The following is a 57117-nucleotide window of genomic DNA, read 5'->3' as shown; positions in this document are numbered from 1 at the left end:
AGCCGGATCAGCCGGGTGGCGGTGCGGAAGCCCGCCGGCAGGGTCGGCGTGCCGCACTGGGCGGCGTAGGCGATGGTGCGGCCGTCCCTGCGCCCGAAACCGCAGCGCACCCCCGGGTCGGTGCCGCCGCAGCGGTCGCCCGATATCTCCTCGCGGACCTCGAAGTGCGCGTCCAGATAGGCGTCCGCGCGCGGCCGGCGGGCGGAGCGGGCCCGCTCCACCGCCTCCCAGCCCGTCTCCGGCAGGCCCGGCAGGCCCGGCAGGCCCGGCAGGCCCGGCAGGCCCGGCGCGCCCGCGCCGCCCAGCGCGCGAGGTGGTTCGGCGGGACCGCCAGCGGCACCGGGGGAGCCGTCGGGGGAGGAGAGCAGGGACAGCCAGCGGCCCAGGACACCGGGCAGCTCCTTCGGCGCCACGACCCGGTCGACCTGCCCGGCCGCCAGCTTCTCCTCGGCGCCGTACGCGGCGGGGTCGGCGTCCGGCGGGCGCACCCGGGAACCGGCGAAGGCGACCTGGGCGCCCGGCAGGGCCAGCACCACGTCGGAGCCCGCACCCAGCGTCGCCCAGCCGCCGCCGGTCGTCGGGTCCCGTACGACGGCGATCTGCGGCAGACCCGCCGCCCGGGTCAGCGCCGACTGCCGCGCCACGCGCTGGAGCTGGACCAGGGCCCGCATGCCCTCCTGCATACGGCTGCCGCCGGTCGCGGTCAGGGACACCACCGGCAGCCGAGCCTCGCGGGCGTGCTGGTGGGCGGCCTCGATCCGGTCGCCGGTGCGCTGCCCGAGGGAGCCGCCGAGGAAGGCGAACTCGAAGACGATCAGGACCGCGGGGACACCGCCGACCGTGCCGGTGCCGCACACCACCGACTCGTGCTCGCCGGTGCGCTCGTGCGCGCGGGCCAGCGCCCGGCCGTAGCCCTCCCAGGCGATCGGCCCGTCCCCGTAAGCGCCGGCACCGGCACCTACGCCCCCGCCGCCGTCGGTACCGGGCAGCTCGGTGAAGCCGTCGGCCACCGCGCCGATCACCGCACGGGCCGGCAGCCGCCCGCCCGGCCCCGTCGGCTTCGGCCCCTCTCCGGCCGGCCGCTCAGCCACGGCCCAGCTCCCGCTTCATGACCTTGCCCATGTCGTTGCGGGGCAGGGCGTCGGTGAACCGCACGGCCCGGGGCCGCTTGTGCGGCGTGAGCCGCCGCGCCACATGGTCGACCAGCTCCTGCCCGGTGGGCGCCTGCCCGCCGGCCGGCACCACCCACGCCACGATCCGCTCGCCCAGGTCCGGGTCGGGCTCGCCGACGACCGCCGCCTCGGCGACGCCGGGATGGCCCAGCAGGCAGTTCTCGATCTCCCCGGCGCCGATCCGGTAGCCGCCGCTCTTGATCAGGTCCGTCGCCCTGCGGCCCACGATCCGGTAGAAGCCGTCGGCGTCCCGGGTGGCCATGTCGCCGGTGCGGAACCAGCCGCCCGCGAAGGCCTGCGCGGTGGCGTCCGGCCGGTGCAGGTACTCGGTGAACAGGTTGGGTCCGCGCACCTGGACCTCGCCCACGGTCTCGCCGTCGCCGCCCTCGATGCGCCGCCCCTCGTCGTCCACCAGCCGTACGTCCACGCTGGGCAGGGGGACGCCCACGGTGCCGGCGCGGCGCTCGCCGTCCGCCCGGACGCTGGTGATCATCAGTGTCTCGGTCATCCCGTAGCGCTCGACGACGCGCTGCCCGGTCGCGGCCGTGATCCGCTCGTGGTCGTGCAGGGGCAGCGCGGCCGAGCCGGACACCAGCAGCCGGGCCCCGCGCAGGGCCGCGGCCAGCCGGCCGCCGTCCTCGCCGTCCCCCTCGCCGCCCGCCCCGCCGCCGGTCTCCAGGGCCTCGGCCAGCCGGTGGTACATCGTCGGCACCCCGAACACCATGGTGCCGCCCTCCTCCAGCGCCGCCGCGACGGCCTCGGGCGAGAAGCGGCCCAGATGGCGCAGCGTGCCGCCGCGCCGCAGCGGGCCCAGCACGCCCAGGACCAGCCCGTGCACATGGAACAGCGGCAGCGCGTGCACCAGCACGTCGTCACCGGTCCACCGCCAGACGTCGGCCAGGTCGTCCAGCGTGCTCGCGATCGCGCGGCGCGGTACCACCACGCCCTTGGGCGGTCCGGTGGTGCCGGAGGTGTAGACGATCAGCGCCGGGCCGTTCTCGTCGGGCGCGGCCGTGGTGCCGTCGGGGCTGGGATCCGCCTCCGGCTCCAGCGCGACGTCGGTGCGCGGCAGCGCGTCCAGTGCCGGGGGCAGCTCGTCGCCGGAGGCGGCCAGTACCCGGGTGGGCGTGCTGTCGCCGAGGATGTGGGCCAGTTCCTCCTCGCCGATGCGCGGGTTGACGGGGACGGCGGGGACCCCGGCCAGCAGGGCGGCCAGAACGCCGACGCAGGTGTGCGGCGAGGGGGTCGCCCACACCGCCACCCGCCCGGTGTCGGCGATCTCCAGGGCGAGCGCGTGCGCGGCCCCGGCCAGCCGGCCGTAGTCGATCACCCGGTCTCCGAAGTGCAGCGCGGGTTTGTCCGGCGCCTGGTACAGGCTGGGGAAGAGTGCGGGCACCCGGGGCTCCTCGTCTGGTTCACGGCCGTGCGGTCGGTCTCCAGAGTGCCTACCCATCCGGTCGCGCGCAGCCCGGGGTGCGCGGTGTGATCTCAGTCGCCCGCGGTGCCGGGGAAGAGCGCGGTGAACGACTCGGCCGAGTCCGCGAACCCGCGGGTGAACGGCGAGTCGAAGTACCAGACCAGGAAGAGCAGGAACGCGATCAGCGCGGTGAACAGGCCGGCCAGCGCCAGTTCCCGGCCCGAGCGCCGGATCTGCAGGGCGAACACCATGCCCACCGCGATCACGGCGCCCGACACCAGGCCGAGCCACACCACACCGGGCAGCGTCGGCTCGGCGCCCTGCGACCTGGCGGCACGTGCCTCGTCGGCCAGGGCCACCTGGTCCACCAGGGCCTGGTACGTCTGCGTCTCGCGCACGGTGACCGGCTCGTGGCCGGTGACGGTCCGCCGCAGGTCCGCCAGGAGCACCGTGCCACGTTCGGTCGTCTCGCCGTGCTCGGCCATGTGGGACCACTCCACCGCGACCGTGTGGCGGACATACGCGTCGACGTCCTCGCGAACGCGGTCGCGGACCGCGGCGGGGTAGGCCTGGGCGCGCTCGCGCACCTCGTACAGCGCCTGAGCCTCCTGGCGCGTCCACTCCTGTGCGGCGGAGCGTCCCTCCCAGACGCCCGCGATGGCCAGACCGAGGACGATCGCGTACACCACGCCGATCATCATCGTCATGTACTCGATGACGTCGGGCGTCTCGGACGGGTCGTCGTCCTCGCCCGCCCGGCGCCGCCGCAGCAGGATGACGGTCACGACGGTGGCGCAGGAGGCGGCGACGGCGAGGAACAGGAAGAGCCATTCGGTCACGGGGGGCTCCTTCGGGCCTTGGGCCTCGGGGTCAGCGGGATCGGGAACCGGATCGCGGGCGCAGCGCGGCGGCGGCCAGCACCGCCGGGGCGACGATCAGCAGGGCGCGTCCGGTCAGCGGCAGCCCCGCGTCGGACCGGTGGCGCCCGGCCCCGGGGCGGGGTGCGGGCAGGGAGGAGGCGCTCGGCGGCGGGGAGGGGCGCTTCGGCGGCGTGCTCTCCCGCGCGGGCGGCGCAGAAACCGGTCCGCCGGGCACGGGGGCGGTCGGCGCGGCGACGGCCCCGGCCGTCGGGCGCGGTTTCGCGGTGGGCCGGACGGACGGTGGTTCGGAAGTCGCGGACGGTACGGGCGACGGCGACGCCCGAGGTGGCGGTGCGGGTGCGGGCGTGGGCGCGGGTGTCGGGGGATGCGCGGGCGGGCAAGGGCGCCCCAGGAACGCGTCGAGCCTCATGCCGTCCTCGCCGCCGGCCGTGATCACCACGGACAGGCTCGGGCAGCCGGGGCGCTCCACGACCACCACCGACGTGTCACCGTCGGCCGGCCGTGTCCCGGTCCCGCCGTCGGTTCGGATCTCGATGCCCGGGACGAGGGCCGGGGAGGGCCGTGGAACGGCCGTCCCGTCGGCGCGGGCCCCGCCCGCCGCGGCGAGCACCAGGGCGACCGCTCCCGCTCCCGCTCCCCACCTGCTGTGCCTTCGGTACACGGAGGGTTCTCTGCGCAGGCGGGACCGCCGTCATGGTGAAACGGACACCGAATGCCCCGGAGTGATGAACGATGGGCGCTGGTGTTGACGTCTGCGGGGGTGGACCACCGTGTACGGGGGCGCCGCCGTCTCTGCCCGCCCTCCTGCGCCGCGGCCCGTCAGGCGCGGTGGGCCATCGGGTCGTCCAGGACCGCGCGGACGACGGAGTGGGCCGCGCCCAGCAGCGGCCCGTCCGCGCCGAGGCGGGAGACCGACACCGGCGGGGGGCCGGCCAGACGGCGGCCCAGTTCGTGCTCCAGGGAGGGCAGCAGCCAGGGCGCCAGCCGGGCGAGGGCACCGCCCAGGACCACGGTCTGCGGGTCGAGCAGGTTGACCGCGCCGGTCAGGGCGGTGCCCAGCGCGCTTCCGGCCTCGGCCAGCGCTCCCAGCACCGCGCGGTCGCCGCCCTCGGCGCGAGTGGCGAGCAGGTCGATGCGGGCGCCGGGACCGGGGTGCTGTGCGGCGGTGGCGCGCGGGTCGAGCCCGGCGGCCCGCAGGACGGCCTCCTCACCCGCGTACTGCTCCAGGCAGCCGATCCCGCCGCAGGCGCACGGGCGGCCCTCCGGGCGCACCGGCACATGGCCCAGTTCGCCGGCGAACCCGCGGGTGCCGCGCAGGAGTTCCCCGTCCACCACGATCGCGGCACCGATGCCGATCTCGGCCGAGACGTGCACGAAGTCGTCGGGCGGCGGGGTGTGGCCGCCCAGCCACAGCTCGGCCAGGGCGCCGAGGTTGGCCTCGTTGTCGATGGAGCACACGGCCGTGCCACCGGCGCCAACACCGCCACTGCCACTGCCACTGCCGCCAGCATTGCCGCCGCCGAGGGCCTTCTCGGCCAGGCGGGGGCCCAGGTCGAGGTCCGTCCAGCCGAGGTTGGGGGCCTGGACGATGGTGGTGGTGCCGCGGGCGACCAGGCCGGGCACGGCCACGGCCAGCCCGGCCGGGCGCAGTCCCAGCCCGCGGGCCTCGTGCGCGACCTCCCCGACCAGACCGGCCAGCTGTTCCAGCACCGGGCCGGGATCGCTGTCGCGGTTGGCCGCGTCCATCGCGGTGCGGGCGCGGACCTCGCCGCGCAGGTCGACGGCGCACACGGCGAGGTGGTCGACGCCGATCTCGGCGCCGATCCCGCAGGGGCCGCCGTCGCTGAGCGCCAGCGCGGTGCCCGGCCGCCCCACCGCGCCGGAGCGGCCCGGCCCCAGCTCCACCAGCAGCCCGGCGCCCAGGAGTTCGTCCACGAGGGTGGAGACGGCGGTGCGGGTGAGCCCGATCCGCGCCGCGACGGCGGCCCGCGACTGGGGGCCGCCGTCGGCCACCGCGTGCAGTACGCGCGCCAGGTTCCGCCGCCGCATCTCCTGCTGGGTGTTGGGCGCGGGTGCTGCCATCGGTGGCGTACTCCTCAAGGGCTGTGCGGACGGTGCCGCGGACGGTGGTGACACGGGACGGGACCTGCGCGGCGGGGCTTGCGCGGCAAGGCTGTGCCGGGCGGGTTGTGGGACGGCGCCGCCGGTCAGTGCCGCCGCAGCAGCGTATCGGCGTCGCTCAGGGTGGCCGCCAGGCGGGTCAGCGCCTCCTCGTCGCGCTCCACCGCCTCGTAGGAGGGGCCCTCGGCGGTGGACCAGCGGCGGGCGACCGCCGCCGCGTCCTCGCCCAGCACCAGGGCCGCGGCCTGCGCCGCGGCGCCGAGCGCGACCAGCTCCTGCGCGCGCGGCACGACCACCGGCCGCCCCGACAGGCGTCGTACCGTCTCACGCCACGCGGTGCCCTTCGCGCCGCCGCCGATCAGCAGGATCGGGGCGTCCGGCTCGGCGTCCTCGTCCAGGACCAGGCCCAGGGCGGCCAGCAGGGCGTAGACCGCGCCGTCGTAGGTGGCCTGGAGGATCTGGCCCGCGCTCGTGTCGTGCCGCAGGCCGGTCAGGGTGCCGGAGGCGTAGGGGAGGTTGGGGGTGCGCTCGCCGTCCAGGAACGGCAGGACGGTCACGCCGCCGCCCGGCTCGACGGCCTCGCGGTCCAGGCCGAACAGGGCCGCGACGCGGTCCACGGCCAGGGTGCAGTTGAGGGTGCAGGCCAGCGGCAGCCAGTCGGTGCGGGCGTCGGCGAAGCCGGCGACGGTGCCGGTGGGGTCGGCGGGGCGGCGGGTGGAGACGGCGTAGACGGTGCCGGAGGTGCCCAGGCTCAGCACCGGCCGGCCCGGCCGCAGACCGAGGCCGAGGGCGGCGGCCATGTTGTCGCCGGTGCCGGTGGCCACCAGCGTGCCCTGGGGCAGTGGCAGCCCCTCCTGAGGCCGTACCGTACCGGCCGCCTCGCCGTGGCCCAGTACGCGGGGCAGCAGCTCGGGGGAGAGGCCGACCTTCCCCAGGATCTCCTGGTCGTAGGCCTCATCGGCCGTCGACCACCAGCCGGTGCCCGAGGCGTCGCCCCGGTCGGTGGTGCCCTGGCCGGTCAGGCGCTCGGTGAGGTAGTCGTGCGGCAGCCGCACCGCCTTCACCGCGGCGGCGGCCTCGGGCTCGTTCTCGCGCAGCCACTGCCACTTGGTGACGGTGAAGGAGGCCGCCGGGACGCTGCCGAAGCGTTCGGCCCAGGCCTCGGGCCCGCCCAGCTCGGCCACCAGGCGGTCGCGCTGCGGGGCGGAGCGCACGTCGTTCCACAGCAGGGCGGGGCGGACGGGGCGGCCCTGGCCGTCCAGCGTCACCAGCCCGTGCTGCTGGCCGCCGACCGAGACCGCGGCGGCCCGGTGGACGGCCGGCCCGCACTGGTCCAGCGCCTGCCGCAGCGCCTGCCACCACTGCTCCGGATCGCTCTCGTGGTCGGGCGAGACGGTGTGGGGTGCCTGGCCGCGCGCGACCACCTCGCCGGTGGCGGCGTCGACGACCAGCGCTTTGGTGGACTGCGTCGAGCTGTCCACACCGACAACGAGCGGACCTTCGGGTGCGGCCATGTCGCCTCTTCCTCTCTGGGGCTTCTGGGCGCATACTAATTTGTCAACGGGCCTGACGAAATACCCGAGAGGCATGACATGAGCTACGAGCCGACACCCGAGCACAAGTTCACCTTCGGTCTGTGGACCGTGGGCTGGCAGGGCGGCGACCCCTTCGGCGACGCCACCCGCCCCGCCCTCGACCCGGTCGAGACCGTCCAGAAGCTCTCCGAGCTGGGCGCACACGGCGTCACCTTCCACGACGACGACCTGATCCCCTTCGGCTCCTCCGAGGCCGAGCGCGAGGGCATCGTCAAGCGCTTCCGCCAGGCGCTGGACGCCACCGGCATGAAAGTGCCGATGGCCACCACCAACCTCTTCAAGCACCCGGTGTTCAAGGACGGCGCCTTCACCGCCAACGACCGGGACGTGCGCCGCTACGCGCTGCGCAAGACCCTGCGCAACATCGACCTGGCCGCCGAACTGGGCGCCACCACCTACGTCGCCTGGGGCGGCCGCGAGGGCGCGGAGTCGGGCGGCGCCAAGGACGTGCGGGTCGCGCTGGACCGCCTCAAGGAGGCCTTCGACCTCCTGGGCGACTACGTCGTCTCCCAGGGCTACGACCTGCGCTTCGCCATCGAGCCCAAGCCCAACGAGCCGCGCGGCGACATCCTGCTGCCGACCGTCGGCCACGCGCTGGCGTTCATCAACGAGCTGGAGCACGCCGACCGCGTCGGCCTCAACCCCGAGGTCGGCCACGAGCAGATGGCCGGACTGAACTTCCCGCACGGCATCGCCCAGGCGCTGTGGCACGGCAAGCTCTTCCACATCGACCTCAACGGCCAGTCCGGCATCAAGTACGACCAGGACTTCCGCTTCGGCGCCGGCGACCTGCGCCAGGCGTTCTGGCTGGTGGACCTGCTGGAGTCGGCCGGCTACGAGGGCCCGCGGCACTTCGACTTCAAGCCGCCGCGCACCGAGGACTTCGACGGAGTGTGGGCGTCGGCGGCCGGCTGCATGCGCAACTACCTGATCCTCAAGGAGAAGGCCGCCGCCTTCCGCGCCGACCCCGAGGTCCAGGAGGCGCTGCGCGCCTCGCGCCTGGACGAGCTGGCCCGGCCGACCCTGAACGAGGGCGAGACCGCCGCCGGCCTGCTGGCCGACACCGCCGCCTTCGAGGAGTTCGACGTGGACGCCGCGGCCGGGCGCGGCATGGCCTTCGAGCGGCTGGACCAGCTGGCGCTGGAGCACCTGCTGGGCGTCCGCGGCTGAAACGGCCGACCCGGGCCGGCCGTTCCAGCCGCGGACGGCCCGGGCCGGTGAGGCCCCGTGCGGGGGCGCGGGTGGCGGCCCGCGCCCCCGCACGGTCCGCCTCCGCCGCGAGAGGCGCGGCCGGGGGCGTCAGCCGTCATTGCGGCGGCGGCGCCACCGGCGCCCCTTGCGCCGGCCCCTGCTCCAGAACCACCCCGCCGGGGGCTCGTCCGCCCGCCACGGCTGCGGCTCGGGCGGATCGTCCCGCCAGCGGGCCCGCAGCATGCGCGTACGCGCGGCCGGCTCGCTCACCTCGGCGCCGCGTATGAAGTCCTCGTCGAGTACGACGTCGTCCCAGGCGCCTCTTCCGGCGTCGTCGCCGTCGCCCTCTCCCCGTCGTGCGTGTCCAGTACCCACGGCGCACCTCCTGGTCACGGAGAACGGACGGCGGCCCCCGTGGGGTTCCCGCCGCGTGGGTGCTTCTCAGCCCGGGGAGAGCCGGTAGACGCGCCCGGAAGCCGTCCCGAACTCCACGACACCGGCCTCCGGCCGTACGGTCTCCACCGGCCGCCCCTCACAGGACACCGCGACCTCGCCGGCCGTGCGCACCCGCGCCCGGCGTCCGGCCCGGGAGAACAGCTCGGCTCCGGCCAGCGCGCCGCCGCGCCAGGTGAGGTCCACCTCGAAACCGCCGCGCGCCAGCAGCCCGCGCACCGAGCCCTCGGGCAGCGCGGGCGGCAGGGCGGGCAGCAGATGGATCTCACCGGCGTGGCTGTGCACCAGCCACTCGCAGATCCCCGCGGTGGCGCCGAAGTTGCCGTCGATCTGGAAGGGCGGGTGCAGATCGAAGAGGTTCGGGGCGGTGCGCCCGGGGGTGAGCTGGTCGGTCAGCAGTTTGTGGGAGCGGGCGCCGTCCTCCAGCCGCGCCCAGAAGTTGATCTTCCAGCCGAGCGACCAGCCCGTGCCCGCGTCGCCCCGCAGCTCCAGCGTGGTGCGCGCCGCCTCGAACAGCCCGGGGGTGCCGCGCCGGGTGATCCGGCCGCCCGGGTGCAGCGCGTACAGATGCGAGACATGCCGGTGGCCGCGCTCGGGCGCGATCGCGTCCCAGTCCTCGCGCCACTCCTGGAGCTGCCCCAGCTCCCCGATCCGGGGCGGAGCCAGCCGCTCGCGCGCCGCCCGCGCCTCCTTCGCCAGTTCCTCGTCCACGCCGAGCAGTTCGGCGCTCGCGACGGTGGCGTCGAACAGATCGCGCAGGATCTGGTTGTCCATGGCAGGCCCCGCGCACAGCGAGCCGCCGGGGCCAAGGTGGTGGGCGTTCTCGGGGGAGAGCGACGGACAGGTGACCAGCTCCCCCGTCGCGGGGTCCTCCACCAAGGCGTCCAGGAAGAAGCGCGCCGCGCCGGCCAGCACCGGATAGCGCTCCCGCAGCTTCGCCTCGTCTTTGGTGAAGCGGTGGTGCTCCCAGACCGACAGCGCCAGCCAGGCGCCGCCGGTGGGCCACATCCCCCAGAACGCCCCGTCCACCGGAGCGGTGCCGCGCCACAGGTCGGTGTTGTGGTGGGCGACCCAGCCGCGCGCGCCGTACACGGCCCGGGCGGTACGGGCGCCGGCGGCGGCCAGATCCTCCAGCAGGCCGAACAGCGGCTCCCAGCACTCCAGGAGGTTGGCGGGGGCGGCCGGCCAGTAGTTCATCTCGGTGTTGATGTTGATGGTGTACTTGCCGCCCCACGGCGGGTCGGTCAGGTCGTTCCACAGCCCCTGGAGGTTCGCGGGCTGGGTGCCGGGACGGGAACAGGCGATGAGCAGGTAGCGGCCGTAGGCGAAGTACAGCGCCACCAGGTGCGGATCCTCACCGCGCGCGAAGCGCGCCACCCGCTCGTCGGTCGGCAGCGCGGCGGCGGGTGTGGGCGGCACTTCCAGCCGTACCCGGTCGAACAGCGCCGCATGGTCCCGGATATGACGGGCACGCAGCTCGGCGCAGGGCCGGGCGGCCGCCGCGTCCACCGGGGCGGCGGCGCGGCGGGCGGCCACCCCGGGATCCTCCTCCACACCGCGCCAGTCGCGGTGGTTGGTGGCGGCCGAGACCAGCAGGGTGACGGCGTCGGCCCCCTCGACGTGCAGCTCACCGTCCACCGAGTGCACGGCGCCTCCCTCGGCGACCGCCCGCACCAGGCAGCGAAAGCGCAGCACGCCCGCGATGCCCTGGGCGTCGTCGCCGGCGCCGTCCAGGGCGATGGTGTGCGGGGCGGGGGAGCGGGAGGCGGAGCGCAGCGGGCTGTCGAGGCGGGCCGTGAAGGAGACCGCGCCGGGGGAGTCGGCGGTCAGCCGGACCACGATCACCTGGTCCGGCGCGCTGGCGAACACCTCACGGCGGTGGCGCACCCCGCCACGCGTGTACTCCACCGAGGCGACGGCGGTGGCCAGATCGAGCTCGCGCCGGTAGCCGGTGGTCCCGCCGCCTTCGGGGAAGGACACACGCAGATCACCGACGGTCTGGTACTGGAGCTGCTTGACGGGGACGCCCATCAGATCGGAGTCGGCCAGGGCCTGTGCCTCGTCCCACCGCCCCTCGAACACCAGCCGGCGGACCTCGGGGAGGGAGGCGAGGGCCCGGGGGTTGTCGTAGTCGTGCGGGCCGCCGGCCCACAGGGTGTCCTCGTTGAGCTGGAGACGCTCGCCGTCCGTGCCGCCGAACACCATGGCTCCCAGACGGCCGTTGCCCACCGGCAGAGCCTGGAGCCATTCGGCGGCGGGGCGGGGATACCACAGGCGGAGCTCGCCGGAGGCCGGGCTGCCGGGGCGGGCGGGGCGGTGGTCCGTGCTCACTTGCGGCTCCAGGGGAGGCGGGACGGGCGCGGTCTGGCAAGCGCTTACCGTACACCTGGGGGGCGGGACACGACCGTCTGCGGCGCTCCTCGCCGGTCCCTGCCGCTGCTCGCCGGCCCCTGCCGGTCCGGGGTGGTTCGAGGCGGTTCGGGACTGGCGCGCGGACGGGCTCAGCCGTACGCGCTCGGCCACTCCTGATACGGCAGCAGCTCCCGCAGCCGGAGCGAGTGCCGCGGCCCGAGCACCACCTCGGTGTCGAGGTTGCCCGGATCGATCTGCCGGATGAACTCCCGGCACCGTCCGCACGGCGGTACCACGCGCAGCGTGCCCTCCTCGTCCCGCCATACGGCGACGATCCTCGCGATCCGGTACTCGCGCGCCGTGACCATGGCGGCGATGGCCGCGTGCTCGGCACAGAAACCCGTCCCCGAGCCGGTGTCGATACACACGCCCGAGTGGAGGCGGCCCGTCTCCGTCACCAGGGTCGAGGCCACGTTGCCGAAGAGCCGGCCGCCGACGGGGTGCGGATGGAGTACCGCCTCGGCGGAGGCGATCAGTTCGCCGTCGGACACGGTGGTCATACGGCCACGCTATCCGCGGCCGCCCGCGGGGCGCAGCGCGTTCTCCCGCCCGACGGCGCCGTGTCCGACGCGGGACCGCCCGGCCTCCCCCGCCAAGGCCGGGCGGTCCCGCGTCACGGGGCGGAGGTGCCGAAGCCCAGTTCCGCCCAGACCGTGTGGCCCATGCCGCCGGCGCCCGGCCGTACCCCCCAGGCCTCGGCGAGGGCGCTGACCAGCAGCAGTCCGCGTCCGTTCTCCCCCTCCGCGCCGCCGGTCTCCGGACAGAGCCCCGACGCGCCCCCGGCGTACCGGGCGGGGCCGGATCCCTGGTCGGTGACCGCCAGCCGCAGTCGTACGCCCGTGACGCGCAGCTCGCAGTCGACCCTCTCGCTGTCGGTGTGACGCACGGCGTTGGTGAAGAGCTCGGAGACGACCAGTTGAGCGTCGTCGCGGACCACCGCCCCGATGTCCCACTCCGTCAGCCGGGCGAGGACCCTTCTGCGGGCCTCGGCCACGGAGGCGCCTATGGCCGGGAGGCGGAACACGTCTCGCAGGGGTCTCTCGACGGACCCCCCGGCGCGCTCCAGCGGGCGAACATCGGAAAAGTAAGCCACGTCCTCAGTGTGAAGGGCGTGAGCAACATCTGGCAAGGACCAATCTGTTGTTTGCACAAACGTGCATGCCACCCTGTCGAGAAGATCCGATGGCATGACAAACTGCCGCTACAGGCAAGCGAGTTGGAGTGCGGGAGGGGTGCGGTGGCTGACACCAGGGCGGGCGGCGCCCCCACGGTTCTGCGGGTGGTGCTCGGCCGGCGGCTGGGCGATCTGCGGCGGCGGGCGGGACTGACCTACGAGCGGGCCGCCGAGGCGCTCGACGTCACACACGCCACGATCCGCCGGATGGAGCGGGCCGAGGTCGGTCTGAAGATCCCCTACGTCGAGAAGCTGCTGCGCACCTACGGCATCACCGAGCAGACGGAGATCGACAGCTTCCTCTCCCTCGCCCGCGAGGCCAACCGGCCCGGCTGGTGGCACCGCTACCGCGACGTGCTGCCCGACTGGTTCAGCGCCTTCGTCAGCCTGGAGAGCGAATCCCACGTCATCCGCGCCTATGAGCCGCACTACGTGCCCGGACTCCTCCAGACCGAGGAGTACGCCCGCGCCGTGCTGCGCGCGGGCATGCCGCACGCCGCCGAGGAGGAGATCGAGCGCGGCATCGCACTGCGGCTGGAACGCCAGCGGCTGCTCACGCGCGACGAACCGCCCCTGCTGTGGGTGGTGATGGACGAGACCGTGCTGCGCAGGCCCATCGGCGGGCCCGAGGTCATGCGCGGGCAGATCTCCCGCCTGATCGAGGCGTGCTCGATGCCGACGGTGCGCCTGCAGGTCATGCCCTTCGACGCCGGACCGCACCCGGCCATGTACGGGCCCTTCCACATCTTCCGGTTCCCCATCCCGGAACTGCCCGACGTCGCCTACAGCGAGAGCCTGGTGGGCGCCGTCTACTTCGACCAGCGCGACGACGTCTCGGCGTTCCAGGAGGCGCTGGACCGGATGTGCGCACAGGCGGCGCCGGTGCGACGGACCGAGGCCGTCCTGGACGGCCTGCGCAAGGAGCTGTGAACCACCCCATGGGAAAACGCGTCTACAACGGCATGCCCGCCCGGCAGTTGGGGAGCGAGGGCTGGCGCAAGCCGTGGAGCGGCGGCAACGGGGGGAGCTGTGTGGAGGCCATGCGGCTCGCGGACGGAAGGGTGGCGCTGCGCCAGTCCACCGACCCCGACGGACCCGCTCTGATATACGCCCACCACGCGATGGCCGGGTTCATCAGGGGCGTCAAGGCGGGGGAGGCCGACTTCCTGCTCGTCCAGGAGAGCGCGGGCCCCGCACCGCGGCCCCCGCGCCCCGCACACTCCGCACATCCCGCGCAGAGCACGTGTTGAGAACCGACGAGACGATGACGATGACGATGACGAGGACGGCGACGGCATGACCGACCAGCCCCACCTGATCCACCAGGCGCACGAGGGCTTCACGCCCGAGCAGATCGACACCAGCAGGCCGCACCCGGCCCGCATGTACGACTACTACCTCGGCGGAAGCGACAACTACGAGGTGGACCGCGAGGCCGCCGAGCGCCTGATGAAGTTGGCCCCCGACGTGCGGGTGAGCGCCCGGGCCAACCGGGACTTCCTCGGCCGCGCGGTGCGGACGGTGGTGGAGGAGCTGGGCATCCGTCAGATCATCGACGTCGGCACCGGCATCCCCACCTCGCCCAACACCCACGAACTCGCCCGGGCCGCGGCTCCCGACACCCGTGTGGTGTACGTCGACAACGACCCCATCGTCTCCGTCCACGCCGGCGCCAAGCTCACCGGCGCGGGCAACGCCGAGTTCGTCCTGGCCGACGCCCGCAGGCCCGAGGCCGTCATCGGGCATCCGGCCGTCCGGGAACTGATCGACTTCGACCGTCCGGTGGCCCTCCTCCTCATCGCGGTCCTGCACTTCGTCAAGGACGAGGAGGACCCCGCCGCACTCGTGGCCGCGCTCGGCGGCGCGCTGCCCCCCGGAAGCTGCCTCGTCCTCACCCACGGCACCTCGGACTTCCACGAGAAGCGGCGGGTGGAGGAGGGCACCGACGTCTACCGGAACGCCACCGCCCAGGTCAGCCTGCGCAGCCATGCCGAGATCCTGTCGTTCTTCGACGGCTGGGACCTCACCGACCCCGGGCTGGTGCAGCTTCCGCTGTGGCGGCCGGACGGACCGGTGCCCGAGCCCGGCGAACTGCGCCGCGTGGCGCTCTACGGCGGGGTCGGCGTCAAGCGCTGAGTCCGCGCCCCGGATACCGGCCAGGAGGCCGGTATCCGCTCCAGGACACCGCCCGCGAAGACGTCGTACAGCGGCAGCGACTCCAGGTGGACGTATCCGATGTGGCAGTCGCAGACGGCCAGCGGACAGGGCCTGGGCCGCAGTGCCGCGCGCCAGGAGCCGTCGTAGAGGTTGCCCAGCGGTGCCGGGACGAAGTGGCAGCGCCGCACCGTACCGGCACCGTCCACCGAGACCACGGACTCACCGGTGCGGCAGGGGAGCCCGGCACTGCGGTGGGGGTGGCGGCTGTACGGGAAGAGGGGGTCGATCGCCGTCCACCGGTCGGCCTCCTCGTCCGTGTATGCATGGCCCTCGGCGGCGTTGACCCACAGGTAGACGTGCTCGGGCAGATCGGCGCGGAGCCGCCGGGCGTGGTGCAGATGGCCGGGCAGGCCGACGATTCCGACGCTGTGGCGCACGCCCTTGTCCGCCAGCTCGCGGCACCTGGCCAGGAAACGCCCGTAGGGAGTCTGGCCGGGATGGTAGGTGCACCACAGGGCGAGGGTGCCGGTGTCGGCGTCGTCCAGCCAGTCGGTGCGGCAGCTCAGGTTGGTCTGGATCGCCACCCGTGCCACGTGCGGCAGCCGGCTCAGCCCGGCCAGGGTGTGCCGGTACCACGACCGCACCAGGCCCTCGCCCCACGGGGTGAACAGCACCGAGAGCCGGTCCTCGCGCTGCTCCGCCACCCAGCCGGAGAAGCGCTCCAACGCCTCCCGGTCGGCGCGCAGCTGCTCGCGGGAGTCGCGCCGCTTGGCGAACGGGCAGTACGGGCAGTCGTAGTCGCACGAGGCCAGCGGCCCGCGGTAGAGCAGGGTCAGGTCCACGGCAATCTCCGTCACCTCGGGTCGTACGCGGCCATCGCGGCGCGCACGGACGGGGAGAACAGGGCCGGGCCGACCGCGTCGGAGTGGGCCAGGCCCTCCGCCGACAGCCGCAGCCGCCCGGGGGCCCCGCCCTCGTCCAGCCAGCCGCGCTCGGCGAAGCCGGCCAGTTCGGCGGGGAAGTGCTCGGCGGGCGGCGCACCGAACCGGTCCGTGTACTCCGCCGTCTCCATCCCCTCGGCCCGGAGCAGCGACTGGAGCAGGTGCCTGCGGCGGGCCTCGTCGGTGTCCATCCACCGGCCGACCTCCGCGTGGGCGAAGGACTCGGCCGGGCGGGAGACGTAGTCGTCGATGATGGAACGTATCCGGCGCATCCCCACGGCGTAGTCGAAGGAGTAGTGCAGGGCGGAGGTGTAGGACCGGGCGCCGCAACCCAGCCCCACCATGCCGTCGGTCTGGCAGGCGTGGTCGGCCGGGCCCCCGCCCGTCCTTGCGGCGGCCGCCGTCCCGGTGCGGCGGAACATCCGCATCGACACCTGCTCGTAGCCGTGTGCCAGCAGATGGTCGCGGCCGTGGCGGTACAGGGCCAGCCGCTGCGCGTCCCACCGGGGGTCGGGTACACCGGAGGCGTCGGGGGCGTCGGGGGCCGCGACGGCGCGTCCCAGACCGGTCAGCGGGCGGACGTAGAGCGGGTAGAGGTAGAACTCCTCCGGCTCCCAGGCGAGCGCGGCGTCCAGGGAGCGCTGCCAGGTGGCGGTGGTCTGCCCCTCGATCCCGTAGATCAGGTCGATGTTGAGCACCGGGATGCCCGCGTCCCGGACGCGGCCCAGCGCGGCCTCGACGTCCGAGCGCCGCTGGGGGCGCACCGCGGCCCGTGCCTCGGCGTCGACGAAGCTCTGCACCCCGAGGCTCAGCCGTGTGGTGCCGCGCCCGGCCAGGACGGCCAGCCGGTCGGCGGTGGCGGTCGACGGGGACGCCTCCACCGACAGGGGCACCGCGCGCAGATCCGCTCCCATCCGCTCCTCGGCGATGTCGCAGAGCCGCTCCAGCTCGGCGGCGGTCAGGAAGGTGGGGGTGCCGCCGCCGAAGGCCGCGGTGGCGAACCGGGCGCCCTCGCCCAGCGCCTCGCGCACCGGACCCGCCTGCCGCTCCAGCGCGTCGAGGTAGGCGCCGGTCAGCCCGTCGGGCGCGCCGATGCGGGTGAAGAGGTTGCAGAAGCCGCAGCGCACCTCGCAGAAGGGGATGTGCAGATAGAGCGAGAGCGCGTCGGTCCTCTCCCGCGCCCACAGCCCGCGCAGCGCAGGCCGCTCCGGAAGCCGCCGGTAGGCCGTCTTGTGCGGATAGGCGTACACATAGCTCTGGTACGGGCTCCGGTACGGGTCCCGGTGCGGGCCCGGGGCGCCGTCCGGGAACGGAACGGCGGCGGAAACGGTCGTGGTGCTCATCGCGGCTCGCAGGCGTCGAGGGTGAAATGGGCGTACGGCACCGTCCAGACCACCTCGTGGCCGATCCGGTGGCCGGTGTGGCCGTCCTCCCCGTAGGCCGTGCCGTGGTCGGAGCAGACGACGGTGAAGCACGGGCGGCGGCTGCTCGCGGCGGCGAACAGGCGCCCGATGTGCCGGTCCACATAGCGCAGCGCCGCCGCGTGGGTGGCGAGGGAGTCCCCGGCCCCGGCCGTGGCACCGGGCAGGTGGAACCAGTTGGGCTGGTGCAGCGCCGAGACGTTGACGAACAGGAACAGCCGCTTCCCGGCCGGGAGCGCGGCCACCACCTCCTCGGCACGGGCGACCTGAGCCTCGAAGGAGGTGGGGGAGGCGACGGAGAACTCCGGCTCCCAGTGGCTCTCGGCGAACAGGCCGGGCAGCACCGAACCGAGTGCGCCGCGCTTGTTGAAGAAGCCCACGCCTCCGATGCACGCCGTGTGGTAGCCGGCCTGTGCCAGCCCGGTCACCAGATCCGGCGCGTCGAAGACCCAGGTGCTCCCCGCGGTGCTCTCACTGCCCTCGAAACGCGCCGCGAACAGTCGCGGATGCGGCCCCGGAGCGGTGGGAGTGGGCAGGAAACCGGCGAAGAACGCCTGGTGGGAGGCGTAGGTGAAACTGGCGGGGGAGTGCCTCTCCTCCCATCGCCCGTCCGGCAGGTGCCGTGCCAGGTTGGGGATGGCGCCCTCGGCCGCCAGATCGCGGGCCACGTCGTGGCGCAGGGTGTCCAGAGTGACCAGCAGCAGGTCGTGGCTGCCCACGATCCGGTTCATGTCCGGGATGCCCGCGCGGGCTTCGACGTCACCGGGCCGCACGGCGGGCCTCCTCCCGTCCTCCGGCTGCCGGCCGGCCGGCAGCCGGTCCGCCCGGTACCGCACCGCGCAGAACGGCGTCGACCTGTGCCGCGTAGGTGTCCCGCCCCTCGGCCCGGCCGCCGGCCAGTCCGGTCAGCCGGGGCAGCAGGTCGCCGAAGGCGTTCACCTCTCCGACGGTGAAACGCCGCCATCCGGCGGCTGGCAGCAGGTCCACACCGACGCACAGGGTGGCGGGGAAGCAGGCCGCGGCACGTTCGCACACCTCCAGCACCCGCGTCCAGGACACTCCGGCCGCCTCCGCCGCGGCGCGGGCCGCGGCCAGATCGCCGCGGGCACCGCCGAGGTGGAGGTTGGTCATGGGGGAGTGGCCGGTGCGCACCAGGGCATGGGTCGCCTCCCCGGCCACCACGACCACCCGCAGGTCGGCCGCCCTGCCGTGCTGGGAGGCCTTGGGCAGCCAGCGCTCGATGTGCAGGCCGTCCGGCGCCAGGGCGTCGACCACGGCGGCGATGCCGGACTCGCCGTCGTAGCGCCGCACCCGCAGGGAGTTGAACAGACTCCCGTCCGGGGTGCGTTCGACGGATGTGGTGGCGCGCCACCGGCCGCGCCCGCCCGACTCGACGGCCAGCACCCCGGAGGCGGAGGACGCGTGGGCGAGTTTGACGAAGACCCGGCGCATCCCCGTGTCACGCATCGCCGCGCGCACGTCCTCCCAGCCCGTCACCGGCGCGGCGCGGGGGCCGGAGGTCGGTGAGGGGGGCACCGGGACACCAGCCCCGGACAGCGCTCCGTGGCACAGCCGCTTGTCGAAGAGCACCGCCAGATCGTCCGGGCCGTCCAGCAGCGCGCACCCGGCGGCCCGGGCGGCCCCGGCGACACGGCGTACGGCCGTGGTGAAGCCCGCGTACCAGCGGGCCGTGCCCTCCACGCGCGCCGGATCGTCCACCCCGCGCAGCAGACGCTCGACCCGCGGATCCTCGCCGGGCGAGTCGATCCGCACGGTCTCGCCCGCCGCGAACCGCACGCCGCCGGTCAGCACCTCGGCCCACGGCAGTACGCGGGGCGCGGGCAGCCCCGCACCGGCGACGGCCGCCGTGAACGACTCCACCCGGCGGTTTCCGGGGTTGCCGACGACGGCGAACCGCGGCGCCCCGCCGCCGGGGCCGCTGCCGCCGGGATCACTCGGAGACGGCGACATAGCGCCAGACCTCGCCGCGGTACTCGTCCGGCTTCTCCTGGTCGGAGAGGTCCACATCGACTCCGGCGCTCTCCAGTTCCTCGCGCAGCCGCTCCATCACGGCGTCGCTCAGGAAGTGGTGGGCGAGGTCGAGTCGTGCCAGGTGGGTGAGAGGCTGCCCGCTCAGCAGCGACTCGGCACCGCGGTCGGTGAGGGTGCCCATGGACAGATCCAGGGCGCGCAGCCGCGCCACCACGGGCGCTCCGGCCACGGCGGCGGCGATCTCGTCCTGCAGTTCGCTGTTCTTCAGCCCCAGGCCGCGCAGTGCGGGCAGGCGTTCCCCGGTCAGGATCGGAGCCAGGTCCTCCACGGTGGCGTCGCCCCCGTACTCGCTGACGCCGAGCCACAGTTCGAGCCGGCCCAGCGCGGGCAGGTCGCTTTCGGCGACCGCGCGCACGACGCCGCCGGGCAGTCCGCCCGCCTCGAACACCAGGGTGCGCAGGTGCTCGTGGCGCAGAGGGCGGAGCGTCAGGCCGGAACCACCGCGCACCCCGAACTCGCGCAGCCGGGGATAGGCCTCCAGGACCGGGGTGACGTCGGTCTGCTCGATCCAGGAGATCTCCGACTCCTCCGCCACGATGTCGCCGATGAACACGGCCTCCAGGGCGGGGAACCGGTCCGCGTTCGAGGTGAGCAGTTCGACGGCGAGACCGGAGTCCGATTCGTAGGCCTCGCCCCACTGGCCGATGATCAGGGCGCGGACGGCCGTGGTGTCCACGGCCGCCAGGAAGCCGCGCCAGACGTCCTCGAAGTCCTCGGCCGGGAAGTCGTCGTCGTAGGGGTCGTAGGACAGGCGCCACGCCACGGACGCTGCCGCGGGCAGGGGGTCCGCCGGGCCGCCGTCCGTGCCGGGCGGCACGTAGGTGTGGGCGGGCAGGGCGTACAGCTCCCGCAGGTGCTCGTTGACGGTCATGGGGCTCCCCCGAACGCGTGCCGACAGTACGGAACGTTCTATCAACCGCCTCTGACAGCCCGCTGCGCGGCCCGGGTCCTTCGGGGTGCTCTGTCAGACCCCTGCCCTAGCTTTCCGTTCACCGCCGCCGGACCGACCGGTGCGGACGTCGAGGGGAGAGCTCTGTGTACCGCCAGGGAGACGTGCTGATCGTGCCGGTGGACGAGGAGGCCGTGCCGGACGGCGCCACGGGGCGGACCGGACTGCCGCGGGACGCCCGGGGGCGGATGGTGCTGGCCCTGGGCGAGGTCACCGGGCACGCGCACGCCGTGGTGGGACCGGGCCGGCTCGTGCGGGAGGCGGGGCCGTTCGGACCGCTGCTGCTCCACCTCCCCGACGGCGGGCGGGTGGTGCACGAGGAGCACGCCGCGATACCGCTGCCCAGGGGCTGGTACCGGGTGGTCCGGCAACGCGAGTACGTCCCGGGCGCCGTGCGGATCGTCGCCGACTGAGCGTCGTGGGCCGGCCGGGGAAGAGCGGAGAAGGAGTGGTGACGGTGACGGTGACGAACACCCGGACGAGTGAACTGGTGGGCACGGTGGGGGAGGTGGAGCGGTGGCGCCAGGTCGCGGCACGGACCGGCCCGGCCGACCGGCCCGCCGCGGAGGCCGGGGTGCGCCTGGCGTACCGCACGGCCGGGCTCGCCGAGCCCGAGCGCATCGTGTGGGCCGGCTCGCCGCGCGCGGCCGTGGCCGCCGTACGAACCCTGCGGGGAGCGGGGCGCGGCGTACGGCGGGAGGTCCGCACCCTGCCGTGGGCGGCGGAGCGGCAGCGGCTGCACGGGAGGCTGGGCCCGGTGGGGTGGGCGGAGCACTGGGCGCGCACCGGCGCACCGCTGTGGGACACCACCACACTCCTGGTGGAGCGCGTACGCACCGGCGTCGTCGAGGATGCCTCGCCCTCGCCCTCGCCCGCGGACGAGCCCGCGGTGCGGCTGGCCCTGCTGGACGCGGTGCTCGGCCAGCACGACGCACCCTGGCTGGCCGCTCTCGGCGGCGGGGAGGGGACCGGTCCGCTGGGAGGGCTTGCGGCGGTCGCCCGCGCCGCGGGCTGGTGGTGGCCCTACGAGCGGGTGGCGGTCGTCGCCGAGCGCCCGGTGGAGCTCCACCGCGACGAGGCCGGACGGCTCGACCGGAGCGACGGCCCCGCACTGCTCTTCCCCGACGGCTTCGCCCTGTACGCCTGGAAGGGCATGCCGGTCCCGGCGGGTTTCCTCGCCGGGCTGGACGCCCTCACCCCCGAACGCATCCGTGCGGAGGAGAACGCCGAACTGCGCCGCGTGATGCTGGAGCACTACGGTTACGACCGCTACCTGTCCGAGTCCGGCGCCCGGCCGGTCCACCGGGACTCCACCGGCGTGCTGTGGCGGATCGACCTGGAGGGCGACGAGCCCGTGCTGACGGTCGAGGTGGTCAACTCCACTCCCGAGCCGGACGGTACGCACCGCACGTACTGGCTGAGGGTGCCGCCGTCCACACGGACCGCCCGCGAGGGCGTCGCCTGGACGTTCGGCCTGCATCCCGACGCGTACGAGCCGGAGACGCAGACCTGACGGTCCGCTTCCGGTGAGACGGGAGCCGCCCGGGGGCGCACCCTCCGGCGGCCGGCAGGCCCTCGCCGCCCCCGGGGGGCGCACTTGATTGTTTGTCGGGAAAAGGCCGTTACCTGCGGCGACGCGGGGCGGTTGTTCAACCGAATGTTGGATCAGTTTTGGCATGGACACTTCCTGAAAGCGCTCCGCGCTGCTACTACGTAGTAGGCGCACTTCCCCCCTCTTCCCTCCACACCCAGGAGACTTCATGAAGTTGTCCCGTCTCGCGTCCGTGGCGGCCACCCTCGCCGCCCTGGTCGGACTCGGACTCGGCGGCGCGGGCGTGGCATCCGCCCAGGAAGCCGCGGCCACCTCCTACGTCGCGCTCGGCGACTCCTACTCCTCCGGAGTCGGCGCCGGCAGCTACGACAGTTCCAGCGGCTCCTGCAAGCGCAGCACCAAGGCGTACCCGGTGCTGTGGAAGAACGCGAACGCACCCGCCTCCTTCCACTTCACCGCCTGCTCCGGCGCCAAGACCGGCGACGTCATCAACAACCAGCTCGGCCCCCTGTCGTCGGGTACCACCCTGGTGAGCATCTCCATCGGCGGCAACGACGCCGGCTTCGCCGACGCCATGACCACCTGTGTCCTGCAGGGCACCAACGCGTGCGTCGCGCGGATCAACGAGGCGCGCACCTACATCTCCAACACCCTGCCCGGGAAGCTCGACGCGGTCTACAGCGCCATCCGCAGCAAGGCGCCCAACGCCCGGGTCGTCGTCCTCAACTACCCCCGCTTCTACAAGCTCAACGGCAGCTGCTGGGTGGGACTCAGCGAGACCTCGCGCGCGGCCATCAACGACGCGTCCGACCACCTGAGCGACACCATCGCCAAGCGCGTCGCCAACCACGGCTTCACCTTCGGCGACGTCCGCGGCAGGTTCACCGGGCACGAGATCTGCTCCGGCGACTCGTGGCTGCACAGCGTCGACTGGCTCAACATCACCAACTCGTACCACCCCAAGGCGGCCGGCCAGTCCGGGGGCTACTACCCCGTGATGGAGAGCCTCGCCTGATCCACTCCTGATCCACTCCTGACACAACCCGGCCGGAGCCCGGCCGGAACGGTGGCCGGTGGCTGCCCGCGGAAACCGTGGGCAGCCACCGGCGCCGCTCCTCGTTCTCCGGTACCGCGGCAGAGGTGTGGAACCAGGCGGCCCGTACGTACGTTCTCCCAAGTGAGCGGCGGTCGTACCGTCGCCGGAGGAGGCGTGGAAGATGACCAACCGTGGAAAGGCCGCCGTCGGCGGTGTGGCGGTGGGGCTGCTGCTGTGGGCGCTGACCGGCAGTTTCCTGATAGCACTGGCGGTGGTGGTCGGTGTGCCGGCGATCGCCTACCTGGCCCTCGACCCCTCGCAGCGGCGCAGGGTGCGGCGAGTGGGCCGCAAGGAGCTCGGGCGCTGACCCGGGCGCGGCCGGTGGCCCGCGCGGACCGGCCGGAACTCAGGCCGCCGCGTCAGGCCGCACCGCCAGCTCGTCCAGAGCCTTGAGCAGCCCCGGCAGCTCCGAACCGCGGCCCACCGGGAGCACCTCGCCGGGCTCGTCGTCCAGCAGGACGAACGCGATGTCGTCGGTCCGCGCCACCAGGCTCCAGCCGGGCCCGTCCGCACGCAGAGTCCGGGCCTCCTCGGTGGCGAAGGCGGAACGGATCCGGCCGGGCGGCGGCGGGGAGTGCACGTAACCGCGGGCCTCCTCCAGAACGTGCCGGACCCTGCTGTCGGGGTTCTCACCCGGCTCGACGAACGTCACGTCCGCCTCGACCCGGGCGCGCCAGTCCGCCCACTGCAACGCGATCTCGTCAGCGCCCAGCCGCCGCTGCGCCGGGCCCCAGCGCGAGGTGTCCGGCGGGGACAGCGGTGCCCGGCCGCCGTCCAGTTCCGGATCGGGCTCCGGGTCGTGGGGGGCGGGGACGCCGGGCGCGGCGACCGCCAGTGCCAGCGGCCAGCCGGGCAGCACGGCGGCGATCGTCCGCTCGTCCGGGGACAGGTCGTACTCCATACCGCAGTCCCAGGCGGCGATCGCGCACGCCACGAGGGACACGTCCTCCGTGACGACGGTCCAGCGCGCGCCCTGCCCGTCCTGACCGAGGACGAGGCCGTGGCCCTCCGCGTACGGCTCCAGCCCCAGGGCGGCGCACGCCTCGGGGTAGTCGTCGCCGAGGACGCTCGGGAACTGCGCGGGGGTGAGCAGCGCCGCGGTCAGCACGTACAGCGCGTCGTCGCTCCCGCCGCGCGCGTCCTGTGCCTCTGCCACGTCGGCCTCCTCTCCGGACTCTCCGGACATCGTCCGCGCACCCTAGCCATGTCAGGGGGGCGGCGTCGAGAGACCGGGGACACACCAAGGCACCCTCCTCGGCCCGTGAGCCCGGGGGACCGCGCGCGGCGCTCAGTCGCGCACGGCCAGCGCGAAGTAGCGGTGGTCCTCGTCGGCGCAGGAGACCAGGCGCCAGCCCGCGGCCGCCAGCAGGGGGCGGAGGTTCGGCTCGGCCCGCGGGTCGTCGGGCCCGAGCGAGCGTCCGTGCCGGGCGGCGAGAGCGGCGCGCCCGACCGGATGGAACAGCGCGAGACGGCCGCCGGGCCGGACCACCCGGGCCAGTTCCCGCAGGCCGGCGGCCGGGTCGGGCAGGTGCGACACCAGACCGGCCGCGAACACCGCGTCGAGCACTGCGCCGCGCAGCGGCAGCCGGGCGGCGTCGGCGACGGTCAGCAGCGCGCCGCGGTGCCGTCCGGCCAGGACGGCGACCTCCAGCATCGCCGGGGTGAGATCGACGCCCATCACCGTGCCCTGTCTGCCCACCGCCGCGCGCAGCGCGGGCAGCGCGCGCCCGGTGCCGCAGCCGGCGTCCAGCACCGTGTCGCCGGGGAACAGCCCCAGCTCGGCCACGGCTGCGTCGTAGGCGGGGCCGTCGTCGGGGAAGCGGGCGTCCCAGCCGGCGGCCCGCTCGGTGAAGAACTCCAGCACACCTGTCCCGTCGTACTTCGTCATACGGTCGTCATCGTCCACTGCCGGTGCCTTTCCCGTTGACCGATCCCGGTACCCCTGCTTCCGGTTTCCTTCCTGTTCCGACCGGGCGGCGGGCGGCCGAGATCGGTGGTTGCCCCGGGGCCCGTCGTGGGTAAGGCTGGCACCGCGTGACCATGAGAAGGGGGAATCGGGGATGGCCCTGAGCAGTGAGCTGGACTGGCTGCTGGACGATCTGACGCAGCGGATGCCTTCGGTACGACATGCGCTGGTGCTCTCGAACGACGGGCTGGTCACCGGAGCCGCCCAGAGCCTGGAGCGGAGCGAGGCCGAACACCTGGCCGCCGTCGCGTCCGGGCTGCACAGCCTGGCCAGAGGCACGGGGGAGCACTTCCACGTGGGCCGGGCGCGGCAGACGATGATCGAGTTCGACGAGGGGATGCTCTTCGTGACGGCCGCCGGAGACGGCAGCTGTCTGTGCGTGCTCGCCGAGGCGGAGGCCGACCTGGGCCAGATCGCCTACGAGACGACCCTGCTGGTGAACCGGGTCGGCGAGCACCTGGGAGTGGCCATGCGCAACGACCACTGAGCGGCGGCCCGGGGCCGACCACCCCGCCGGGCCGTCGCAGGCCTTACCCCGGACACAGCCCCATCAGGGCTTTCTCCAGGTTTTCCACAGGCTCCCCGGAGCGGATCGACAGCGGACTACCTTCGTCGCACACGGTAGTCGTCGAGATGCACAGGGGGATCGCCATGCCGGTCGGACTGGTACGGGCGGAGAAAACCGTTACACGGGAGACGGACGCGGTGGAGGCCGTGCCGATGGGTGAGGCGCACCGGATGCTGGGGATCAGGCCGAGGGAGCTGGAACTGGCCGTGGAGCTGGGCGCGCTGGCGACGGTGGCGTCGCGGCGCGAGAGCCGTCGCCGCCGGGTGCCGGTGGCCGAACTGGCCCGGGTGCGAGCCGAGGAGGGGTTTCCGGCCACTTTGCGTGAGCGGTTGCGTCTGGTCGGTGCACGGGAGGGCGCCGGGCTGCTGGGTGTCACCGCGGTGCGCTTCACGCGGCTGGCCCGGGCCGGCTGCTTCGGGCCGGTGCGTTTCTCCCTCAACCGGTACCGGGCGGTGGTCTGGCTCTACCTCGCCAGCGAGCTGCGAGACGTCGCCGAGTACCGGCCGGCGCTGCTGCGCGGTCCGCTGCCCGAGGGGCTGCTGCGCGTTCTGGCCGAGGGCGAGGACTGGCGTCCGCGCCACTGGCGGGACCGGCGGATCGCCCAGGCGGTCCGCCGGACGGACGATCCGTGGGCGGCGGCCGCCGCCCACGCCGCGGTGCTCACACCAGAGGTACTGGAGGAGGCCGTACCGGATCCGGCCGAGCGGGCCCGCCTGGCGGAACTGCGGCCGGAGCTGACCACCGCCCGGCCGGAGTCCCTCGCGGCCAGGAGGGTCGTGCGGGGGTTGCTCACCGCCGACGGCGAGGACGAGGTTCTCCGGCACCGGCTGGGCCTGACGCTGGCGCTGAGCACGGCGCGGTCGGCCCGTCCCCTGTGCCGGCCGGAGCGGGAGCACCGGCCGGCCGGGAACGCGGAAGCCGGAGGAGCCGGGGGAGCCGGTCGAGGGGGACCGGTTCCGCTCCCCCGGGGAGACTTCCTCCCGCGTCACGGAACCCGGCAGTCGCCTCCGCCGGCCGCGGACCCGTCCCCGCGCGAGCCCGCGGCCGCCGTCAGAGCTGTCCCACGTCGATGACCTTGAGCACCGCTCGGCCCTCCTCGTCGGAGGCGGTGAGGTCGACCTCCGCGGTGATCCCCCAGTCGTGGTCGCCGCCGGGGTCGGCGAACGTCTGCCGCACCCGCCACAGGCCGTCCTCGGGACGCTCCTCGATCCGCAGCAGCTTCGGGCCGCGGGCGTCCGGACCGGTGCCCAGGTCGTCGTACTCATCCCAGTACGCGTCCATGGCCTCGGCCCAGGCATCGGCGTCCCAGCCGGCCTCGGCGTCCAGCTCGCCCAGCTCCTCGACCTTGTCCAGGGCGGCCAGCTCCACCCGCCGGAACATCGCGTTGCGCACCAGCACGCGGAAGGCACGGGCGTTGGCGGTGACGGGCTTGACCTGGTCGGCGCGGTCCTGGGCCTCCTCGGCGGTCTCGTCCTCGGGATTGGCCAGCTGCTCCCACTCGTCCAGCAGGCTGGAGTCGACCTGGCGCACCATCTCGCCCAGCCACTCGACGATGTCCTGGAAGTCCTCGGACTTCCGGTCGTCGGGCACGTTGTGCTCCAGCGCCTTGTAGGCGCTGGCCAGGTAGCGCAGCACGATGCCCTCGGTGCGGGCCAGCTCGTAGTGGGAGACGAACTCCCCGAAGGTCATGGCCCGTTCGTACATGTCACGGATCACGGATTTGGGGGACAGAGGATGGTCGCCGACCCACGGATGACTCTTGCGGTAGACGCCGTAGGCGTGGAAGAGCAGTTCCTCCAGCGGCTTGGGGTAGCCGATGTCCGCCAGCCGCTCCATGCGTTCCTCGTACTCGACGCCGTCGGCCTTCATCTGTGCGACGGCCTCGCCCCTGGCCTTGTTCTGCTGGGCGGCCAGGATCTGCCGCGGGTCGTCCAGCGTGGACTCCACCACGGAGACCATGTCCAGCGCGTACGAGGGGGACTCGGGGTCCAGCAGCTCGAACGCGGCGAGAGCGAAGGTCGACAGCGGCTGGTTGAGCGCGAAGTCCTGCTGGAGGTCCACGGTCAGCCGGATGCGGCGCCCCTCGGCGTCGGGTGCGTCCAGCCGCTCGACGACCCCGCCGTCCAGGAGAGAGCGGTAGATGGCGATCGCCCGCCGGATGTGGCGCAGCTGGCTGCGCCGGTCCTCGTGGTTGTCCTCCAGCAGCTTGCGCATCGCGGCGAAGGCGTCACCGGGCCGGGCGATGACGGACAGCAGCATCGCGTGGGTCACCCTGAAGCGGGAGGTGAGCGGCTCCGGATCGGAGGCGATCAGCTTCTCGAAGGTCTGCTCGCTCCAGTTGACGAAGCCCTCCGGGGCCTTCTTCCGCACCACCTTGCGGCGCTTCTTCGGGTCGTCACCCGCCTTGGCCAGGGCCTTCTCGTTCTCGACGACGTGCTCGGGAGCCTGGGCCACGACCAGGCCCGCGGTGTCGAAACCGGCCCGGCCGGCGCGGCCCGCGATCTGGTGGAACTCCCGTGCCCGCAACACCCGCACCCGGTTGCCGTCGTACTTGGTCAGCGCGGTGAACAGCACCGTGCGGATGGGCACGTTGACGCCCACCCCGAGGGTGTCGGTACCGCAGATCACCTTCAGCAGGCCCGCCTGGGCCAGCCTCTCCACCAGCCGCCGGTACTTCGGCAGCATTCCGGCGTGGTGCACCCCGATGCCGTGCCGGACGTAGCGCGAGAGGTTCCGCCCGAACTTGGTGGTGAAACGGAAGTTGCCGATCAGCTTGGCGATCTCGTCCTTCTCGGCGCGCGAGCACATGTTGATGCTCATCAGCGCCTGGGCGCGCTCCACCGCCTGGGCCTGGGTGAAGTGCACGATGTAGACCGGAGCCTGGTGGGTTTCGAGCAGTTCGGTCAGCGTCTCGGTCAGGCCGGTCGTGCGGTACTCGTAGCTCAGCGGCACCGGCCGGGTGGCGGAGCGCACCACGGCGGTGGGGCGCCCGGTGCGCCGCGTCAGGTCCTTCTCGAACCTGCTCACGTCGCCGAGCGTCGCCGACATCAGGACGAACTGCGCCTGGGGCAGTTCCAGCAGCGGGATCTGCCAGGCCCAGCCGCGGTCCGGTTCGGCGTAGAAGTGGAACTCGTCCATCACGACCTGGCCGATGTCGGCGTCCGCGCCGTCGCGCAGCGCGATGGAGGCGAGCACCTCGGCGGTGCAGCAGATGACGGGCGCGTCGGCGTTGACCGAGGCGTCGCCGGTGAGCATGCCGACGTTCTCGGTGCCGAAGATCTTGCACAGGTCGAAGAACTTCTCCGACACCAGGGCCTTGATGGGGGCGGTGTAGAAGGTGACCTTGTCCTGGGCGAGCGCGGCGAAGTGCGCCCCGGCCGCGACCAGGCTCTTGCCGGACCCGGTCGGCGTGGACAGGATGACGTTCGCCCCGGAGACCACTTCGATCAGCGCCTCCTCCTGGGCGGGATAGAGCGTGATGCCCCGTCCCTCGGCCCAGCCGGAGAAGGCTTCGTAGAGAGTGTCGGGATCTGCGGTGCTCGGCATCTGATCGATAAGGGTCACGCCCTCCATACTGCCTGCCGCGGCGCCTGCGGTGGGAACCGGCCGACCGCACGAAGATCATCGGCACTACGCTGTGCCACCGGCACAACGCAGGAGCGAGCGCGATGGGGTGGGGACGCACATGATGGGACCGGCGCATTCACTGTCGGGGGCGGCGGCGTGGCTGGGGGTGGGAGCGGCGGCGGACGCCCTGGGCCGGCCGATGCCGTGGCCGGTCCTGGTGGTCGGTGCCCTGATCTGCGCGGGCGCGGCCCTCGCGCCCGATCTGGACCACAAGTCGGCGACGATCTCCCGTGCCTTCGGCCCGCTCTCCAGATGGCTGTGCATGGTGATCGAGAAACTCTCGTGCGCGGTCTACAAGGCCACCCGCAAGTCCGGCGACCCGCGCCGCGCGGGAGGCCACCGCACCCTCACCCACACCTGGCTGTGGGCGGTGGCGATGGGCGCCGGTTTCTCGGCCTTCGCGATACTGGGCGGACGCTGGGCGGTGCTGGGCATCCTCTTCGTCCACATGGTGCTGGCCGTCGAGGGCCTGCTGTGGCGGGCGGCGCGGGTCTCCAGCGACGTTCTGGTGTGGCTGCTGGGGGCGACCAGCGCCTGGATCCTGGCGGACATCCTGAACAAGCCCGGGAACGGGGCGGACTGGCTGTTCACCGCACCCGGCCAGGAGTACCTGTGGCTGGGACTGCCGATCGTGCTGGGCGCCCTGGTCCACGACCTCGGCGACGCCATCACCGTCTCCGGCTGCCCGGTCCTGTGGCCGATACCCGTGGGAAGCAAGCGCTGGTACCCGCTGGGCACGCCCAAGCCCATGCGGTTCAAGGCGGGCAGCTGGGTCGAGGTGCAGGTCCTGATGCCCGGCTTCATGCTGGCCGGTGGGCTGAGCGGGCTGTGGGCCGTGGGCTTCCTGGGCTGAGCCACCCTCGGCCGAGCCGCCCCCGGCCGCACGCCCCGCCCCCTTCCTCCTCCGCGTCCCGGAGCGCTCCGGGACGCGGAGGAGGAAGAGGAGGAAGAGGAGGAAGGGGGCCCGGATCAGCCGTGCCAGGACCGCCACAGCGCGGCGTAGGCGCCGTCGGCGGCGACCAGCTCACCGTGGCTTCCCAGCTCGCTGATCCGGCCGTCCTCCACGACCGCGATCACATCCGCGTCATGCGCGGTGTGCAGCCGGTGCGCGATCGCCACCACGGTGCGCCCCCTGAGCACCCGCGCCAGGGAGTGCTCCAGATGCCGTGCGGCACGCGGGTCCAGCAGGGACGTCGCCTCGTCCAGCACCAGGGTGTGCGGATCGGCCAGCACCAGCCGGGCCAGTGCGATCTGCTGGGCCTGGGCCGGGGTGATCGCCTCCCCGCCCGAGCCGACCTCGCTGTCCAGGCCGTCGGCCAGCTTCCGGGCCCAGCCGTCGGCGTCCACCGCGGCGAGGGCGGCCCACAGCTCGGCGTCGCCGGCGCCCGCGTTCGCCAGCAGCAGGTTGTCGCGCAGCGAACCGACGAAGACGTGGTGCTCCTGATTGACCAGCGCCACGTGTTCGCGTACACGTTCCGCGGGCATCCGGGACAGCTCGGCCCCGCCGAGCGTGACCTCGCCCGCCCGCGGCGCGTAGATCCCCGCCAGCAGCCGGCCCAGCGTGGACTTGCCCGCCCCCGACGGCCCCACCAGCGCGACCCGCGTACCGGGCGCGACGTCCAGCGACACCCCGTGCAGTACGTCGCCGCCCGCGCCGTAGCCGAACCGCACCTGGCCGGCCCGCACCTCGCGGCCGTCCGGGAGCAGCGTGCCGTCGCCGGACTCCGGCTCGATCTCCCGTACCCCGACCAGCCGGGCCAGGGACACCTGGGCGGTCTGGAGCTCGTCGTACCAGCGCAGGATCAGGCCGATCGGTTCGACCAGCATCTGTGCCAGCAGCGCGCCCGTCGTCAGCTCGCCGACCGAGATCCAGCCCCGCAGCACGAAGAAGCCGCCGAGCATCAGCACCGAGCCGAGGATCAGCACATGGGTGCCGTTGACGACGGGGAAGAGGACGGTGCGCAACCACAGCGTGTACCGCTCCCACGCCGTCCACCGGCCGATGCGGTGCTCGGACAGGGCGATCCGGCGCGGGCCCAGCCGGTGGGCCTCCACCGTCCGCCCGGCGTCCACGGTCTCGGCCAGGGCGGCGGCGACGGCGGCGTAGCCCGCCGCCTCACAGCGGTAGGCGCCGGGCGCCCGCCGGTAGTACCAGCGGCAGCCCGCCAGCAGCAGCGGCAGGGCGATCACGACGGACAGCGCCAGCGGCGGCGCGGTGGCCGTGAGCGCGCCCAGCAGCAGCGCGGCCCAGACGACGCCGATCGACAGCTGGGGCACCGCCTCGCGCATGGCGCCCGCCAGCCGGTCGATGTCGGTGGTGATCCTGGACAGCAGGTCACCCGTACCGGCCCGCTCCAGCACACCCGGCGGCAGCCGCACCGAGCGGACCAGGAAGTCCTCGCGCAGATCCGCCAGCATCCGCTCACCCAGCACCGCCCCGCGCAGCCGTACCTGCTGGACGAAGACCGTCTGGACGACCAGGGCCACGGCGAACAGGACGACGGTGCGCTCCAGGCGCAGATCGCGGGTCCCCGCCGCGAGGTCCTCCACCACCCGCCCCAGCAGATAGGGGCCGGCCATGGAGGCCAGCACCGCGACGGCGTTCACCGACACCAGCACGGCGAAGGCCCGGCGGTGCCGGCGGACCAGTTCGCCGACGTAGGCGCGCACGGTACCCGGCGCGCCGACCGGCAGAGTCGCGGCCGCCTCGGACGCGGCGGGATCATGGGCGGGCGGTGCGACGCCGATCATGCGCTCTCCTCCATCCACTCGTGCCGCGGCCCCCGGCTCCCGGCCGCGTCGGCCGCGAGTTCGTCCTCGCCGGCCGTGTCGGCGATGTCGGCGCCGTCGTCATCGCCGCCGGCCTCACGGGTGACCACCGCGCGGTACCCCGGCTCGTCCGCCAGCAGCTCCCGGTGGGTGCCCACCGCGGCGGCCTCGCCGCCGGAGACGAACACCACCCGGTCGGCCCGGTCCAGCAGCAGCGGGCTGGAGGAGAACACCACCGTGGTGCGGCCGGCCCGCAGCCTGCGCAGCGCGTCGGCGACACGTGCCTCGGTGTGCGAGTCGACGGCGCTGGTCGGCTCGTCCAGCACCAGCACCCGCGGATCGGCGACCAGCGACCGGGCCAGTGCCAGTCGCTGGCGCTGGCCGCCCGACAGCGACCTGCCGCGCTCGGTGATCCGGGCCCGCATCGGGTCGCCGCCCGGGGCGCCCCCGGCGCGCGCCAGTGCGGCGAGCACATCGCCGCACCGGGCCGCCTCCAGCGCCCGCCCGGGCGCGACCGCGCCGGACGACGGCACGTCGAGCAGTTCCTCCAGGGTGCCCGACAGCAGCACCGGGTCCTTGTCCTGGACCAGTACGGCGGTACGGGCCGTCTCCAGCGGCACCTCGTCCAGGGCGACCCCGCCCAGCAGCACCGACGGCGCCCCGGTTCCGGATCCGGTGCCGTGTCCGCCCAGACGTTCGGCGAGCCGGCCGGCCTCGTCGGGGTCGCCGCACACCACCGCGGTCAGGCTTCCGGCCGGGGCGAGCAGCCCGCTCACCGGGTCGTACAGGTCGCCGTCCGGCAGCACCCGCGCGCCGTCGCGCGCCACCGCGGCGTCCGTCCGCGTCCCGCGGCTCAGCGCCAGGACCCGGGCGGCCCGCTCGGCCGAGGGGCGGGAGAAGGAGTAGGCCATGGCGATCTCCTGGAAGAGCCGCAGCGGGAAGAGCAGGAAGGTCACCGCGCCGTACACCGTCACCAGTTCACCCACGGCGACCGTGCCCTCCAGCGCCAGCCGCGCCCCCAGCCAGACCACCGCGATCAGCAGCACCCCCGGCAGCACCACCTGCACGGCGTCGATCAGCGACCACATCCGCGCGGTCCGCACCGCCGCCCGCCGCACCTCCTGCGAGGCCCTTCGGTACCTGCCGAGGAACAGCTCCTCGCCTCCGATGCCGCGCAGCACCCGCAGCCCGGCCACGGTGTCGGCGGCCAGCTCGGTGGCCCGCCCGGCCTTCGCCCGCTGCGCGTCCGCCCGGCGGGTCGCCGGCGGCAGCAGCGGCAGTACGGCCGCCACCAGCGCCAGCACGCCCAACGCCACCACGGTGCCCAGCAGTGGCTCGTACACCACCAGGGCCGCGCACACTCCGGCCGTGGTCAGCGAAGCGGCGCCGAAGCGGGAGACGGCCTCGACGAACCAGCCGATCTTCTCGATGTCCCCGGTGGAGACGGCCACCACCTCGCCCGCCGCCACCCGCCGGGTCAGTGCGGCCCCCAGCTCGGCGGTCCGCCGGGCCAGCAGCTGCTGCACCCGGGCCGCGGCGGTGATCCAGTTGGTGACGGCGGCACGGTGCAGCATGGTGTCGCCGACGGTGACCGCCAGACCCAGCGCCACGGTCAGGGCGCCCGCGAGGACCAGCCGGTTCCCGGAGCGCTCGGTGGCGGCCTGCACGGCCATGCCCACGGCCAGGGGGAAGGAGGCGACCGCCGCCATGTGGAGCGTCCCCCAGGCCAGCGCCTTCAGCTGGCCGCCCAGCTGCGCGCGCCACAGCCAGAGCATGAGGCGGGCCCCGGACCGTACGTCGGGGTCGCCGGGATCGGGATATGGAAGATCGCGAATGCGCATGACGTCCCGGAAACGGTCTCGATGTCGGACAAGCGGAGGAGGCCGTGCAAGCCTTCCGTCATCTCCGGCGGGAGGGCAAAGGGTTTTCCGCGCGGGGATGGGACGAGGTACGGCATGAGCAGGTCCGGTACACGGTTCGGACCGGAAGCCCACCGGACGGGGGACCGCTGTCCGGGAGGCCGCCGTCCGGGCACGGCGCCGCCCGCCCGGACGGCGCGGACGGGCACCCGGCGTGCGGGCGACCGTAGGCTGGTGAGCCGGGGCCGGCCGCCCGCCGGGCGGCCGGCACCGCCCCCCGCCGACCGCCGAAGGAGCGCATTGCACCGCGACGAACCCGACTGGACCCCACCGCGGAGGGGGAAGGACGAGCCGCAGCCGCCCGCCCAGATCCGCCGCATCCTGCGCCTCTTCCGCCCCTACCGCGGGCGGCTGGCCGTGGTCGGACTGCTGGTCGGCGCCTCCTCGCTGGTGTCGGTGGCCTCGCCGTTCCTGCTGCGCGAGATCCTCGACGTGGCCATCCCCGAGCAGCGCACCGGCCTGCTGTCCCTGCTCGCCCTCGGCATGATCGCCACGGCGGTGCTGACCAGCGTATTCAACGTCCTCCAGACGCTGATCAGCACCACCGTCGGCCAGCACGTCATGCACGACCTGCGCACCGGGGTCTACGCCAAGCTCCAGCGGATGCCCCTGGCGTTCTTCACCCGCACCCGCACCGGCGAGGTCCAGTCCCGCATCGCCAACGACATCGGGGGAATGCAGGCCACGGTCACCTCCACCGCGACCTCCCTGGTCTCCAACCTCACCAGCGTGGTGGCGACGATCGTGGCGATGCTGGTGCTGGACTGGCGGCTCACCCTCGTCTCCCTGCTGCTGATGCCGTTGTTCGTCTGGATAAGCCGCAGGGTGGGCCGGGAGCGCAAGAAGATCGCCACCCGGCGGCAGAAGCAGATGGCGGCGATGTCGGCGATGGTGACCGAGTCGCTGTCGGTCAGCGGCATCCTGCTGGGCCGCACCATGGGCCGCGCCGACTCCCTCACCCGCTCCTTCTCCGAGGAGTCGGAACGGCTGGCGGACCTGGAGATCCGCTCCAACATGGCCGGACGCTGGCGCATGTCGGTCATCGGCATCATCATGGCGGCCATCCCGGCGCTGCTGTACTGGGCGGCCGGGCTGCTCCTCCACCTCGGCGGCCCGGCCTTCTCCATCGGCACCCTGGTCGCCTTCGTCACCCTCCAGCAGGGCCTGCTGCGCCCGACCGTCTCCCTGCTGAGCACCGGCGTGCAGGTGCAGACCTCGCTCGCGCTCTTCCAGCGCATCTTCGAGTACCTGGACCTGCCGGTGGACATCACCGAGCCCGCCCGGCCCGTGAGGCTGGGGCGGGCACGCGGCGAGGTCCGCTTCGAGGACGTCAGCTTCTCCTACGACCCCGACTCGGCCACCCCCACGCTCGGCGGCATCGATCTGACCGTCCCGGCGGGCAGCAGCCTCGCCGTCGTCGGCGCCACCGGATCCGGCAAGAGCACACTGAGCTATCTGGTGCCCCGGCTGTACGACGTCACCGGAGGCCGGGTCACCATCGACGGCGTCGACGTACGGGAGCTGGACTTCGACTCCCTGGCCCGGACGGTGGGCGTGGTGTCGCAGGAGACCTACCTCTTCCACGCGTCCGTCGCCGACAACCTCCGCTTCGCCCGCCCCGGCGCCACCGACGCCGAGATCGAGGCCGCGGCCCGCGCCGCCCAGATCCACGAGCACATCGCCTCGCTGCCCGAGGGCTACGACACCCTCGTCGGCGAGCGCGGATACCGCTTCTCCGGAGGCGAGAAGCAGCGCCTGGCCCTCGCCCGCACCATTCTGCGCGACCCGCCCGTCCTCATCCTCGACGAGGCCACCAGCGCCCTGGACACCCGCACCGAGCAGGCGGTCCAGCGGGCCGTCGACGCGCTGGCCGCGGGCCGCACCACGCTGACGATCGCCCACCGTCTGTCGACCATCCGCGACGCCGACCAGATCGTCGTCCTCGACGGCGGCCGGATCGCCGAGCGCGGCACCCACGACGAGCTCATCGCGCGCGACGGGCGCTACGCGGCCCTGCTGCGGCGCGACGCCGTCCTCCCCGATTCGGCGGGGTCCCGGGCGGCGGGGCCCGATCCGGCCGGACCGGAGACGGCGGGCCCCAAGACGGCGGGTCCGGCCGGATCCGGCCCCGGAGCGGTCGAGACCGCCCCCGCCTGAGCCACCGTCAGCGCAGCACCAGCGCGTGTTGGCCTCCGGGGCGAGCCGGAAGCGGAAGAGGGGGGCAGGTCGCCGGGCACGGTCTCGCGCGGTTCCGCGGCGGGAGCGGTCACGACAGCCTCCCCGCGGCGTGCAGTTCGTCGAAGACCAGCTGGTCCACCGGCGGTACCAGATCGCGGTCGGCGTACGACAGCAGGCGGATCTCCTCGATCTCGCCGGCGGCGGCGAGCGTGCCGCGGTAGTCGCCGGTGTAGCAGGCCATCCGCACCACCACCTGAGGGCTGTCCGCGTCCACCGGGGCCTCGTACGTGCCCACATGGGCGACCGTGCCCGGCACGATCGCCACGGTCAACTCCTCCTCGACCTCCCGCAGCAGGGTCTGCTCGTCGCTCTCCCCGGCATGGCGCTTGCCGCCCGGGATGTAGAAGAGATCCTTGCCGCGCGTACGGGCGCCCAGGATCACGCCGTCGCGCAGATGCACCCACGCCACCGTGTCGATGAGCCTTCGTACGGGGCCGGGCGAACCGGGTATGGAGTCGGCGGCGCCCGTCACAGGGTGGTCCTCCCGCCCGAGAGATGGAGCCCCGGGGAACGCGGGGCGAACACGCCGAACTCGTTGCCCTCCGGGTCGGCCAGGACGTCCCACCCGGTGTCCTCGTCATGCCGCCGCACCATGGTGGCCCCCAGTGCGAGGAACTCGCCGGTGTCGCCCCACACGTCGAAGCGCACCCGGTTCCGGCCGGCCGCGGGATCCGGCACCGGGGTGAACCAGATCACCGGCCCGGCGTCCTGCGGATGGTGGATGGCCACCGCCCACTCCGCCGGCGGGGGAGGCTGGCCCAGCGGCCTGCGGCGCTCGTACCCCAGCGCGGCACACCACCAGTCGGCGAGCGCCTGGTGGTCCGCGGCGTCCACGACCAGGTCCTTGATACGTGCTGGCATGCCGACGAGCGTAGTCCGGCGCGGTACCGGGGCGGGGGATCATGGAGCCATGAACGCTGAACGGATCCTCGTCTTCACCCGGACCACCGGCTACCGGCACGACTCCATCCCGCACGGGGTCGAGGCCTTCCGCGATCTCGGCGGCGGCCTGGGCCTCACCGTCGAGGCCACCGAGGACCCCGGTGTCCTCACCGCCGCGCTGGACGGCTGCCGCGCGGTGGTCTTCCTCTCCACCAGCGGCGAGGTGCTGACCCCCGAAAGCCGCGAGGCGCTGCGGGAGTACGCGGCCGCCGGCGGCGCCTTCGTCGGTGTGCACGCCGCGGCCACCACCGAGTACGACTGGCCCTGGTACGGCGAACTGCTCGGCGCCCGTTTCGAGCGGCATCCCGAACTCCAGCCGGGCGTGGCGGTGGTGGAGGACCGCGACCACCCGGCCACCGCGCACCTGGGCGCCGCCTGGCCGTTCACCGACGAGTGGTACGACTTCCGGGCCAGTCCGCGCGGCCGGGTGCGGGTGCTGGTCCGCGCCGACGAGTCCACCTACGAGGGCGGCGGGATGGGGGAGGACCACCCGCTGGCGTGGTGCCACGAGAACACCGGGGGGCGCTCGTTCTACACCGCCCTCGGCCACAGCCCCGAGGCCTACGCCGATCCCGCCTTCCGGGGCCATCTGCTCGGCGGCCTGGCGTGGGCGGCCCGGCTCGTGCCGTGATCCCGGGCCACCGCGCCGGAGCGGGCCGGACGGGGGTTCAGTACCTGCTCCTCGCCGTCGGCCCGGACCTCGGCCCGTAGGGAGCCGTCTCCAGCCACCGCCCGAGGGAGGGCACCCGGGGCGCCAGCGCGGCGGACACCCGCTGGCGCAGCCGCCGTGCCCCTCCCGGACGCAGGTGCCGCAGCGCCTCGCCCGCGGCGGCCCGGTTGTGGAGCGCGGCGGCCCGTCGCTCCTCGGCGAACCGTTGCACCGGGTCCCGATCCCGTGCGGCCTCCGCGTCGGCCACGGCGTCGGCCGCTGCCACGGCGTCGGCCATGCCGCTGTTCATGCCGCGGGCGCCGAAGGGCGGGAACAGGTGGGCGGCCTCTCCGGCCAGGAGCACCCGCCGCCGCACGTCGGTGAAGGCGTCGGCCACCACCAGACGGAACCGGTAGCGCGCGACCCACAGCAGATGCTCGGAGCACGGCGCGGGCAGCACGTGCGGCAGCCACTCCCGCACCCCCTCGGGCGTGGCGAAGAAGTCGGGGTCGTCGCGCTCACGGCACTGCAGGTCCACCTGGAGGCCGCCGGCGAACGGCACCAGCATCACGCTGCGCCCCGCCGCCCCGGGATGCTCGTAGTGGAAGATCCTGGCCGACGGCAACGGGGCCCGGCCGCCGTCCGCGAGGTCCACCACGACGTGGAACCCCGGCGGCCTCGGCCCCTCCATGGCGATGCCCAGGGATCTGCGTACCGCCGACCGCGCCCCGTCGGCGGCGATCACGTACGGGGCCCGCCAGGACCTCCCGTCCTCCGCCGAGACGGTCACACCGCCGGACGCGGAACGGACGTCGCGGACGGGCGCGTCCCACACGATGCGCACCCCGGCCGCCGCGCAGGCCTCCAGCAGGAACCGCTCGGTGTCCACCTGGCGCAGGCTGGTGAACGGCGGGAGCCTCCCGCCCGCCGGACGCGGGGGGTAGGTCCGGGCGTAGACCTCCCGGCCGCGGTAGAGGGTCCTGCGCTCCGGCCACACCACGCCGTACGCGGCGATGCGGGCCCCCAGGCCCGGCGCGACGCGGTCCAGCAGACGCAGGGTCCCGCCGTGCACGAACAGCGCCCTGCTGCCCGGCCGCCGCCTGTCCTCGGGATCGGCCTCCAGCAGCGTCACCTCCCGGCCGCGGGCACGCAGCGCGAGCGCCGCCGTCAGCCCGACCGGCCCCGCACCCACCACGATCACGCGGCGCCTCCCGCTTCGGACGTCCGCCGCGCCGCCGACCGCAGCGTGTTCTTGTCCACCTTGCCGACGGCGGTACGGGGCAGTGAGCCGGCCCGCTCCACCCGGTCCGGCAGCTTGAAGGCGGCCACCCCCCGCTCCCGCAGGAACCGCGTCACCTCCGCACGGTCGGGGGCGTGTTCCCCGCGCGGCACGACGAAGGCGCACACCCGCTCGCCGAGCAGCGCGTCCGGCGTCGCCACCACCGCGCAGTCGTGGATCCGCGGGTGGGCGAGCAGATGGTTCTCCAACTCCTCGGCGGCTATCTTGTCGCCGCCCCGGTTGATCTGGTCCTTGATCCGGCCCTCGACCACCAGGTGTCCCCCGGGCAGGAGCCGGACGAGGTCGCCGGTCCGGAAGAAGCCGTCCGGGGTGAAGGCGACCGCGTTGTGCTCCTCGGCCCGGTAGTAGCCGCGGATGGTGTAGGGGCCGCGGGTCAGCAACTCGCCCGGCTCGCCGGGCGCGACGTCCGCCCCCCGGGAGTCCACGACACGTATCTCGTCGGCGGGCGAGAGCGGCCTGCCCTGTGTCGTGGCGACGACCTCCGGCGGATCGTCCGGGGCGGACTGGCACAGCAGCCCCTCGGCCATGCCGAAGGACTGCTGCAGCGAGCATCCCAGCGCCGGCCCGAAGGCCCGTGCCGCCTCGGCGCCGAACTTCGCACCGCCGACCTGGACCAGGCGCAGGCTGGACAGGTCGGCGGACAGGGCCGCGGCGGCGTCCTTCCACAGCAGGGCCAGCGGGGGCACGAGGCCGGTGACGGTGACCCGTTCGCGCTCGACGAGAGGGAAGGTGTCGTCGATGCTCGGGGTGGGAGCGAGGACCACCTTGCCGCCCGTGTGCAGGGTGCCCAGCGCACCGGGGCAGCCCAGGGCGTAGTTGTGCGCCACGGGCAGCACCGCCAGGTACACGTCGCCGGGGCCGAGCCGGGCGTTCTGGGCGGTGACGCGCAGGTTGTAGACGTAGTCCTGGTGTGTGCGCGGAATGAGTTTGGGCAGCCCGGTGGTCCCGCCCGACAGCAGGAACAGCGCCACGTCGCCGGGGTCCGGGGGAGGCAGGGGGGCCGGGTCCGCGTCGGCGTCGCCCAGGGCCGTGAACTCCTCGGCGTCCCCGGCCACCAGCACCCGTTCGCGCCCGACTCCTCCGACCTCTTCGACCCGCCGCGCCAGGACCCGGTGGTCCTCGCCGAGGTAGCGGTCCGGAACCACCAGCCAGGAGGCGGCGGACGCCTCCAGCAGATGGCGCAGTTCGCTCTCGCGGTGCGCGGGCAGCGCGAACACCGGCAGCGCGCCGAGCCGGAAGAGAGCCAGGCACAGCACCACGAGTTCCGGCACGTTGGGAAGCTGCACCACCACCCGCTCCCGCGGAGCCATCCCCCGGGCGGCCAGCCCGGCGGCCAGCCGGTCCGCGCGCCGGTCCAGTTCGGCGTAGGACCACCGCACCCCGCCGCCGACCAGCGCGGTGCGCGCCGGATCGCGCCGTGCCCACGGGCGCACCAGGTCCCCCAGCAGCTCACCGCGCCAGTGGCCCGCCTCCCGGTACCGGTGCGCGAACTCCTCGGGCCAGGGCACACATCCCTCCAGCATCACGGCCTCCCTTCCCCGGACACCCGGGTCTCCAGCCAGTCGGTCAGCGGTTTGAGCCCGGACCAGCCCTTCCTCACCAGGTCCAGCGCCTTTGGGTCGTGCAGTTCGGCCGGCGGATGCAGCCGCTCCGCGCCGAGCGAGCGGTACCGCAGCAGCTCCAGCCGGGGGTGGTCGGCGGGGAAGCCGCGGGGCCGCGTCTTGAGCCGTTCCCCCACCAGGCTCCAGCCGTTCCGCTCCAGCTTCCGCACGATCCGCTCCAGCTCCGGTCCGTGCCGGTCGTCGTCCAGCGCCTCCCGGTAGCGGCCGAGCTGCTCGGTGCCGCCGTGGAACCCGGCGCCCAGCCGCAGCCCCTCCGCGGACAGCTGCGCGTAGTACCCGATGCTGTCCGCCGAGCCGGCGGTGATCCCCTGGTAGGTCTTGTACGGCGACTTGTCGTTCGAGAAGCGGACGTCGCGCTGGGGCCGCCACACCTTCACGGGGCCGTACCGTTCCTCGAGTGCCTCGGCCAGGGCCTCCACGGGCGTGCGCACACACGTGTCGTAGACGTCCTTGAGGCTGTGCCAGTACTCCTTCGAGTTGTCCTTCTCCAGACCGGCGTAGAACTCGAACGCGCGGTCGGGGAAACCCTGGAACTTCACATCGTCTCCTCGGGCGGGTGCTTCACAGCGATTGGGCGAACCGGGCCAGGACATCGGCCGTCTGCCCGGGATTGAGCCGAGGGTCGCAAGCGCTGGTGTAGCGGGGGAAGGCGACACGCAAGGACGGAACGGGCGTGTGGTCCTGTGCGGAGACGCACTCGGTGACGTCCTCGGGGGTCGTCTCCAGATGCAGTCCGGCGGGCCACTGCCGGTGGGCGCGCACGATCCGGGTGAACACCGAGACCTCGTCCCGTACCGCCTCCATGGGCCGGGTCTTCCGCCCCGAGCGCAGCCGCCAGGTGTTGCCGTGCAGGGGATCGCACAGCCACACCACCGGTGCGCCCCGGCGGGCCACCTCGGCGACCAGGCCGGGCAGCAGCCTGCGCGCGGGACCGGCGCCCAGGCGGACGATGAACAGCAGTTTCCCCTCCACGCCCGCCGGGTTGAGGGCACGGCTGAGCCGTACCGCCTCGGCCGGGGTGACCGAGGGCCCGAGCTTGACGCCGACGGGATTGCCCAGTCCCGCCGCCCACTCCACGTGCCAGCCGTCCAGGGCCCGGGTACGGTCACCGATCCACACCGAGTGCGCCGAGGAGGCGTGGACCCCGCCCGCTCCCCGGCGCTCCAGGGGGGACTCGTAGGCGCACAGCAGCCCTTCGTGCGAGACGTACAGCCGCCTGCCCGCCGGCCGGCCGTGCCAGGTGGCGCGCACCCGGCCGAGGACGGCGGCGGCATGGTCGTACGCGGCGAGCAGCCGCCGCGGATCGCAGGAGCGGGCCGGCGGCTCGGCCTCGGGCCCGTTCACGGCGTCGCCCCGGTAGACGGGCAGCCGTACGCCGTCCGCGCGGGTCTCGGAATCGGCGGAGCGGGGTTTGGCGTACTGGCCCGCCATCCGGCCCAGCGGCACCACCGGCAGCCCCGACGCCGTGCTCATCGCGTCGGCCAGCGAGTAGAGGTACTCCGCGCGCCGGTCGACGGCGGCCGGCGCCGCGTCCGCGAACCGCTCGGCGCAGTCGCCGGCCTGCAGCACCAGTGCCTCACCACGCGCGGCACGCGCCAGAGCGGCCAGCAGCGCCGTGCACTCGCCCTCGGTGACCAGACCGGGACGGGCGGCCAACTCGTCCTCCACCTGAGCGAGTTCGTCCCCATCGGGCCACGGCGGCTGCTGCCGTGCCCTCCTGACCCCGGCCGGCGCCGTGGGGGTCACGGCGCTATCCACTGCCGCGACCAGCCGCCGTCGGTGAGCTGATAGCGCAGTCGGTCGGGTACGTGGTCGGCGCGGTCCTGCCAGAACTCGACGTTCTCGGGGACCAGGCGGAAACCACCCCACCCCTCGGGCCGCGGTACCTCCTGACCCGCGAACCGCTCGGCGGCGGACGCGACGGCGTCCCGCACCGCATCGGAGCCGGACACCACGGCCCGCTGGTCGGTGGCCCAGGCCAGGAGCTGCACGGTACGCGGCAGCCGGGTGTAGTGGTCGTCGCAGGCCAGTGGGTCCAGGCGCTCCACCGGGCCCGCCGCACGGACCTGGCGGCCCAGTTCGAGCCAGCCGAAGCACAGTTGCGCACACGGGTTCACCGCCAGGTCCAGGGCCTTGCGGCTGCGGTGGCCGGTGAAGAAGACGAATCCGTGGTCGGTGCGGGCGAGATCGACGAAACGCGCCGTCGGCCTGCCCTCGGCGTCCGCCGTCGCCAGAACCGCGGCCGCCGCGTCGTAGGGACGTGTCCGGGCCCACTCCCGGTGCCAGTCGCGGAACCGGACCAGCGGATCGCCCACCGCGTCCGCGTCGCCCATTCCCTCCCTCATCAGCCGGTCGCGCCGCTGCTCCGTGCCCTCCTGAACGGGATTCTTCTCCCGGATCCTTTCCACTCTCAACGTGACATCCCTTCTTGCGTATGCTTCCTTCGGAAAAGAAGGAGGAGGAAGACTGTGGAAACGCGTGATCGTGAACGAGTGCTCCGTCTCAGGGAACGCCACCGGGAGATCACCGAGCCCCGGACATTCCGTCTCGGTGGCCAGGAATGGGACCTCCTTCCCGGTGTGTACGCCCCGAATCTGACACCGTCCGCCCTGCTCTACGCGGAATGGGTTCCCTATCCCGTCGGCGGCTCCCTCTGCGAGATCGGCAGCGGTACCGGATATATAGCGGTGACCGCCGCACATCGGGGATGTGACCGTGTGACCGCGATCGACATCGGTCCGGTATCCGCCGAGAACACCCGGAAGAACGCCGAACGGCACGGGGTTTCCGACCGGGTCACCGTGTTGTGCGGCGACATGTTCGAGCCGCTCACCGAGAACGACCGCTATGACGTGGTCTTCTGGAATTCGAATTTCGTGGAGGCCTCCTTCGGGGATCCGGCGGCCCCGCAGGGGCCGGAGACGGACCGGGACGCCATGCTCGACCTAGCGTTCTGCGATCCCGGTTACGCCACGCACCGGAAGTTCTTCGACGGGGTCCGCGATCACCTCAATCCCGGCGGAAGAGTGCTGCTGGGCTTCACCGACCTCGGCGACGACGAGCTGCTGGAACGGGTGGCCCGGGAGCACGGATGGTCGCCGGTGCCGCGCCGCCGTGCCGTCGGCGTCTACCCGGACGGGGAGCTGCGGTACGAACTGCTCGAACTCCTCCCCGTCTGACGTCCGGCGCCTCCGCCGCTCCCTCCCGGCCCGGCGGGCCGGCGCCCGGGGGAGCGGCGGGGGCGGCCCGCGCCGTCATCTCCTGCCGAGCCGTACCGCCAGCGGCACCAGCACGGCGGTGGCCGCGACGACCCAGGCCAGCGTCTGCAGCACGGGCACCAGCACCGGTCCGCCCGAGGACAGTCCCATCAGCGCGCCGTGGGCGCACGACAGCGGGTTCGCGCGCACCACCGGCTGCACGAACCCGGGGAACGCCTCGGCCGGCACCAGCGTCGTCGACAGCAGCAGCAGCAGTGTGACCGGGGCGTTCAGCAGCCCCGAGGCCGTCTCCCGGCTGCCGGCCGACAGAGCGGTCACCACCGCGAGCCACAGGAAGATCGAGGCGAACGCCAGCACCACGAGCAGGAAGCCCACCGCGGCCACCGCGCCGCGTTCGAAACGGAAACCGAGCAGAAAGCCCACCAGTACCGTGACCGCCGTCACCAGGACGAACTTGACCAGATCGCCGGTGACACGGCCCAGCAGCCCCGCGGAGCGCCCGATGGGCAGAGTGCGCAGCCGGTCCTGGAAGCCGCCGCGCAGGTCGCCGTAGAACCCGACCGCCGTCCCGGTGCAGCTGTACGCCACGCTGAACAGGGCGATCCCCGGGGTCAGCCGGGCGATGTAGGGCTCGTCCCCGGCGCCGCCGACCACCTCCTGGAACATCACGTACAGCGCCACCAGCAGGATCAGGGGGAACGCCAGCGCATCGCCCAGCAGTTGCGGGCTGCGCAGGAACCGCCTGATGTTGCGCCCGGCGAGCACCGACGCTTCGAACACGACCGTCATCGCGCCCTCCCGAACGCCTTGGTGGCCGCCCACACGCCGACGGCCAGCAGACCGGCGATCCAGGCCAGGGCCGGCCACACCTCCCCGGCCGACGGCGAGGCGGACGCCAGTGATCGAAGGGCGTCGATGACCGAGGAGACCGGTGACGCCCTGACGGCGGGCTCCAGCCAGTCCGGGAAGGCCGAGGCGGGCACGAAGGCCGTCGACAGCAGGATCAGGACCAGATACGGCAGGTTCAGCGTCGCCGAGGCCGCCTCGGGACCCGCCGAGACCAGGCCGACGGCCGTGGTGGCCGCCGTCAGGGTCAGGGCGAACGCGACGGCCAGTGCTACGAAGCCGGCGACCGCGAGGACCGGGCCCTGGAAGCGGAAGCCCGCCAGATGGCCCGCCGCGCCGATGACCACGACGGCCACCAGCACCCAGACGACGTCCGAGACCAGCCGCCCCGCGACGAACGCGCCCCGGTTGACGGGCATCCACCGGCACCGGGACAGCATCCCCGATTCCCGGTCGGAGGCCGTGGCCACCCCCGAGGTGTTGGCGACGGTGAACATCCACTGGACGACGATCGCGGGGGTGAGGAACTGGGCGTAGTCCAGCCCCCGCTCCTCGAAGACCCTGCCGAAGAGCATCAGGAAGCCGAAGACGAAGACCAGCGGGAAGACCGCGTAGACCACCACCGACTGCGCGTTCGCGCCGCGCCGCAGGTTCCGTGCGGCCAGCACCAGGCCCTGTGCGGCGAGGTTGCCGGCGCCGTGTTCGGTCGACGCCCCGGCACGGGGGCGTTCCTTCGTCGTCGTCATGTACGGCTTTCCTCCGCAGGGCCGGGGACGGCCCCGGGGTCGGTGAGGGCGAAGAACACCTCGTTCAGACTCGGCTTGCGGAGGGTGACGTTCTCCGGGTCCACGCCCTCGCGCTCCAGGAGGCCGAGCACCTGCGTCACCACCGAGGTGCGAGGCGCCGGTACCACCAGGGTGCCGTTCTGCCCCGACACCTCCTCCAGGGACCTCCGCAGCGCCGCCGCGGCCTCCTCGTGCCGTTCCGGAGCCACCTTCACCTCGCAGACCCGGCCGCCGACCCGGTCCTTGAGCTCGCCGGGTGTGCCCTCGGCCGTGACCCGCCCCGATCCGAGCACCACCACCCGGTCCGCCAGCCGGTCGGCCTCCTCCAGGTACTGGGTGGTCAGCAGTGTCGTGGTGCCTCCCTGCCGGAGTTCCTCCACGACGCTCCACACCTCCTCGCGGCTGCGGGGGTCGAGTCCGGTGGTGGGCTCGTCGAGGAAGAGCACGGGGCGGTCGACGACGAGGCCGGCCGCCAGGTCCAGCCGCCTGCGCATGCCGCCGGAGTACTCCCTGACCGGCCGGCCGCCGGCGTCCGACAGGCGGAACCGCTCCAGGAGCTCGTCGGCCCGCCGGGCGGCGTTCCGGGAGCCGAGCCGCAGCAGGCGCCCGAAGAGGACCAGGTTCTCCCGCCCGGTCAGCACCTCGTCCAGCGCGGCGAACTGGCCGGTGAGCGCGATGGAACGGCGCACCTCCTCCGGCTCGGCCACCACGTCGTGCCCCGCCACCCGCGCGTGCCCGCCGTCGGGACGCAGCAGGGTGGTCAGGCAGTCGATGGCGGTGGTCTTCCCCGCACCGTTGTGCCCCAGCAGACCGAGCAGGGTGCCCGGGGCCACCGAGAACGTCACATCCTCCAGCGCGGTCTTCTCCCCGTAGCGTTTGCGGAGTCCCTCGACCTCGATTCCGGCCCCAGGCAATCGTCTTCCTCCCGCCCGTCGGTCATTTCCCTCGCGAGTCCGCCGGCCTTTCTCACCCCTCCTGCTGGGAGGCGGGGGTCTGCTGATGGAACATCAGCTTCCAGCCTTCCTCCCGGCGTACCCAGACGCTGGACATGTACAACCTGAAGGTGCCCCTTCCGGTGACGTCGGCGGTGGCCCGGTAGGTGACGACGGCGGAGTCCGGCGACAGCGGGACGAGGCGGCGGTCGTCCAGCCTGAAGTTCTCGAACGGTGACTCGTTGCCGTCGATCTCGGCCACCAGGTCGTCGCCCGTGGCCACTCCGTCGTGCTCGACCACGAGGGTTTCCGGGGTGACGAGTCGCCGGTAGAAGTCGCCGTTCGCGGAGGAGATGGCCTCCCAGCCCGCTTCCTCCAGGGCGAAGAGTTCCTTCTCCATGGTGTTTCGGTCGATTTCGGTCATTTTTGGCTTGTTCCTTTCTTCTTCGCTTCTGTCCCGCTTCTTTTCATTGTTCCCCCCCGGCCCCTCGCCGTCCCCACCGACTCGCGGCGGCCACGGCGCCGTTCTCAGGGGGTGGACGGCCACTCCAGACCCGCCGGGGCTCCGCGGCCCAGGTCCGCCAGTACGGCTCCCAGCACCGCCACAGGGCGCTCCAGCAGGTAGAAGTGGCCTCCGGGGAAGACGTGCAGACGGAACGGGCCCGACGAGCGGGACCGCCACGCCTGTGCCTCCTCGGGAGTCACCTCGGGGTCACTGTCCCCGGTCAGCGCGGTGAGCGGGGTGCGCAGCCGGCGGCCCTCCGGCGGCCGGTAGGTCTCGATCAGCCGGTAGTCCGCCCGCAGCGACGGCAGGACGAGACTCCGCAGCGCCGGGTCCGAGAACAGCGCCTCGTCCGTGCCGCCCAGTCGCCTCAGATCCGCCAGCAGGGCTTCGTCCCCTCCCTCGTGCACCGACACGGGGTCACGGGTCCCCGGGGCGGGGCGACCGGAAACGAACAGCCGCAGCAACGGCCTTCCGGTGTGCTCCTCCAGCCGTGCGGCGACCTCCGCCGCGACCGCGGCCCCCATGCTGTGCCCCAGCAGCACCAGACCGTCCCCGGAGACGGGGGCCAGGGCCGCGGCGAGGGGACCCGCCAACTCCTCCATCCGGGTCGCGCACGGCTCCCCGGTGCGGTCGTGGCGTCCGGGGTACTGCACCGCCAGCAGCTCGACGCCGCCGGGGAGCAGCGGCGCGAAGGGCCGGAAGGAGCCCGCGGCGCCCCCCGCGTGGGGGAAGCAGACCAGCCTGATCCGCTGTCCGGAACCGGAACCGGAACCGGACCGGGAGCCGGAACCCTGTCCGTCCAGCGGGCGCAGCCAGCGCCGCCGCTCCTCCTCGCCCCGGTCGGGGCCGGTGACGATCCGCGTCGTCCGGTTCAGGCGCATCGCGGCACCTCCGGTTCCCCGGCCAGTTCCCCGGCGCCGATCGGCCTCACGGCCGCCCCGTCGGTCAGTTCCGGCGGGCCCAGCCGCACGGCGGCGTCCCGCCAGGCGTGCGAGACGGCGAGTTGGGCGTGCCCCTCGGCCAGCGGATGGCGCCCCTCGCGCACGGCCTCGTGCAGTTCCGTCAGCGCGCGCAGCGCGGCGTCCGGCCACAGTCTCCCCACGACCTCCCGGTAGCTGGGGGCCGCGGCATCGCCCAGCGGGGTGGTCGCGGCATGGTCGAGATGGTCGGCCGCCGCCTCCTCCAGCCGCGTCAGCGACCGCTCCCCGGACGGGAAGTGGGGGCGCGGGCTCCACAGCAGCGGCCCGTGGGTGTCGGACAACGTCAGACTGCCGCCGTCCGTACCGAGCGTGATCCGGTGCAGCAGATGGGCGTGGTTGTCCGGATCCGACGGGTTCAGCTGGTTCTGCACGCGCAGGGTCAGCGGTACGTCGCGCACCGTCCCGGTCAGGGTGTGGAACACCGGGGTGGGCCGCGCGTCGTCGAAGGACCACGGCCGCAGTCCGCCCAGGGCCAGCCGCAGGATGTCGAACAGGTGGTAGAAGACCTGGAGTCCGCAGGCCGCGTCGGCGTAGAGCACCGGCCGGCGGGCGGCGAGCCTGCGGGCCGCGGCGATGAACCTCCGCACCGGCTCGACCCGCACGTAGTGGGTACTGACCCGGAAGACCACCCCCGCCCGGCGCGCCACACGCAGCGACTGCGCCAACTCGTCGTGGTGCAGCGGCCCCTCCTGCAGGACGTGGACGCCCCGCTCCATCAACTGCCGGGCCAGCTCGCTCCCGGGCCCGCCGTTCACTCCGGCGTACACCGCGACCACGGCGATGTCGGTGTCGGCCGGCAACTGCCCGGGATCGGTGTACAGGGGCACGCCCGCGCGTTCGGCGCAGGCCCGCGACCGCTCGCTGCCGCGGGCGAGGACACCGGTCAGCCGCAGGTCCCCGGCTCCCCGCGGCGCGTCCGGGCCGCCGGCCTCCAGCGCACGCAGGTAGACCCGGCCGAACCCGGTCCCGCAGACCACCACGTTCGCCGTCACAGCACTCCCTCCTCCACCGGCGGGGCGTCCTCTTCCTCTTCCTCCGCCGACGGGGTGTCCTCGATGATCCGCGGGCGGCCGATCCCCGGCATGGCGGCCAGCCGGTCCAAAGCCGTACGGGCGTCGACGGCCTCGTCCGCCGGAAGCGGACCGGGCGTCACCTCCCCGGCCAGCACACACCGGACGACGAACGCGGTGAACGCGGCGGTGAGCGCGTAGCTGTCGTCGGCCCGCAGCACCAGGGTCCGGCGGTGGGGGCGGCCGTCGCGCTCCCCCTCCAGCCGGAAGACCATGAGCTGGTACGGCGTGCGGCCGAACAGGTCCAGTTCCGCGGCGCGGACCAGCCGCCCGGCCGCCTCCCGCAGGTCTCCGTCCGAGGGGGAGGACAGCGCGCGCAGCGCGTGCCCGCCGTCGAAGACGTTGTACCAGTGGGCCTCGGCCAGCCCCAGGTCCCGGGCCAGCCGCTCCGTCTCGGCGCTGAGGAACGGGTACGCCGTGACGGGCCCGGGGAAGAAGGGCAGCTCCGCGTCGGTGAGCGGGGCCAGGGCGCCGGGCACCCGGCGCCCGCCGGACCACGCGCCGAGGGAGCGCCCGCCGCCGTCCCGGGCGCCGGCCACGTAGTCCTGTGCCGATGCCCAGGTGAAGCGGTCCCGGCCGCCGACGTACGCGACCAGCCGCTTCGGCCGGTCGAGGCCGGTGGCCAGCGCGCGGGGCAGCAGTGCCGAGAGACCGGGCACCATCCCCGCGCCCAGCACCGCGCACAGCCCTCCGTCCGGTTCCCCGAACTCCTCGGACTCCGGCGCGTCGAGCAGTTCCTCGCCCGACGCGCCCACGTAGTGCGCGCCCCCGGCCAGCGCGGCGCGCAGCACCCGGGGCGCCGTGCGCCGGGCGGGCCCCGTGCAGTCCACGACCACGTCGCACCTCCTGGCGAACCGTTCCAGACCGTGCGGGTCGTCCACGTCGACCACCACCCGCTCATGACCGGGCGACCGCTCCAGCCGCGCCCGGTCGCGGCCGCCCAGCAGCACCCGGGCGCCACTGTCCACCAGCAGAGGGGCGAGATGTCCTCCGACGGCACCACCGGAGCCGAGCAGACCGAGCACGGCGGTCACCGGCCGCCTCCCCGGTGCAGCCGGTCCAGCTCGCGCGCGACACGGCCGACGTGCGGCGGGCGCATACAGGAGAAGTGGTCGCCGGGCACGTCGACGATCTCGAGCTCACCCAGGCACAGTTCCCCCCAGAACTCCGTCATGTCCGCACGCAGCCAGGGCAGGAAGCCGGTCGCCTCGTCCTCGCGCAGCAGGACGACATCGCCCGCGTACGGCATGGCCCGGTGCCGGGTGACCGCCGTCATGCTCGTGCGGTACAGGGAGTAGACCGCCTCCAGGTCCATCGGGAATCCGTCGCCCCCGCTCTCGCCGCCCCCGCTCTCGCCGTCGCCGCGTGCCGCGCGGCCGATCGCGGCGAGCCGCTCCCGCTGCGGCACCTTCCGCAGCGCGGCGAACCTGCGTGCCGCCTCCTCCACCACGAGGCCCCCGGTCAGGGAGTCCGGGGATCCGGAGGGCACCCGGCCGGGCGTGCGCTCCAGCACCGCCCGGAAGACGTGCGCGGTCGCGGCGTCGTCGGGATAGCCGAGCTCCTCGGTGTCGGCGTTCAGCAGCCGCGCGAAGACGTACTCCAGCACCAGTTCGTCCTCAATGGTGTGGGGCAGTGCGTAACTGCTCACGATGGTCAGGTTCTCCACCAGCGCCCCCGACTCGGCCAGCTGCCGGGCGACCTCCGTGGCCAGCAGCCCGCCCATGCAGTAGCCGACGACCTGGAAGCGGGTGTGCCCGGTCTCCAGCAGGCAGCGCGTGTAGTGGGCCGCACGCCGCACGATGAGGTCCTCGGGATCCTCCCGCGCGTACGGCTCGTGCGCGGGGACGGCGAGCCCCACCAGCGGGCCCGGTCCGTCCAGCAGCGGTATCAGCGGCCGGTAGGCGGCCAGCGTGCCCATCCCGTCGTGGACCAGCACGCGCATCGCCGCGTCCCCGGCTCCCTCCGGTCCCTCCGCGCCGGACCCGGAGGGACCGGCGCCGCCGAGCGGGACCAGCGGCGAGTCGGCCGGGCCGTCCCCGCCGGCGCCTTCGGTGTGCTCGCGGGAGTCGCGCAGGAACTCCGCCAGGGCGGCCACCGTCGGACGGCTCAGCACGGCGCGCAGCACCGTGTCGTACAGCAGCCCGGCCGCCTCGGGGATCTCCTCGCGGACACGCCCCGCCAGCCGCGCCACCAGCAGCGAGTCCCCGCCCAGCCGGTAGAAGTCGTCGTCGCGCCCCACCCGGGGCAGCCGCAGCAGGTCGGCCCACACGGCGGCGACGCGCCGCTCCAGGTCGTCCAGGTGCTCCGCTCCGCCGGGCAGTTCGGTGCCGTCGGGGGCGCGGTGCCGTTGTGCCCAGCCGCGCAGCACCGCGGTGTCGGTCTTGCCGTTGGCGGTCAGCGGCAGGTCGTCGAGGAGTTCGAGCCGTGCGGGCAGCATGTACTCCGGGACGCGCCGGGCGGCGTGCTCCAGCACGTCCTCGGGGCGCACGGGGATCCGGTCCGCCTTGAAACGGGCCGCGAAGACGCGCTGCCCCAGCGGTGCCGTCACGCCGTCGGCGTGCGGCAGTTCCAGGACGGTGTCCGCGCCGGCCTCCCGGAGCAGGCGCCGCCACTGCCCGGAGTCGAGGAAGGTCTGGTCCCGCCCCCGGCGCAGGTCCTCGTAGTCCCACTTGGCCGGATCCCTGTCGGGCATCATGAACTCCATCGAGGTCATGATCTGCACGTTCTCCCGCGTGGTCTCGATGAAGACCAGCCACCCCCCGGGAGCCAGCAGTTCGCGCAGCCGCGCCAGGACGGTGCCCACATGCCGGGCGTTGTGCAGGACGTTGGCGCACAGCACCACGTCCTGCGAGTTCGGGAGCCGGCCCTGCTCCCGCGCGTCGCCGTTGATGTCGAACAGGCCGTAGTCGACACGGTCGCCGAAACGTCGCCGGGCCTCGCCCAGGAAGAACTGCGACACGTCGGTGAAGAGGTAGCGCACATCGGTGTCGGCGATCTCCGGGACGAGCACGGTGCTGGTCCCGCCGACGCCCGCGCCCACCTCCAGCAGCCGCAGTGGCCCCTCGTGCGACGCGGCCAGCTCGCGGACCAGCCCGACGACGGCGTGGTTGACGTAGCGGCTGAGGACGTTGTCGCGGTAGGCGGCGTAGGAGAGGTCCAGCCCTCCCTCGGGGAAGAGCAGCGGCAGCGGATCGATCTCGTCGCGCAGCAGTTCGGGCAGTCGCTCGGCGCAGGTGCGGAAGTAGCCGATGAGGTCGGCCTTGTACCACTCCTCGCGCTGGAGCGCGTCCACCTCGCGCCACGCCGCGTCCAGGTCCTCCCCGCCGACGGGCCCGGCCGCCGCGTAGGCGTCGCCGTGGCGGGTGAGCAGGCCCTCCTCGGTGAGGGACTTCAGCCAGCGGCGCACCAGCCGGTGGTGGCAGGGCGCCGCCGCCGTCGCCTCCAGCACCTCGGGCACGGTGTGGCGGTCGCCGGGCGACCGGAACAGGCCCTGCCGGTTGAAGGCGTGCAGCATGGCCAGCAGGCCGGCCCGGTCCAGCCGCCGCATGAACTCCGCCAGCTCGGCGGGGTCGACGTCCCGGACCGCGGCGTCCCCGCGGGCCGAGGCCGCCGCCAGGAACCGCTCGGTGCCGCGGTCCGGTACCGGCCGCGCCCCGGTGGCCAGCCGGGCGTACGCCAGCAGGCGGCGCTCCAGCGGCCCGTCGCCGTCGACCAGCGCGTGGGCCGACACCACGGCCGGGTGGGAGGAGAGGGCCGCCTCGGTCTCGGCCAGCTCGATCCGGTGACCCCGGATCTTGACCTGGCGGTCCTGCCGGCCGAGGAACTCGATGACGCCGTCATCGCCGTACACCCCCCTGTCCCCGGTGCGGTACAGCCGCTCACCGGTGCGGGGGTGGTGCACGAACCGCTCGGCGGTCCTCTCCGCGTCGCCCAGGTATCCCAGGGCGAGGCCGGCCCCGCCGATGTACAGCTCGCCGGGCACGTGCTCCGGGCAGGGCCGCAGCCACGGGTCCAGGACGTGGAAGGTCTGGTTGGCCAGCGGCTTGCCGTACGGGATGCTGCGCCAGGCCGGATCCACCTCGCCGACGGGGTGGGCGATGGACCACACGGCCGCCTCGGTCGCGCCGCCGAGACTCACCGGCCGCAGGCCGGGCAGGCGGCGGCGGACCCGGTCGGGCAGGGTCACGGGGATCCAGTCGCCGCTGAGCAGGGCCAGCCGCAGTGCGTCCAGACCGGCGACGGGCTCGACGGCGAGGTAGTCCTCCAGCAACTGGAGCTGGGCGGGGACGGAGTTCCACACGGTCACCCGGTGCTCGGCGAGCAGCTGCGCCCAGTGCGAGGGGTCGGCGCGCCGCTCCGGGTCGGGCAGCACGAGGGTGCCGCCGGCGCCCAGCACGCCGAACACGTCGTACACCGACAGGTCGAAGCCCATGCCCGCCAGGCCGAGCACACGGTCCTCCGCGGTGACGTCGAACCGCCGGTTGACGTCCCGCAGCGTGTTGAGGGCCGCCCGGTGCGAGACCATCACCCCCTTGGGCGCACCGGTCGATCCGGAGGTGTAGACGACGTACGCCAGGTCGTCCGGGCCGGCGGGCGGGGCCCCGGCGCCTTCGCCGTCCCGTCCGCGGACGTCGAGTGTGTCCACCGCGACGGCGTGCCGACCGCAGTCGTCCACCGGCAGGGACCACGACTGGACCAGCACGTGGCGGACCGCGGCGTCGTCGAGGATCCGGTCGCGGCGCAGCCGCGGCTGGGAGGCGTCGAGCGGCAGGTAGGCGCAGCCGGCCAGCAGGGTTCCCAGGGCCCCGGCCACCTGTTCCCAGCCCTTGTCCATGACCAGGCCGACCACCTCCCCGGGCGTGCACCCGGCCTCCCGCAGCCGTGCGGCCACCGCCTCCGCCCGGTCGAGCAGTTCGCCGTAACTCAGGGTCCGCCCGCGGGAGACGACCGCCGGCCGGTCGGGGTACGCCCGCGCGGCGGCCACCAGGTCGTCGTGGAGCAGCGCGTCCGGCAGGGGGGCCGCGGTGTCGTTCGCCGCGTCCCGGCGCCGCTGCTGATCCTGCGGCAGCGGGACCGGGGAGGGCTCCTCCCAGACGGCCGCGTCGTCGCCCAGCCGGCGCAGCAGTGCCACCAGCGCGTCGAACATCTCCTCCGCCACGCCCGGGAGCAGGACCCCCTCGCGCACGTCCCAGCGCAGGTCCAGGCAGCCGTCCGACTCCACCGCCTGCGCGTCGATCCACACCTGCGGCGTCTGGCTGATCCCGTGGACGGGGCGCTCGGCCGGGTCGTCCTGCGCGGCGGCCTCCCCGGAGCCGCCGGCGTCCCCGGCGGCCCCGAGGGTACTGGTGAAGACCACGGGCAGCAGCGCCGCGGCGGATCCGCGCCGCCGCGCCAGCTCCCGCATCACCTCCACCCCGCTGTGGAGCCGGTGGTCCATGTCCTCCCACATCCGCTGCTGCAGCGCGCGGGCGCGCTCCCCGAACGGCGAGAGGGGGGCGGTGTCCACCGCCAGCGGGCTGACGGTGGTGAAGTCGCCGACGAGCCGGTCCACCTGCGGGTGCAGCGGCTCCCGGTTGAGCAGGGTGAGGTTGAGGCAGAACCGCGGCTTCGCGCTCCACCGGCCGATCACCTCGGCGAGCGCGGCCAGTACCGTCGCGGACGGTGTGAGGTTCCACCGGGCGGAGGCCCGGCGGACCGCCTGCCACTGCTCCGGGGAGAGGGCCGAGGACAGCCGGTGAAAGCGCCCGGGCAGGTACTCGGCCCCCTCGCGCACGGGGAGTTCCGGGGCGGTGGGCAGCTCGTCCAGCCGGCGTGTCCAGTACTGGCGGTCACGCTCGTAGGCGGGGCTCTCCCGGCGGCGCGCGGCCGCGCTCAGGTAGTCGCGGAAGGTGATGTCGAGCGGGGGCGGCGTCAGGCCGTCGTAGAGCATCCGCAGCTCGCGCATCAGCGTCCGCACGCTGAGGTAGTCCGCGATCAGGAAGTCGACCGACACGTGCAGCACCGCGCAGGCGTCGGTCAGGGTCACGCGCAGCGCGAACAGCGGCCACCGCTCGGGGTCGTGGACGCTGTGGTCCATCGCGGCACGCACCTCGGCCCTGGCCCTGTGGGCTTCCGCGGGGGAGGCGCCGCGTACGTCCGTCACCTCGATCCGGTAGTCGGGCACCTCCGGGAGGACCCGTTGGTGGCCGTCCAGGGAGATCACCGCGCGCAGCATGTCGTGCCGCTCGACGAGCCGGTTCCAGGCCGACTCCAGCCGTGCGGGGTCGAGTTCGGCGTACTCCATCTCCGCGTAGACCTGGCAGCCCACCCCTCCGTAGGCGAAGGCCTCGCGCCGGCCCAGCAGGTACGCGGACTGCACGTCGGTGAGGGGGAACGGGTCGTACCGGTGCTCAAGATCGCGGACGACCGGCGGCGACTCCGCCCGCAGGCACGCCAGGACGGCCTCCTTGCGGGCGGCCAGCGCCTCGCGCCACTCGTCGGTGAGAACGCCGCGGGGGGCCCTGAACCTCAGCCGTCCCCCGTCCTCCCACAACTGGACTCCGCGTTCGCGCAGATCCGCCACCAGGGTCTCCGGTGTACGGGCAGTGTCTGCTGACAGGGTCACAGGGAGCCCTCCTCGAAGCTGTCGATCAGTGCGGCGGTCTCGGCGACGGTCGGAGCCGAGAAGAGTTGCCGGAGAGTGACCTCGACGCCGTGGCGCTCACGCAGCGCCTGGGCCATGCGGGTGGCGATGAGGCTGTCGCCGCCGAGGGAGAAGAAGTTGTCGTCCCGGTGGATGCCGGAGACGTTCAGCAGTTCCTCCCACACGGCCGCCACGGCCTCCTCGGCGGGACCCCGCGGCGGCTGCGAACCGCCGCCGGACCGCTCCTCGGAGAACAGGTCGGCCACCGTCCGCCGGTCGATCTTGCCGTTGGGGGTCAGCGGCATGGCGTCCAGGACGAGGCAGACCTGCGGGATGGCGTAGGAGGGCAGCCTCTGGGCGAGGAAGTCCTCCAGGTCCTCGAGCACTGAGTCGTCCCCGGCCGCCTCCGGGTCCGGGGTGACGGCGGCTGCGAGTTGGTGGGTGTGGGGGGTTTTGAGGGCGGTGGCGGTGGTGATGTGGGGGTGTTGGGTGAGGGCGGTTTCGATTTCGCCGAGTTCGATGCGGTGGCCGTTGATCTTGATTTGGTGGTCGGTGCGGCCGAGGAATTCGAGGGTGCCGTCGGGCCAGTAGCGTCCGAGGTCTCCGGTGCGGTACCAGCGGGTGTGGTGGGTGTGGGGGAATTTGCGGTCGGTGGTGTGGGGGTCGTTGTGGTAGCCGAGGGCGAGGCTGTGGCCGCCGATCCACAGTTCGCCGGGGACCCAGTCGGGGGCGTCGTGTCCGTGGTGGTTGACGACGCGGTAGTGCTGGTTGCGCAGGGGGCGGCCGTAGGGGATGGAGGTCCAGTGCGGGGGGATGGTGGTGATGTGGTGGTGGTTGGACCAGATGCCGGCTTCGGTGGCGCCGCCGAGGGCGATGAGGGTGCAGTGGGGGAGGTGGTGGGTGAGGCGGGGGTGGAGGTCGAGGGGGACCCAGTCGCCGGAGACGAGGGCGAGGCGGAGGGTGGGGGGTAGGGGGTGGTCGTCGGTGGTGGTGGTCAGGAGCATGTCCAGCAGGGCTGGGACGGTGTTCCAGATGGTGGGGTGGTGGGTGTGGGCGAGGTGGTGCCAGTGGTCGGGGTCGGTGCGGTGGTCGTGGTGGGGGAGGATGAGGGTGCCGCCGGCGGTGAGCAGGCCGAAGGTGTCGTAGACGGAGAGGTCGAAGTCCAGGGCGGACAGGGCCAGGACGCGGTCGTCGGCGGTGACGTGGCAGCGGTCGTTGAGGTCGGTGATGGTGTTCATGGCGGCGCGGTGGGAGACGGCCACGCCCTTGGGTTCGCCGGTGGATCCCGATGTGAAGATCACATAGGCCAGGGTGTCGGGGTCCTGGGGCAGGGGTGCGTCCAGCGGGGCGGAGGCGGCGCAGTCGGCCAGGGGCACCGTCGCCGGTTCTCCGGGCTGTTCGTCCGCGGTCTCTCCCGTCAGCACGGTGCGTACTCCGGCGCGTTGGTAGATCCGTTTGCGGCGTTCGGGTGGCTGGTCGACGCCGACGGGGACGTAGGCGGCTCCGGCGGCCAGGATGCCGAGGACGGCGGCGATCTGGTCGGGTCCCTTGGGGAGGGTGACGGCGATCGGTTCGCCCGGGGTGGTGCCGCGGTCCAGCAGGGTTGTGGCGATGCGCAGGGCCTGGTCGGCGAGGTCGTGGTAGGTGGTGTGGCCGTCGGGGGTGAGCAGGGCGGTGCGGTGGGGGGTGCGGGCGGCGTGGGTGAAGAAGCCGTCGTGCAGGAGGGTGTCGGGCAGGGGGCCGGTGGTGTCGTTGGCGGTGGCGCGGACGAGGCGCTGCTCGGGTGGGAGCAGTGGGGGCAGGGGGGTGTTCCAGTCGTGGTCGCCGAGGTGGTCGAGCAGGCGGGTGTAGGTGGTGAACATGGCGTCCAGGACGCCGGGCGGGAAGAGTTCCTCGACCGCGTCCCACACCAGCAGCAGGCCGCCGTCCTGCTCGATCACCTGGTGGTCCAGCCACACCTGCGGCGTCTGCGACA

Annotated in this window: 50 protein-coding genes (1 of these 50 only partly in view); 14 read left to right on the top strand and 36 right to left on the bottom strand. The window is 73.8% G+C overall.

The features are described 5' to 3' along the window. The 6 genes from CUT83_RS12150 to xylB form a co-directional block, all read right to left on the bottom strand. Positions 1-1091 carry the 5' portion of a carboxyl transferase domain-containing protein gene (locus tag CUT83_RS12150; protein ID WP_101255858.1) on the bottom strand. It extends 367 nt beyond the left edge of the window, so the window shows 1091 of its 1458 coding nt (coding positions 1-1091); its start codon is at positions 1089-1091; its stop codon lies off the left edge, out of view. Beyond that, positions 1084-2568, bottom strand: coding sequence for an acyl-CoA synthetase (locus CUT83_RS12145; RefSeq protein ID WP_101255857.1), 1485 nt, complete (start codon positions 2566-2568; stop codon positions 1084-1086). Before CUT83_RS12145 ends, CUT83_RS12150 begins: the two co-directional genes overlap by 8 nt. A gap of 92 nt (positions 2569-2660) precedes the next feature. Next, entirely contained in the window at positions 2661-3428 is a 768-nt protein-coding gene (locus CUT83_RS12140; RefSeq protein ID WP_101255856.1) for a bestrophin-like domain, read from the bottom strand. 31 nt (positions 3429-3459) lie between these two features. Continuing rightward, the gene (locus CUT83_RS12135; RefSeq protein WP_143688539.1) at positions 3460-4131 is read right to left on the bottom strand and encodes a hypothetical protein; all 672 of its coding nucleotides are present in this window, start codon (positions 4129-4131) and stop codon (positions 3460-3462) included. Positions 4132-4289: 158 nt separating this feature from the next. After that, positions 4290-5552, bottom strand: coding sequence for an ROK family transcriptional regulator (locus CUT83_RS12130; protein WP_101255854.1), 1263 nt, complete (start codon positions 5550-5552; stop codon positions 4290-4292). 125 nt (positions 5553-5677) lie between these two features. Further along, a complete protein-coding gene (gene xylB / locus CUT83_RS12125) occupies positions 5678-7105 on the bottom strand; it encodes a xylulokinase (RefSeq protein WP_101255853.1) in 1428 nt (475 codons plus the stop codon). Between the two features lie 78 nt (positions 7106-7183). Between xylB and xylA the strand changes: the two genes are divergently transcribed. After that, entirely contained in the window at positions 7184-8356 is a 1173-nt protein-coding gene (gene xylA, locus CUT83_RS12120; RefSeq protein WP_101255852.1) for a xylose isomerase, read from the top strand. Positions 8357-8485: 129 nt separating this feature from the next. Here xylA and CUT83_RS12115 read toward each other — a convergent pair whose 3' ends face one another. The 4 genes from CUT83_RS12115 to CUT83_RS12105 form a co-directional block, all read right to left on the bottom strand. Next, positions 8486-8752, bottom strand: a complete 267-nt coding sequence (locus tag CUT83_RS12115; protein WP_101255851.1) for an SGM_3592 family protein — start codon at positions 8750-8752, stop codon at positions 8486-8488. Between the two features lie 66 nt (positions 8753-8818). Continuing rightward, the gene (locus CUT83_RS12110; protein ID WP_165869424.1) at positions 8819-11161 is read right to left on the bottom strand and encodes a glycoside hydrolase family 95 protein; all 2343 of its coding nucleotides are present in this window, start codon (positions 11159-11161) and stop codon (positions 8819-8821) included. A gap of 170 nt (positions 11162-11331) precedes the next feature. Then, positions 11332-11742 (bottom strand): cytidine deaminase family protein, encoded by a 411-nt coding sequence (locus CUT83_RS30915; RefSeq protein WP_107490857.1) that lies wholly within the window; start codon positions 11740-11742, stop codon positions 11332-11334. A gap of 113 nt (positions 11743-11855) precedes the next feature. Beyond that, complete coding sequence (locus CUT83_RS12105) at positions 11856-12266, bottom strand: ATP-binding protein (protein WP_241524788.1); 411 nt, start codon at positions 12264-12266, stop codon at positions 11856-11858. A gap of 213 nt (positions 12267-12479) precedes the next feature. On the opposite strand from CUT83_RS12105, the gene CUT83_RS12100 reads away from it, so the two are divergent. The 3 genes from CUT83_RS12100 to CUT83_RS12090 are packed head-to-tail and all read left to right on the top strand — an operon-like array spanning position 12480 to position 14552. Beyond that, the gene (locus tag CUT83_RS12100) at positions 12480-13346 is read left to right on the top strand and encodes a Sco1979 family transcriptional regulator (protein ID WP_101255848.1); all 867 of its coding nucleotides are present in this window, start codon (positions 12480-12482) and stop codon (positions 13344-13346) included. Between the two features lie 8 nt (positions 13347-13354). Further along, entirely contained in the window at positions 13355-13666 is a 312-nt protein-coding gene (locus CUT83_RS12095; protein ID WP_101255847.1) for a DUF397 domain-containing protein, read from the top strand. A gap of 46 nt (positions 13667-13712) precedes the next feature. After that, positions 13713-14552: an SAM-dependent methyltransferase gene (locus tag CUT83_RS12090; RefSeq protein ID WP_101255846.1), complete on the top strand. Its 840-nt coding sequence runs from the start codon at positions 13713-13715 to the stop codon at positions 14550-14552. Here CUT83_RS12090 and CUT83_RS12085 read toward each other — a convergent pair. The 5 genes from CUT83_RS12085 to CUT83_RS12065 are packed head-to-tail and all read right to left on the bottom strand — an operon-like array spanning position 14525 to position 19858. Then, complete coding sequence (locus tag CUT83_RS12085) at positions 14525-15415, bottom strand: STM4011 family radical SAM protein (protein WP_101255845.1); 891 nt, start codon at positions 15413-15415, stop codon at positions 14525-14527. The two genes, CUT83_RS12090 and CUT83_RS12085, sit on opposite strands and share 28 nt — an antisense overlap. A gap of 11 nt (positions 15416-15426) precedes the next feature. Continuing rightward, on the bottom strand, positions 15427-16857 hold the full coding sequence (locus tag CUT83_RS12080; RefSeq protein WP_101255844.1) for an STM4012 family radical SAM protein: 1431 nt from the start codon (positions 16855-16857) through the stop codon (positions 15427-15429). After that, entirely contained in the window at positions 16854-17666 is an 813-nt protein-coding gene (locus tag CUT83_RS12075; RefSeq protein ID WP_101255884.1) for an STM4013/SEN3800 family hydrolase, read from the bottom strand. The genes CUT83_RS12080 and CUT83_RS12075 overlap by 4 nt, the downstream gene beginning before the upstream one ends. Positions 17667-17694: 28 nt before the next feature. Then, entirely contained in the window at positions 17695-18906 is a 1212-nt protein-coding gene (locus CUT83_RS12070) for an STM4014 family protein (RefSeq protein ID WP_173915062.1), read from the bottom strand. After that, on the bottom strand, positions 18887-19858 hold the full coding sequence (locus CUT83_RS12065) for an STM4015 family protein (RefSeq protein ID WP_101255843.1): 972 nt from the start codon (positions 19856-19858) through the stop codon (positions 18887-18889). The genes CUT83_RS12070 and CUT83_RS12065 overlap by 20 nt, the downstream gene beginning before the upstream one ends. 164 nt (positions 19859-20022) lie before the next feature. Between CUT83_RS12065 and CUT83_RS12060 the strand changes: the two genes are divergently transcribed. The 4 genes from CUT83_RS12060 to CUT83_RS12045 all read left to right on the top strand — a co-directional run bounded on the left by CUT83_RS12060 (position 20023) and on the right by CUT83_RS12045 (position 22891). Next, positions 20023-20349: a DUF8820 family protein gene (locus CUT83_RS12060; RefSeq protein WP_101255842.1), complete on the top strand. Its 327-nt coding sequence runs from the start codon at positions 20023-20025 to the stop codon at positions 20347-20349. Positions 20350-20393: 44 nt separating this feature from the next. Continuing rightward, positions 20394-21449: a DUF6745 domain-containing protein gene (locus CUT83_RS12055; RefSeq protein WP_420882405.1), complete on the top strand. Its 1056-nt coding sequence runs from the start codon at positions 20394-20396 to the stop codon at positions 21447-21449. Positions 21450-21696: 247 nt separating this feature from the next. Continuing rightward, complete coding sequence (locus tag CUT83_RS12050) at positions 21697-22503, top strand: SGNH/GDSL hydrolase family protein (RefSeq protein WP_101255841.1); 807 nt, start codon at positions 21697-21699, stop codon at positions 22501-22503. Between the two features lie 202 nt (positions 22504-22705). Next, a complete protein-coding gene (locus CUT83_RS12045) occupies positions 22706-22891 on the top strand; it encodes a tail-anchor membrane protein (protein WP_093850078.1) in 186 nt (61 codons plus the stop codon). Positions 22892-22930: 39 nt separating this feature from the next. Here the strand turns inward: CUT83_RS12045 and CUT83_RS12040 are convergent, their stop codons facing one another. Together CUT83_RS12040 and CUT83_RS12035 are read right to left on the bottom strand one after the other, a co-directional pair. Next, positions 22931-23770: a hypothetical protein gene (locus CUT83_RS12040; protein WP_240957842.1), complete on the bottom strand. Its 840-nt coding sequence runs from the start codon at positions 23768-23770 to the stop codon at positions 22931-22933. A 102-nt stretch (positions 23771-23872) separates the two neighbouring features. Next, complete coding sequence (locus CUT83_RS12035; RefSeq protein ID WP_101255881.1) at positions 23873-24472, bottom strand: class I SAM-dependent methyltransferase; 600 nt, start codon at positions 24470-24472, stop codon at positions 23873-23875. 172 nt (positions 24473-24644) lie between these two features. Here CUT83_RS12035 and CUT83_RS12030 point away from each other — a divergent pair, with 172 nt between their 5' ends. Beyond that, positions 24645-25037, top strand: coding sequence for a roadblock/LC7 domain-containing protein (locus CUT83_RS12030; protein ID WP_101255840.1), 393 nt, complete (start codon positions 24645-24647; stop codon positions 25035-25037). Positions 25038-25201: 164 nt separating this feature from the next. Further along, complete coding sequence (locus CUT83_RS12025) at positions 25202-26191, top strand: DUF6397 family protein (RefSeq protein WP_143688538.1); 990 nt, start codon at positions 25202-25204, stop codon at positions 26189-26191. Here CUT83_RS12025 and CUT83_RS12020 read toward each other — a convergent pair. Further along, complete coding sequence (locus CUT83_RS12020; RefSeq protein WP_101255880.1) at positions 26169-28682, bottom strand: DEAD/DEAH box helicase; 2514 nt, start codon at positions 28680-28682, stop codon at positions 26169-26171. The two genes, CUT83_RS12025 and CUT83_RS12020, sit on opposite strands and share 23 nt — an antisense overlap. Before the next feature lie 121 nt (positions 28683-28803). On the opposite strand from CUT83_RS12020, the gene CUT83_RS12015 reads away from it, so the two are divergent. Then, positions 28804-29598: a metal-dependent hydrolase gene (locus CUT83_RS12015; RefSeq protein ID WP_101255838.1), complete on the top strand. Its 795-nt coding sequence runs from the start codon at positions 28804-28806 to the stop codon at positions 29596-29598. A 116-nt stretch (positions 29599-29714) separates the two neighbouring features. On the opposite strand, the gene CUT83_RS12010 is transcribed toward CUT83_RS12015, so the two are convergent. Together CUT83_RS12010 and CUT83_RS12005 are read right to left on the bottom strand one after the other, a co-directional pair. After that, positions 29715-31496 carry an ABC transporter ATP-binding protein gene (locus tag CUT83_RS12010; protein ID WP_101255837.1) on the bottom strand — a complete coding sequence of 594 codons (1782 nt, stop codon included), beginning with the start codon at positions 31494-31496 and terminating at the stop codon, positions 29715-29717. Then, positions 31493-33355 (bottom strand): ABC transporter transmembrane domain-containing protein, encoded by a 1863-nt coding sequence (locus tag CUT83_RS12005; RefSeq protein WP_101255836.1) that lies wholly within the window; start codon positions 33353-33355, stop codon positions 31493-31495. The genes CUT83_RS12010 and CUT83_RS12005 overlap by 4 nt, the downstream gene beginning before the upstream one ends. Positions 33356-33673: 318 nt before the next feature. On the opposite strand from CUT83_RS12005, the gene CUT83_RS12000 reads away from it, so the two are divergent. After that, the gene (locus CUT83_RS12000) at positions 33674-35590 is read left to right on the top strand and encodes an ABC transporter ATP-binding protein (protein ID WP_101255835.1); all 1917 of its coding nucleotides are present in this window, start codon (positions 33674-33676) and stop codon (positions 35588-35590) included. Positions 35591-35699: 109 nt separating this feature from the next. Here CUT83_RS12000 and CUT83_RS11995 read toward each other — a convergent pair whose 3' ends face one another. Then, positions 35700-36143, bottom strand: coding sequence for an NUDIX hydrolase (locus tag CUT83_RS11995; protein ID WP_240957840.1), 444 nt, complete (start codon positions 36141-36143; stop codon positions 35700-35702). Beyond that, entirely contained in the window at positions 36140-36532 is a 393-nt protein-coding gene (locus tag CUT83_RS11990; RefSeq protein ID WP_093850085.1) for a VOC family protein, read from the bottom strand. Before CUT83_RS11990 ends, CUT83_RS11995 begins: the two co-directional genes overlap by 4 nt. 49 nt (positions 36533-36581) lie before the next feature. Here CUT83_RS11990 and CUT83_RS11985 point away from each other — a divergent pair, with 49 nt between their 5' ends. Then, positions 36582-37244 (top strand): ThuA domain-containing protein, encoded by a 663-nt coding sequence (locus tag CUT83_RS11985; RefSeq protein ID WP_101255834.1) that lies wholly within the window; start codon positions 36582-36584, stop codon positions 37242-37244. Positions 37245-37281: 37 nt separating this feature from the next. On the opposite strand, the gene CUT83_RS30910 is transcribed toward CUT83_RS11985, so the two are convergent. From CUT83_RS30910 to CUT83_RS11965, 5 genes are read right to left on the bottom strand one after another with little or no spacing between them, the layout of a single operon-like run. Further along, positions 37282-38463: an FAD-dependent monooxygenase gene (locus CUT83_RS30910; protein WP_240957837.1), complete on the bottom strand. Its 1182-nt coding sequence runs from the start codon at positions 38461-38463 to the stop codon at positions 37282-37284. Beyond that, the gene (locus CUT83_RS30905; RefSeq protein ID WP_240957835.1) at positions 38460-40085 is read right to left on the bottom strand and encodes a (2,3-dihydroxybenzoyl)adenylate synthase; all 1626 of its coding nucleotides are present in this window, start codon (positions 40083-40085) and stop codon (positions 38460-38462) included. Before CUT83_RS30905 ends, CUT83_RS30910 begins: the two co-directional genes overlap by 4 nt. Then, positions 40085-40723 carry a DUF2461 domain-containing protein gene (locus CUT83_RS11975; protein ID WP_101255833.1) on the bottom strand — a complete coding sequence of 213 codons (639 nt, stop codon included), beginning with the start codon at positions 40721-40723 and terminating at the stop codon, positions 40085-40087. The genes CUT83_RS30905 and CUT83_RS11975 overlap by 1 nt, the downstream gene beginning before the upstream one ends. Positions 40724-40745: 22 nt before the next feature. Then, positions 40746-41930, bottom strand: a complete 1185-nt coding sequence (locus tag CUT83_RS11970; RefSeq protein ID WP_101255832.1) for a 3-deoxy-7-phosphoheptulonate synthase — start codon at positions 41928-41930, stop codon at positions 40746-40748. Continuing rightward, on the bottom strand, positions 41927-42592 hold the full coding sequence (locus tag CUT83_RS11965) for a pyridoxine/pyridoxamine 5'-phosphate oxidase (protein WP_240957851.1): 666 nt from the start codon (positions 42590-42592) through the stop codon (positions 41927-41929). The genes CUT83_RS11970 and CUT83_RS11965 overlap by 4 nt, the downstream gene beginning before the upstream one ends. A 60-nt stretch (positions 42593-42652) precedes the next feature. On the opposite strand from CUT83_RS11965, the gene CUT83_RS11960 reads away from it, so the two are divergent. Then, entirely contained in the window at positions 42653-43363 is a 711-nt protein-coding gene (locus CUT83_RS11960; RefSeq protein WP_173915061.1) for a methyltransferase domain-containing protein, read from the top strand. Positions 43364-43438: 75 nt separating this feature from the next. Here the strand turns inward: CUT83_RS11960 and CUT83_RS11955 are convergent, their stop codons facing one another. The 9 genes from CUT83_RS11955 to CUT83_RS11915 form a co-directional block, all read right to left on the bottom strand. Beyond that, the gene (locus CUT83_RS11955; protein WP_093850090.1) at positions 43439-44191 is read right to left on the bottom strand and encodes an ABC transporter permease; all 753 of its coding nucleotides are present in this window, start codon (positions 44189-44191) and stop codon (positions 43439-43441) included. Next, on the bottom strand, positions 44188-44994 hold the full coding sequence (locus CUT83_RS11950) for an ABC transporter permease (protein ID WP_093850091.1): 807 nt from the start codon (positions 44992-44994) through the stop codon (positions 44188-44190). The genes CUT83_RS11955 and CUT83_RS11950 overlap by 4 nt, the downstream gene beginning before the upstream one ends. Then, positions 44991-45947 carry an ATP-binding cassette domain-containing protein gene (locus CUT83_RS11945; protein ID WP_093850092.1) on the bottom strand — a complete coding sequence of 319 codons (957 nt, stop codon included), beginning with the start codon at positions 45945-45947 and terminating at the stop codon, positions 44991-44993. Before CUT83_RS11945 ends, CUT83_RS11950 begins: the two co-directional genes overlap by 4 nt. 52 nt (positions 45948-45999) lie before the next feature. Beyond that, positions 46000-46389, bottom strand: a complete 390-nt coding sequence (locus CUT83_RS11940; protein WP_093850093.1) for a nuclear transport factor 2 family protein — start codon at positions 46387-46389, stop codon at positions 46000-46002. 104 nt (positions 46390-46493) lie between these two features. After that, positions 46494-47351, bottom strand: coding sequence for a thioesterase II family protein (locus tag CUT83_RS11935; protein WP_093850094.1), 858 nt, complete (start codon positions 47349-47351; stop codon positions 46494-46496). After that, on the bottom strand, positions 47342-48442 hold the full coding sequence (locus CUT83_RS11930; protein ID WP_093850095.1) for a Gfo/Idh/MocA family oxidoreductase: 1101 nt from the start codon (positions 48440-48442) through the stop codon (positions 47342-47344). Before CUT83_RS11930 ends, CUT83_RS11935 begins: the two co-directional genes overlap by 10 nt. Continuing rightward, on the bottom strand, positions 48439-49554 hold the full coding sequence (locus tag CUT83_RS11925; protein WP_143688537.1) for a saccharopine dehydrogenase NADP-binding domain-containing protein: 1116 nt from the start codon (positions 49552-49554) through the stop codon (positions 48439-48441). Before CUT83_RS11925 ends, CUT83_RS11930 begins: the two co-directional genes overlap by 4 nt. Continuing rightward, positions 49551-55124, bottom strand: coding sequence for a non-ribosomal peptide synthetase (locus tag CUT83_RS11920; protein ID WP_240957834.1), 5574 nt, complete (start codon positions 55122-55124; stop codon positions 49551-49553). Before CUT83_RS11920 ends, CUT83_RS11925 begins: the two co-directional genes overlap by 4 nt. Beyond that, a partial coding sequence (locus CUT83_RS11915; RefSeq protein WP_143688536.1) for an amino acid adenylation domain-containing protein occupies positions 55121-57117 on the bottom strand: 1997 nt, incomplete at its 5' end. The genes CUT83_RS11915 and CUT83_RS11920, both read right to left, overlap by 4 nt.

The sequence above is a fragment of the Streptomyces barkulensis genome, assembly GCF_002843305.1.
Taxonomy (GTDB): Bacteria; Actinomycetota; Actinomycetes; order Streptomycetales; family Streptomycetaceae; genus Streptomyces; species Streptomyces barkulensis.
Note: the sequence above shows the minus strand (reverse complement) of the source record. Positions and strands in the feature narration are given on the sequence as shown.

Excerpts from the sequence above, each read along its gene's own strand:
- CUT83_RS12045 (WP_093850078.1), top strand. The coding sequence starts at position 22,706 with ATGACCAACCGTGGAAAGGCCGCCGTCGGCGGTGTGGCGGTGGGGCTG.
- CUT83_RS11940 (WP_093850093.1), bottom strand. The coding sequence starts at position 46,389 with ATGACCGAAATCGACCGAAACACCATGGAGAAGGAACTCTTCGCCCTG.
- CUT83_RS12075 (WP_101255884.1), bottom strand. The coding sequence starts at position 17,666 with ATGAACCGGATCGTGGGCAGCCACGACCTGCTGCTGGTCACTCTGGAC.
- CUT83_RS12035 (WP_101255881.1), bottom strand. The coding sequence starts at position 24,472 with ATGACGAAGTACGACGGGACAGGTGTGCTGGAGTTCTTCACCGAGCGG.
- CUT83_RS12015 (WP_101255838.1), top strand. The coding sequence starts at position 28,804 with ATGATGGGACCGGCGCATTCACTGTCGGGGGCGGCGGCGTGGCTGGGG.
- CUT83_RS12095 (WP_101255847.1), top strand. The coding sequence starts at position 13,355 with ATGGGAAAACGCGTCTACAACGGCATGCCCGCCCGGCAGTTGGGGAGC.
- CUT83_RS12065 (WP_101255843.1), bottom strand. The coding sequence starts at position 19,858 with ATGACCGTCAACGAGCACCTGCGGGAGCTGTACGCCCTGCCCGCCCAC.
- CUT83_RS12050 (WP_101255841.1), top strand. The coding sequence starts at position 21,697 with ATGAAGTTGTCCCGTCTCGCGTCCGTGGCGGCCACCCTCGCCGCCCTG.
- CUT83_RS11950 (WP_093850091.1), bottom strand. The coding sequence starts at position 44,994 with ATGACGACGACGAAGGAACGCCCCCGTGCCGGGGCGTCGACCGAACAC.
- CUT83_RS12090 (WP_101255846.1), top strand. The coding sequence starts at position 13,713 with ATGACCGACCAGCCCCACCTGATCCACCAGGCGCACGAGGGCTTCACG.
- CUT83_RS12030 (WP_101255840.1), top strand. The coding sequence starts at position 24,645 with ATGGCCCTGAGCAGTGAGCTGGACTGGCTGCTGGACGATCTGACGCAG.
- CUT83_RS11990 (WP_093850085.1), bottom strand. The coding sequence starts at position 36,532 with ATGCCAGCACGTATCAAGGACCTGGTCGTGGACGCCGCGGACCACCAG.
- CUT83_RS30915 (WP_107490857.1), bottom strand. The coding sequence starts at position 11,742 with ATGACCACCGTGTCCGACGGCGAACTGATCGCCTCCGCCGAGGCGGTA.
- xylB (WP_101255853.1), bottom strand. The coding sequence starts at position 7,105 with ATGGCCGCACCCGAAGGTCCGCTCGTTGTCGGTGTGGACAGCTCGACG.
- CUT83_RS12010 (WP_101255837.1), bottom strand. The coding sequence starts at position 31,496 with ATGATCGGCGTCGCACCGCCCGCCCATGATCCCGCCGCGTCCGAGGCG.
- CUT83_RS12005 (WP_101255836.1), bottom strand. The coding sequence starts at position 33,355 with ATGCGCATTCGCGATCTTCCATATCCCGATCCCGGCGACCCCGACGTA.
- CUT83_RS12040 (WP_240957842.1), bottom strand. The coding sequence starts at position 23,770 with ATGTCCGGAGAGTCCGGAGAGGAGGCCGACGTGGCAGAGGCACAGGAC.
- xylA (WP_101255852.1), top strand. The coding sequence starts at position 7,184 with ATGAGCTACGAGCCGACACCCGAGCACAAGTTCACCTTCGGTCTGTGG.
- CUT83_RS11955 (WP_093850090.1), bottom strand. The coding sequence starts at position 44,191 with ATGACGGTCGTGTTCGAAGCGTCGGTGCTCGCCGGGCGCAACATCAGG.
- CUT83_RS11935 (WP_093850094.1), bottom strand. The coding sequence starts at position 47,351 with ATGCGCCTGAACCGGACGACGCGGATCGTCACCGGCCCCGACCGGGGC.
- CUT83_RS30905 (WP_240957835.1), bottom strand. The coding sequence starts at position 40,085 with ATGCTGGAGGGATGTGTGCCCTGGCCCGAGGAGTTCGCGCACCGGTAC.
- CUT83_RS12080 (WP_101255844.1), bottom strand. The coding sequence starts at position 16,857 with ATGAGCACCACGACCGTTTCCGCCGCCGTTCCGTTCCCGGACGGCGCC.
- CUT83_RS12070 (WP_173915062.1), bottom strand. The coding sequence starts at position 18,906 with ATGTCGCCGTCTCCGAGTGATCCCGGCGGCAGCGGCCCCGGCGGCGGG.
- CUT83_RS11985 (WP_101255834.1), top strand. The coding sequence starts at position 36,582 with ATGAACGCTGAACGGATCCTCGTCTTCACCCGGACCACCGGCTACCGG.
- CUT83_RS12025 (WP_143688538.1), top strand. The coding sequence starts at position 25,202 with ATGCCGGTCGGACTGGTACGGGCGGAGAAAACCGTTACACGGGAGACG.
- CUT83_RS12130 (WP_101255854.1), bottom strand. The coding sequence starts at position 5,552 with ATGGCAGCACCCGCGCCCAACACCCAGCAGGAGATGCGGCGGCGGAAC.